This window comes from Roseibium sp. FZY0029, assembly GCF_036350355.1.
In the GTDB taxonomy this organism is placed as follows: Bacteria; Pseudomonadota; Alphaproteobacteria; order Rhizobiales; family Stappiaceae; genus Roseibium.
In genome coordinates this window covers 56574-113423 of the sequence record NZ_JAZDVZ010000004.1, presented here as the reverse complement: position 1 = coordinate 113423, position 56850 = coordinate 56574, and the positions used below count along the sequence as shown (strand labels likewise).

At 61.6% G+C, this 56850-nt stretch carries 53 protein-coding genes and 1 tRNA gene (2 of these 54 running past the window's edge); 25 read left to right on the top strand and 29 right to left on the bottom strand.

Annotation, left to right across the window (positions count from 1 at the left end):
- The 11 genes from leuB to tsaD form a co-directional block, all read right to left on the bottom strand.
- A protein-coding gene (gene leuB, locus V1T76_RS12090; RefSeq protein WP_330560916.1) for a 3-isopropylmalate dehydrogenase crosses the window boundary here: on the bottom strand, positions 1–817 show its 5' portion. Its footprint begins 296 nt before the window's first position; the window shows 817 of its 1113 coding nt (coding positions 1–817); its start codon is at positions 815–817; its stop codon lies beyond the left edge, outside the window.
- Positions 818–997: 180 nt separating this feature from the next.
- Positions 998–1768: a sulfite exporter TauE/SafE family protein gene (locus V1T76_RS12085; protein ID WP_330560915.1), complete on the bottom strand. Its 771-nt coding sequence runs from the start codon at positions 1766–1768 to the stop codon at positions 998–1000.
- A gap of 1 nt (position 1769) precedes the next feature.
- Positions 1770–2564 (bottom strand): AlbA family DNA-binding domain-containing protein, encoded by a 795-nt coding sequence (locus V1T76_RS12080; RefSeq protein WP_330560914.1) that lies wholly within the window; start codon positions 2562–2564, stop codon positions 1770–1772.
- 122 nt (positions 2565–2686) lie between these two features.
- The gene (locus tag V1T76_RS12075; protein ID WP_330560913.1) at positions 2687–3859 is read right to left on the bottom strand and encodes a M20 aminoacylase family protein; all 1173 of its coding nucleotides are present in this window, start codon (positions 3857–3859) and stop codon (positions 2687–2689) included.
- A gap of 151 nt (positions 3860–4010) precedes the next feature.
- Positions 4011–4682 carry a class I SAM-dependent methyltransferase gene (locus tag V1T76_RS12070; RefSeq protein WP_330560912.1) on the bottom strand — a complete coding sequence of 224 codons (672 nt, stop codon included), beginning with the start codon at positions 4680–4682 and terminating at the stop codon, positions 4011–4013.
- A 27-nt stretch (positions 4683–4709) separates the two neighbouring features.
- Positions 4710–5135 (bottom strand): EVE domain-containing protein, encoded by a 426-nt coding sequence (locus V1T76_RS12065; protein WP_006937746.1) that lies wholly within the window; start codon positions 5133–5135, stop codon positions 4710–4712.
- Entirely contained in the window at positions 5136–5426 is a 291-nt protein-coding gene (locus V1T76_RS12060; RefSeq protein WP_330560911.1) for a YciI-like protein, read from the bottom strand. It lies immediately after the preceding gene.
- A gap of 173 nt (positions 5427–5599) precedes the next feature.
- The gene (locus tag V1T76_RS12055) at positions 5600–6607 is read right to left on the bottom strand and encodes an NAD(P)H-dependent glycerol-3-phosphate dehydrogenase (RefSeq protein WP_330560910.1); all 1008 of its coding nucleotides are present in this window, start codon (positions 6605–6607) and stop codon (positions 5600–5602) included.
- Positions 6594–7067, bottom strand: coding sequence for an NUDIX hydrolase (locus tag V1T76_RS12050; RefSeq protein WP_006937740.1), 474 nt, complete (start codon positions 7065–7067; stop codon positions 6594–6596). The genes V1T76_RS12055 and V1T76_RS12050 overlap by 14 nt, the downstream gene beginning before the upstream one ends.
- Positions 7068–7094: 27 nt before the next feature.
- Positions 7095–7598, bottom strand: a complete 504-nt coding sequence (locus tag V1T76_RS12045; RefSeq protein WP_330560909.1) for an NUDIX hydrolase — start codon at positions 7596–7598, stop codon at positions 7095–7097.
- 105 nt (positions 7599–7703) lie between these two features.
- Positions 7704–8810, bottom strand: coding sequence for a tRNA (adenosine(37)-N6)-threonylcarbamoyltransferase complex transferase subunit TsaD (gene tsaD / locus V1T76_RS12040; RefSeq protein WP_330560908.1), 1107 nt, complete (start codon positions 8808–8810; stop codon positions 7704–7706).
- Positions 8811–8903: 93 nt separating this feature from the next.
- On the opposite strand from tsaD, the gene hemC reads away from it, so the two are divergent.
- Together hemC and V1T76_RS12030 are read left to right on the top strand one after the other, a co-directional pair.
- Complete coding sequence (gene hemC / locus V1T76_RS12035; RefSeq protein WP_330560907.1) at positions 8904–9830, top strand: hydroxymethylbilane synthase; 927 nt, start codon at positions 8904–8906, stop codon at positions 9828–9830.
- A gap of 7 nt (positions 9831–9837) precedes the next feature.
- On the top strand, positions 9838–10554 hold the full coding sequence (locus V1T76_RS12030; RefSeq protein WP_330560906.1) for a uroporphyrinogen-III synthase: 717 nt from the start codon (positions 9838–9840) through the stop codon (positions 10552–10554).
- Here V1T76_RS12030 and V1T76_RS12025 read toward each other — a convergent pair.
- On the bottom strand, positions 10551–11039 hold the full coding sequence (locus V1T76_RS12025; RefSeq protein ID WP_330560905.1) for a hypothetical protein: 489 nt from the start codon (positions 11037–11039) through the stop codon (positions 10551–10553). The genes V1T76_RS12030 and V1T76_RS12025 overlap by 4 nt on opposite strands.
- A 60-nt stretch (positions 11040–11099) precedes the next feature.
- Positions 11100–11366, bottom strand: coding sequence for a hypothetical protein (locus V1T76_RS12020; RefSeq protein ID WP_330560904.1), 267 nt, complete (start codon positions 11364–11366; stop codon positions 11100–11102).
- A gap of 4 nt (positions 11367–11370) precedes the next feature.
- On the opposite strand from V1T76_RS12020, the gene V1T76_RS12015 reads away from it, so the two are divergent.
- The 5 genes from V1T76_RS12015 to V1T76_RS11995 all read left to right on the top strand — a co-directional run bounded on the left by V1T76_RS12015 (position 11371) and on the right by V1T76_RS11995 (position 17382).
- Positions 11371–12672 carry a hypothetical protein gene (locus V1T76_RS12015; protein WP_330560903.1) on the top strand — a complete coding sequence of 434 codons (1302 nt, stop codon included), beginning with the start codon at positions 11371–11373 and terminating at the stop codon, positions 12670–12672.
- 78 nt (positions 12673–12750) lie between these two features.
- Complete coding sequence (locus V1T76_RS12010) at positions 12751–14775, top strand: heme biosynthesis protein HemY (RefSeq protein WP_330560902.1); 2025 nt, start codon at positions 12751–12753, stop codon at positions 14773–14775.
- A 246-nt stretch (positions 14776–15021) separates the two neighbouring features.
- Positions 15022–15097 (top strand) — tRNA-Thr (locus V1T76_RS12005).
- Between the two features lie 445 nt (positions 15098–15542).
- Positions 15543–16364, top strand: a complete 822-nt coding sequence (locus tag V1T76_RS12000; RefSeq protein WP_330560901.1) for a response regulator — start codon at positions 15543–15545, stop codon at positions 16362–16364.
- A 280-nt stretch (positions 16365–16644) separates the two neighbouring features.
- On the top strand, positions 16645–17382 hold the full coding sequence (locus V1T76_RS11995; RefSeq protein ID WP_330560900.1) for a hypothetical protein: 738 nt from the start codon (positions 16645–16647) through the stop codon (positions 17380–17382).
- Between the two features lie 230 nt (positions 17383–17612).
- Here V1T76_RS11995 and V1T76_RS11990 read toward each other — a convergent pair whose 3' ends face one another.
- The 9 genes from V1T76_RS11990 to V1T76_RS11950 form a co-directional block, all read right to left on the bottom strand.
- Positions 17613–18401 carry a crotonase/enoyl-CoA hydratase family protein gene (locus V1T76_RS11990; RefSeq protein WP_330560899.1) on the bottom strand — a complete coding sequence of 263 codons (789 nt, stop codon included), beginning with the start codon at positions 18399–18401 and terminating at the stop codon, positions 17613–17615.
- Complete coding sequence (locus V1T76_RS11985) at positions 18398–19258, bottom strand: hydroxymethylglutaryl-CoA lyase (protein WP_330560898.1); 861 nt, start codon at positions 19256–19258, stop codon at positions 18398–18400. Before V1T76_RS11985 ends, V1T76_RS11990 begins: the two co-directional genes overlap by 4 nt.
- A 117-nt stretch (positions 19259–19375) precedes the next feature.
- Entirely contained in the window at positions 19376–21007 is a 1632-nt protein-coding gene (locus tag V1T76_RS11980; RefSeq protein ID WP_330560897.1) for an acyl-CoA synthetase, read from the bottom strand.
- Positions 20994–22988, bottom strand: a complete 1995-nt coding sequence (locus V1T76_RS11975) for an acetyl/propionyl/methylcrotonyl-CoA carboxylase subunit alpha (protein ID WP_330560896.1) — start codon at positions 22986–22988, stop codon at positions 20994–20996. Before V1T76_RS11975 ends, V1T76_RS11980 begins: the two co-directional genes overlap by 14 nt.
- Before the next feature lie 3 nt (positions 22989–22991).
- Positions 22992–23321, bottom strand: coding sequence for a hypothetical protein (locus V1T76_RS11970; RefSeq protein ID WP_330560895.1), 330 nt, complete (start codon positions 23319–23321; stop codon positions 22992–22994).
- The gene (locus V1T76_RS11965; RefSeq protein WP_330560894.1) at positions 23311–23832 is read right to left on the bottom strand and encodes an O-acetyl-ADP-ribose deacetylase; all 522 of its coding nucleotides are present in this window, start codon (positions 23830–23832) and stop codon (positions 23311–23313) included. The genes V1T76_RS11970 and V1T76_RS11965 overlap by 11 nt, the downstream gene beginning before the upstream one ends.
- Positions 23829–24254: an ASCH domain-containing protein gene (locus V1T76_RS11960; RefSeq protein ID WP_330560893.1), complete on the bottom strand. Its 426-nt coding sequence runs from the start codon at positions 24252–24254 to the stop codon at positions 23829–23831. The genes V1T76_RS11965 and V1T76_RS11960 overlap by 4 nt, the downstream gene beginning before the upstream one ends.
- A 4-nt stretch (positions 24255–24258) precedes the next feature.
- Complete coding sequence (locus V1T76_RS11955; protein WP_330560892.1) at positions 24259–25866, bottom strand: carboxyl transferase domain-containing protein; 1608 nt, start codon at positions 25864–25866, stop codon at positions 24259–24261.
- 98 nt (positions 25867–25964) lie between these two features.
- The gene (locus tag V1T76_RS11950) at positions 25965–26582 is read right to left on the bottom strand and encodes a TetR/AcrR family transcriptional regulator (RefSeq protein WP_330560891.1); all 618 of its coding nucleotides are present in this window, start codon (positions 26580–26582) and stop codon (positions 25965–25967) included.
- 222 nt (positions 26583–26804) lie between these two features.
- On the opposite strand from V1T76_RS11950, the gene ppk2 reads away from it, so the two are divergent.
- Positions 26805–27713, top strand: a complete 909-nt coding sequence (gene ppk2, locus V1T76_RS11945; RefSeq protein ID WP_330560890.1) for a polyphosphate kinase 2 — start codon at positions 26805–26807, stop codon at positions 27711–27713.
- A 359-nt stretch (positions 27714–28072) separates the two neighbouring features.
- The gene (locus tag V1T76_RS11940; protein ID WP_330560889.1) at positions 28073–29080 is read left to right on the top strand and encodes a Gfo/Idh/MocA family protein; all 1008 of its coding nucleotides are present in this window, start codon (positions 28073–28075) and stop codon (positions 29078–29080) included.
- Between the two features lie 119 nt (positions 29081–29199).
- Here the strand turns inward: V1T76_RS11940 and V1T76_RS11935 are convergent, their stop codons facing one another.
- Entirely contained in the window at positions 29200–30039 is an 840-nt protein-coding gene (locus V1T76_RS11935) for an MBL fold metallo-hydrolase (protein ID WP_330560888.1), read from the bottom strand.
- A 96-nt stretch (positions 30040–30135) separates the two neighbouring features.
- On the opposite strand from V1T76_RS11935, the gene V1T76_RS11930 reads away from it, so the two are divergent.
- Entirely contained in the window at positions 30136–31062 is a 927-nt protein-coding gene (locus tag V1T76_RS11930) for a GlxA family transcriptional regulator (protein ID WP_330560887.1), read from the top strand.
- 24 nt (positions 31063–31086) lie between these two features.
- On the opposite strand, the gene V1T76_RS11925 is transcribed toward V1T76_RS11930, so the two are convergent.
- The 5 genes from V1T76_RS11925 to V1T76_RS11905 all read right to left on the bottom strand — a co-directional run bounded on the left by V1T76_RS11925 (position 31087) and on the right by V1T76_RS11905 (position 37720).
- Entirely contained in the window at positions 31087–31905 is an 819-nt protein-coding gene (locus tag V1T76_RS11925) for an inositol monophosphatase family protein (RefSeq protein ID WP_330561436.1), read from the bottom strand.
- A gap of 22 nt (positions 31906–31927) precedes the next feature.
- Positions 31928–32989, bottom strand: a complete 1062-nt coding sequence (locus V1T76_RS11920; protein WP_330560886.1) for an ABC transporter ATP-binding protein — start codon at positions 32987–32989, stop codon at positions 31928–31930.
- Positions 32986–35217, bottom strand: a complete 2232-nt coding sequence (locus V1T76_RS11915) for an ABC transporter permease (protein WP_330560885.1) — start codon at positions 35215–35217, stop codon at positions 32986–32988. The genes V1T76_RS11920 and V1T76_RS11915 overlap by 4 nt, the downstream gene beginning before the upstream one ends.
- A gap of 236 nt (positions 35218–35453) precedes the next feature.
- Complete coding sequence (locus V1T76_RS11910; RefSeq protein ID WP_330560884.1) at positions 35454–36482, bottom strand: ABC transporter substrate-binding protein; 1029 nt, start codon at positions 36480–36482, stop codon at positions 35454–35456.
- 197 nt (positions 36483–36679) lie between these two features.
- Complete coding sequence (locus V1T76_RS11905; protein ID WP_330560883.1) at positions 36680–37720, bottom strand: ABC transporter substrate-binding protein; 1041 nt, start codon at positions 37718–37720, stop codon at positions 36680–36682.
- A gap of 212 nt (positions 37721–37932) precedes the next feature.
- Here V1T76_RS11905 and V1T76_RS11900 point away from each other — a divergent pair, with 212 nt between their 5' ends.
- The 6 genes from V1T76_RS11900 (at position 37933) to V1T76_RS11875 (ending at position 46147) form a co-directional block, all read left to right on the top strand.
- Complete coding sequence (locus tag V1T76_RS11900; RefSeq protein WP_330560882.1) at positions 37933–38676, top strand: response regulator transcription factor; 744 nt, start codon at positions 37933–37935, stop codon at positions 38674–38676.
- Complete coding sequence (locus V1T76_RS11895) at positions 38677–40794, top strand: sensor histidine kinase (protein WP_330560881.1); 2118 nt, start codon at positions 38677–38679, stop codon at positions 40792–40794. It begins immediately after the preceding gene.
- Positions 40795–41283: 489 nt separating this feature from the next.
- Positions 41284–42282, top strand: a complete 999-nt coding sequence (locus V1T76_RS11890) for a Gfo/Idh/MocA family protein (protein ID WP_330560880.1) — start codon at positions 41284–41286, stop codon at positions 42280–42282.
- 3 nt (positions 42283–42285) lie between these two features.
- Positions 42286–43860 (top strand): acyl CoA:acetate/3-ketoacid CoA transferase, encoded by a 1575-nt coding sequence (locus V1T76_RS11885; RefSeq protein ID WP_330560879.1) that lies wholly within the window; start codon positions 42286–42288, stop codon positions 43858–43860.
- Positions 43857–44630: an enoyl-CoA hydratase/isomerase family protein gene (locus V1T76_RS11880; RefSeq protein WP_330560878.1), complete on the top strand. Its 774-nt coding sequence runs from the start codon at positions 43857–43859 to the stop codon at positions 44628–44630. Before V1T76_RS11885 ends, V1T76_RS11880 begins: the two co-directional genes overlap by 4 nt.
- Positions 44627–46147: an aldehyde dehydrogenase family protein gene (locus V1T76_RS11875; RefSeq protein WP_330560877.1), complete on the top strand. Its 1521-nt coding sequence runs from the start codon at positions 44627–44629 to the stop codon at positions 46145–46147. Before V1T76_RS11880 ends, V1T76_RS11875 begins: the two co-directional genes overlap by 4 nt.
- Positions 46148–46155: 8 nt before the next feature.
- On the opposite strand, the gene V1T76_RS11870 is transcribed toward V1T76_RS11875, so the two are convergent.
- Positions 46156–47205, bottom strand: a complete 1050-nt coding sequence (locus tag V1T76_RS11870) for a LacI family transcriptional regulator (protein WP_330560876.1) — start codon at positions 47203–47205, stop codon at positions 46156–46158.
- Between the two features lie 269 nt (positions 47206–47474).
- On the opposite strand from V1T76_RS11870, the gene V1T76_RS11865 reads away from it, so the two are divergent.
- From V1T76_RS11865 to V1T76_RS11825, 9 genes are all read left to right on the top strand, one after another.
- Positions 47475–48722 (top strand): ABC transporter substrate-binding protein, encoded by a 1248-nt coding sequence (locus V1T76_RS11865; RefSeq protein ID WP_442970114.1) that lies wholly within the window; start codon positions 47475–47477, stop codon positions 48720–48722.
- Positions 48723–48887: 165 nt separating this feature from the next.
- Positions 48888–49793: a carbohydrate ABC transporter permease gene (locus V1T76_RS11860; RefSeq protein WP_006940378.1), complete on the top strand. Its 906-nt coding sequence runs from the start codon at positions 48888–48890 to the stop codon at positions 49791–49793.
- The gene (locus V1T76_RS11855) at positions 49793–50665 is read left to right on the top strand and encodes a carbohydrate ABC transporter permease (protein WP_330560875.1); all 873 of its coding nucleotides are present in this window, start codon (positions 49793–49795) and stop codon (positions 50663–50665) included. The genes V1T76_RS11860 and V1T76_RS11855 overlap by 1 nt, the downstream gene beginning before the upstream one ends.
- Before the next feature lie 4 nt (positions 50666–50669).
- Entirely contained in the window at positions 50670–51779 is a 1110-nt protein-coding gene (locus V1T76_RS11850; protein ID WP_330560874.1) for an ABC transporter ATP-binding protein, read from the top strand.
- A 3-nt stretch (positions 51780–51782) separates the two neighbouring features.
- The gene (locus tag V1T76_RS11845) at positions 51783–53267 is read left to right on the top strand and encodes a GMC family oxidoreductase (protein WP_330560873.1); all 1485 of its coding nucleotides are present in this window, start codon (positions 51783–51785) and stop codon (positions 53265–53267) included.
- Entirely contained in the window at positions 53264–54022 is a 759-nt protein-coding gene (locus V1T76_RS11840; protein WP_330560872.1) for a 3-ketoacyl-ACP reductase, read from the top strand. Before V1T76_RS11845 ends, V1T76_RS11840 begins: the two co-directional genes overlap by 4 nt.
- 25 nt (positions 54023–54047) lie before the next feature.
- On the top strand, positions 54048–55640 hold the full coding sequence (locus tag V1T76_RS11835; protein ID WP_330560871.1) for a GMC family oxidoreductase: 1593 nt from the start codon (positions 54048–54050) through the stop codon (positions 55638–55640).
- Positions 55637–55951, top strand: coding sequence for a Dabb family protein (locus V1T76_RS11830; protein WP_330560870.1), 315 nt, complete (start codon positions 55637–55639; stop codon positions 55949–55951). The genes V1T76_RS11835 and V1T76_RS11830 overlap by 4 nt, the downstream gene beginning before the upstream one ends.
- A 27-nt stretch (positions 55952–55978) precedes the next feature.
- Positions 55979–56850: the 5' portion of a dihydrodipicolinate synthase family protein gene (locus V1T76_RS11825; protein WP_330560869.1), read on the top strand. 292 nt of this gene lie beyond the right edge of the window; the window shows 872 of its 1164 coding nt (coding positions 1–872); the start codon lies at positions 55979–55981; the stop codon falls past the right edge of the window.

The following is a 56850-nucleotide window of genomic DNA, read 5'->3' as shown; positions in this document are numbered from 1 at the left end:
CGCCAAGCGATGCAGACGGAAGCATGCCGAGCGAGCCGGTCAGCATGGCGGCAACGTCGGACAGCATGTCGCCGAAGAGGTTGTCCGTCACGATGACGTCGAACTGCTTCGGCCAGCGAACGAGCTGCATGCCGCCAGCATCGGCCAGCATGTGCTCCAGCTGAACGTCCTCGTAGCCGTTCTTGTGCGTCTGGGTCACGACCTCGTTCCACAGAACACCGGACTTCATCACGTTCCGCTTTTCCATGGACGTGACCTTGTTGCCGCGCGTGCGCGCCAGCTCGAAGGCAACGCCGGAAATGCGCTCGATCTCGTAGGTGTCATAGACCTGCGTGTCGATGCCGCGCTTCTGGCCGTTGCCGAGGTCGATGATTTCCTTCGGCTCGCCAAAATAGACACCGCCGGTCAGCTCGCGCACGATCAGGATGTCGAGGCCTTCGATCACGTCCTTCTTCAGCGAGGACGCATCGGCGAGTGCCGGATAACAGATGGCCGGGCGCAGGTTGGCGAAAAGCTGCATGTCCTTGCGCAGGCGCAGCAGGCCGGCTTCCGGGCGAACCTCGTAAGGAACGTCGTCCCACTTCGGGCCGCCGACGGCGCCGAAGATCACCGCGTCCGCAGCCATGGCCTTGGCCATGTCTTCTTCGGAGATCGACTGACCATGTGCATCATAGGCGGAGCCGCCAACCAGGCCTTCGTCGGTTTCGAAAGAACTGCCGCCCTTTTCGTTGAACCAGCGAATAACCTTTTTCACTTCCTGCATGATTTCCGGGCCAATGCCGTCACCCGGCAGAAGCAGAAGGTTTTGTGAAGCCATGGGTGTTCCATCCCGCATTTTGAGAAAACTGATGGCGATGGGTTAGCGCGTCGGCCGTTGTCTTTCAAGATGAAGCCAGTTGCGAAGAACTCAAGCAAGCCATGGGCAAAGGTCAAGAACGGCGGAACGCTTCCGGCTGTGAGGGCGTTGCGACCATTTTCCAGAGGGCGCCGGCCGCCGTCAGCCGAGCCATCCGCGCGCAGCCTGCCACAGGAGATTCAGCGCGAGCAGGGTCATGACCCACTTGAAGCCGGTCTTGAAACTCTTTTCATTCATGCGGCCGAGCAGGCGGCTGCCAGCAAGCGTGCCGAGAAAGCCGCTGATGATCATTAGAACGATCAGTCCGAACCAGGGCGCGAAGGCAAAGCCGAGGGCGCCGAAGGCGATGATCTTGAAGACATGCATGATCAGCGCGGTGACCGCCTGGTTGGCGACGAACTCGTGGCGGGTCAATCCCAGGGTGGACAGCACGGCGGCGCCGATGGGGCCGGCCGCACCGAAGAACATGGACAGGAAAGTCGAGACGAAGCCTGCAGCCGCCATAACCCTTTTCGGGGCCTTGCCGAAGCGGGGTGCCTTGCCCCAGACGACCCACAAGACGAACAGGCCGATGCCCGCCTTGAGAACGGTGGGTGGCAATTCCACCGCAATTGAACCGCCGATCGCAGCACCGAATGCGGCCCCGATCGCAAACCAAAGCGCAATCAGCCAGTCGACATGTTTCAGTTGGACCAGGGCGCGCCCGGCATTCGACCCGAGCTGTACAACACCGTGGACCGGCACCAGTGCAGTGGCGGGCATGAGGGTCGCCATGATCGCGATCAAGGCGACCCCGCCACCAAGGCCGACGGCTGCAGCCAGGGCAGAGGTGAAGAAACTGGCGACGATCAGCGTCAGCGAAGCGGCAAGGTGCAGCTGATCGGGAAAGAAGAAACCGGCTGCCTCCGGCATGTCATGGCCATCTCTTGTTCGCGTAATTGACCGCTTCGCGGACATCCAGCGCGCGTGTGGAATTGCCGCTGCGCAAGTAGAAGACCGAAGCCTTGTTCTCTTCCATGTAGACGGCGCGGGGGGCCGGACTGACGATGACCATGGCCACGTCCTTGCCCTCAACCTTTGCAAAGACAGTATGGATGTAGGGGCAGAGGTCGCCGCCGAGGGTTTTGGAAACGATGTCGTTGACCGTGCGCTCGAAGGCATCGAGGTCGGGGCTTTTCAGCGTTGCCAGATCCTTGTCGAGCCCGAGCGGCGTGCCTTTGTCATCGACGCCGATCAGAAGGTGGCCCCCATCTGCGTTGAAGAAGCCTGCCAGCGTCTTGGCGATGACCTTTTCCAGCGACCTGTTGGTCCGGTTTTCATTCAGGTCCCAGCGCAGCGACGACTTGAACTCCACGCGCCGGGTTTCGCCCTGTTTCAATAGATCGGGAATCAGCGCGGTCTGTTCCTCGCGCAGCGACCTGTAGGCCTCGGTGGTGCGCATGTAGTTGCGGGTGAAAATGCCGAAGGCAAGGCCGACAATGGCGCCGAGCACGGTATAGGCAATCGCCACGTCCAGATGTCGGGGAAGCAGCACAAGCCAGAGACGAGCCATCAGAAATTCAAGGAGATTGGGCGCGGTTTCCGAAAAACGGGCCAGTTCCCACCAGACCACCACCAGGTTCAGCGGGTGAATGACCAGGACACCGACGATGGCCCCGACCACGACATAGGCTGCCAGAAAGGGGAGCTTGAACGGGGAAAGTGCCATATTCCAAAATCCAAATGAAAACGCCGGTCGGAACCGGCGTCACTCTTAAGCCAAAACCCATCGCGCGTCATCCCGGGCAGGCTTCGTGCGAGCCGGGATGACGGTGAAGGCAGCGAAACGCATCAGGCTGCTGTCGGCAGGGCCGTTTCGACGAGTTTCACCCAGTAGGAACACCCGACCGGAATCAGGTCGTCGTTGAAGTCGTAGGCCGGATGATGCAGGCCGGCGCTGTCGCCGTTGCCGGCGAAGATGAACGCCCCCGGACGCTCTTCCAGCATATAGGAGAAATCCTCGCCGCCCATCATCGGCTCGATCTCGCGGTGGACCTTGCCAACCCCGGAAATGCCTTCGGCAACAGACGCCACAAAATCTGTCTGCTCATCGTGGTTCACCGTGACCGGATAGCCGCGGGTGAACTGCAGCACCGCCTTGGCACCGAACGCATCGCCAACGGAGCTGACGATGGTTTCCATCCGGGCCTGGGCAAGATCACGCATTTGCGGGCTGAGCGTGCGGACCGTACCGCGCAACAGAACTTCCTGCGGAATAACATTGAACGCGTTGCCGCCCTGGAAGACGGTGACCGACACAACCACCGAATCGAGCGGGTTGGCGTTGCGGCTGGCGATGGTCTGCAGCGCCGTCACGAGTTGCGAACCGATCACGATCGGGTCGATGGTCTCGTGCGGCTTGGCGGCATGGCCGCCCCGACCGGTGATCGTGATGCGGAATTCGTCGGTCGCAGCCATGATCGGACCCTTGCGGATGGCAAATTCGCCAACCGGCATGCCCGGGAAGTTGTGCATGCCGTAGACTTCCTCGATCGGCCAGCGGGTCAGAAGGCCATCGTCGATCATCGCCTTCGCGCCCGCGCCGCCCTCTTCTGCCGGCTGGAAGATGACGACCACGGTGCCGTCGAAGTTGCGGGTCTCGGCGAGATATTTGGCCGCGCCCAGCAGCATGGCGGTGTGGCCGTCATGGCCGCAGGCGTGCATCTTGCCCGGGATCTTGGAGGCATATTCCTTGCCGGTGACTTCCTCGATCGGCAGTGCATCCATGTCGGCACGCAGGCCGATGGTCTTGCCGGCACCGCCGTTGCGGCCCTTGATCACCCCGACCACACCTGTCTTGCCGACGCCCGTTGCGATTTCGTCGACACCGAAGCTCTGCAATAGCTCGGATACCTTTTCGGCAGTCCGGACCGTCTCGTAAAGAATTTCGGGGTTTTCGTGGATGTCGCGGCGCCAGGCAGTGATCTCGTCGGCCAGATCCGCGAGGCGATTAACGATGGGCATGAAAGACTCCTAGAAACACGTCTGAACGGGAAAGCGTTTGAAGCTTGAAGGGTTAGGTCCCTAACCTATCGCAAGCTGCAAAAAGAGGAAGTGGGATTGCAGAAAAAGTTATTCACCCGGCTGACGATTGCAAGGGTGATCCGCCAAGGCATCATTTTGCGGATGATTTTTGCTCCAAACGGAACACACGCGTGCGTTTGATTTCACTGTCTTCCAGCGCGCCGACCACCGGAACGCTGTAGGCCGCCAGCTCCGTCAAGCGCGCCGACGGCAGATAGGACCGGCCCGGATCGCCGACATAAACCTCGATGCCGTTCGTCAGCAGCCTGTCGAGAAAGGCCAGAACCTTGTCGGCCATCGGCTTGTCGTAGAAAACGTCGCCGCAAAAGACGACGTCCGCTTCAGGCGGCTCTCCGGCGGTGATGTCCGCAGTCTCCGTCGTGACTTCGATATCGTTCAGCGCAGCGTTCATCCGGGTTGCTGTCAGGGCGAAGGCATCGATGTCGACCGCATGGCAGGACGCGGCCCCCGCTTTCATTGCGGCAATGCCGACAAGGCCGGACCCGCAGGCAAAATCAACAACGCGCTTGCCTTTGACCAGCCCCGGCGTGTCGAGCACATAGCGGGCAAGGCCCTGACCGCCCGCCCAGGCGAAAGCCCAGAACGGTGGCGGCAGGCCGAGCTCACCCAGTTCGTCTTCGGTTTTTTGCCAAAGATCCATGGCCTCATCAGCCACATGCAGCAGGATTTCCTCCGCATGCGGCACAGGTTTGACCTTGGTTTCCTTGCGGATGAAGGCTGCCGGATCCTTGATAAGGGCCATTCAGGGCAGGTCTTTCAGAAGAGGACGTTACGCAGGCTCTTTCAGGCCGCCCATTTCACAGACGATTTTCCATTCCTCTTCCGTGACCGGCTGGACCGACAGGCGCATGGAGGTGACCAGCGACATCTTGGCAAGGCGCGGCTCAGCCTTCACGTCGGCCAGGGTCACCGGCTTCGGCATGTCGCAGACAGCCTTGAAGTCCACACATTCCCAGCGCGGATCGTCAATGGTGGTGTCCGGATGGATGTCGCTGCAGACTTCAACGATACCCACGACTTCCTTGCCGATGTTGGAATGGTAGAAGAACGCCTTGTCGCCGATTTCCATGGCCCGCATGTTGTTGCGTGCTTGGTAGTTCCGGATACCGTCCCATTGTTCGCCCTTGTCGCCCCGGGCTTTCTGCTGTTCCCAGGACCATTTGTCGGGCTCGGACTTGATCAGCCAGTACTGCACTCAGTTTGCCTCCGGGTTCTTGACCGCCCAGTTCCAGGGACGGATCTCGACGCTTTCGAAAAGACCGGCCAGGGCATAGGGATCTTCCTGGGAGATCGCCAGGATCTCGTCGCGGTTGGACGCTTCGATCACGACCAGCGAGCCGGTCATGTTGCCGTCGTCATCAAGAAACGGACCGGCAGCCTTGAGGCTGTCGCCAAGGCCTTTCAGAAAGTCGAGATGCGCGGCGCGGTTGTCGAGACGCGTCTGCAGGGCACCGGGCTTGTCGGTGCAGATCAGGGCATAGAGCATGAAGATTTCCCCGGGTTGGTCGAATCTGCGTCGAACCTAGGGCCGGGACGGGGGAAACTCAATGGGGTATTGTTTCAAGTGGATGTCATCGCACCAATCCCCTCAGAAGAGCGCTTCTGCGTATCTTCGGGGATAGGCGACATCCGGAACAAGCGTCGTTCTTTGAGACTGGTTCAAAGACCCGCCGTTTCCGATTTCAGCGGGCGGGCCATCAGGATGTTGAGGGCGTCGTCGATGGTCAGGTCCTCATCGATCATCTTGGCGACGGTCTCGCAGATCGGCACTTCGACATCGTATTTGCTCGCCAGTTTGACGGCGACGCGGGCGGAATAGGCTCCTTCGGCCAATTTGCCGCCCGCCGAAATCAGCTCGGAGGCCATGAAGCCCTCGCCGAGCCGCAGCCCGAAGGAAAAATTACGCGACTGGCTGGACGAGCAGGTGAGCACCAGATCGCCGAGACCGGAAAGGCCAGTGAGGGTTTCGCCCTGCGCGCCCATTGCGGTGCCGAGGCGCGACAGTTCGGCAAAGCCGCGTGCGGTCAGGGCCGCCTGGGCGCTGGCGCCGAGCTTGCGGCCGACCACGGCCCCGCAGGCGATTGCAAGCACGTTCTTGAGGGCGCCGCCGATCTGGGTTCCAAGAACGTCGATGGAGGCATAGGGCCGGAAGCAGGGCGATTGCAGCGCTTCGCACAGGCTGAGCGCCGTCTTGGCAGTATTGGCCGCAACGGTCACGGCGGTCGGCAAGCCTCTCGCGACATCGTCGGCAAAGCTCGGACCTGAGAGGACGCCGGGTTCGATGCCGGGCAGTTCCTCGCTCATGACCTTGGAGAGAAGCTTGCCGGAGGACTGTTCGATGCCCTTGGCACACAGAACAACAGGGCCACGCACCTTGCCGGTCTGTTTCAAGGCTGCCAGCATGGCCCGGGTGGTCTGGGCCGGTGTCACCAGCAAAATGGCATCGGCATCAGCGACCTCTTCGAGCGACGAGGTCGCTTCCAGGTCTTCGTCAAAGGTGATTCCCGGCAGATAGCGCGGGTTCTGCCGGCGAACCCGGATATCGGAAACCGTGCCGGGATCGCGCGCCCAAAGGCGTACCTCGCGGCCGGCCCGGGCCGCGGTCAGGGCCAGGGCCGTGCCCCACGCACCTCCGCCAACGACGCCGATAGACCTAATGGCGCCCATTGCTCTGCCTTTCCACGCGCGTCCGTAATGTTTCAAGCTGCGCTCCAAACCCTTCAAAAAAGCGGGCCTCGGTCGGCGCATCCATGGTGAACAGGTCAATCCAGAACAGGCGGAACCTTATCGGAGGTCCGCCTGAGTTCGGTGACGTTTCGAAGTGTTCCCATTCTGTCGCGGGCTTTTCACGAATACGGCCGTGAAAATGCCGCCGGCGATGCAAGCCGTCGAGACAACGGGGAACATCTTTGAAGAAATGGTCCTGGTCGGCGAACGATTCGAACGCGATATCCAACGAAAGTCCGGTCTCCTCGGCAAATTCTCTCCGGGCAGCCTGCAAAAAGCTCTCGCCGGGGTCGACCGTGCCGCCGGGAACCTGGATCTCGGCATCGGGGAAATCCGGCTCCTCAAACACCAGGAGTTCCGTGCCGCAGGTCAGATAAACGTAGGCCTTGTAGTAGATCATAACCGGCAAGTCCTTGAAAAAACAGATTTATGCCGCGTTGGCGATCTGCGTCACTCGCTCGCGCAAAGCACTCAGGGGTGCGCCGAAAGCGGCGAAGAAGTTTTCCTCGTTGCTCGCACGCTCGCCAAAGAGGTCGACCCAGAAAAAGCGGTAGCGAATCGGTTCGCCGCCGCTGCTGGGATGCATTTCGTAATGTTCCCATTCGGTGCCGGGCCGGGTTGCGAGGCGAACATGATAATTGCGGCGGATGTGTCGGCCAAGCAGCGGGCGGTTGGGCGCGGGCCGGAACTGGCCGACCGGCGGGATCGTTTCGAACGGGATGTCCTGGCTGGAAAAATGATCGAAGGCGACGTCCAGATCGAGGCCGGTTTCCTCGGCAAATTCCCGCATGGCGCCATGCAGGAAGCTTTCCCCCGGATCGATCGTTCCGCCAGGCACCTGAAGACCGAGCCAGGGCGTGTCCGGTTCGTTGAAGACCAGAAGGTCCGTGCCGCAGGTCAGATAGACATAGGCCTTGTGGTAGACGCGCATCGCTGAAAACTGTCCTTGTTGGAAAGGCTGAGGTTTCCTAACAGGGTCTTTGGCCGCGCAAAAGGGTCGGCGCACATTCGAGCGAGGTTTTTATTAGGCTGCCGCCTAAACCTTGGCGCCCTTCTTGCCCGCGCCGAGCACACCGGCATTGGCGGCGTCCAGCGGCCAGCGGGGCCGGGGCGACAGGCTCATGTCGTCCACGGGGCCGAGCCGAAGCCGCTCGATACCGGCCCAGGCGATCATAGCGGCATTGTCGGTGCAAAGGCGCAGCGGCGGGGCGACGAAGCGGGCATCCGCCTCTTCCGCGGCCGCAAGAAGGCTGGCGCGAATTTCCTGGTTCGCCGCAACGCCGCCGGCCACGACAATTGCCGGTTTGACGCCCGGATGGCGCGTCCGGAAAAGGTCGAGTGCGGAGCGGGTGCGTGCCGCCAGAACGTCCGAAACGGACCGCTGGAAGGCGGCGCAGAGGTCGGCAATCGTCTGTTCGTCAACCGGTTCCAGCTTTTTCGCCTGGGTTCGAAGAGCGGTCTTCAGGCCGGCAAAGGACATGTCGAGGCCCGGCCGGTCCAGCAGCGGGCGCGGCAGGCGGAAGCGGGTGACATCTCCCCGTGCAGCCATCTTCTCCACATGCGGGCCGCCGGGATAAGGCAGGCCCAGCAGCTTGGCCGTCTTGTCGAAAGCTTCGCCGATGGCATCGTCGATGGTCGTGCCGAGGCGTTCGTAGTCGCCGACCCCGCGCACCAGCAGAAACTGGCTGTGGCCACCGGACACCAGCAAAAGAAGGAACGGGAATTCGAGGTCGTCGGTCAAGCGCGCGGTCAGGGCGTGACCTTCCAGGTGATTGACGCCGACAATCGGCTTTCCCGCGGCCATGGCGATGGCCTTGGCAGTCATGAAGCCGACGATGACCCCGCCGATCAGGCCCGGGCCGGCAGTTGCGGCAATGGCGTCGATATCGTCCCAGCCGCAGCCTGCCTCGTCCATGGCTTCGGCAACGATCCGGTCGAGGATCTCGATATGGGCGCGGGCGGCGATCTCCGGCACCACGCCGCCGAACTCCGTGTGCTCGTCGATCTGCGAACGGATCGTGTTGGACAGGATTTCCTTGTGTGCTGGACCGCGCACCACCGCCGCTGCCGTTTCGTCGCAGCTTGTTTCAATCCCCAGGACCGTCAGATTGGTCGCATTGTCATCTATTTTGACTGAGGTCATTGGTCTAATTGCGGTGGCCTGTGTTAGGACATTCGAAAAGACATAAATCGGTGCCCGTCATTTCTGCCGGGCGTAGCATCTGGACGGTAAACCTTGCAATCAAATCCTTTGCGTATCGGAACAAGGGGCAGTGCTCTGGCGCTGGCACAGGCTCACGAAACCCGCGACCGGCTGATGGCGGCTCATGGTCTGGCCGAAGACGCGTTCGAGATCGTGGTCATCAAGACATCCGGCGACAGGATCCAGGACAGGCCGCTGTCGGAAGTCGGCGGCAAGGGGCTGTTCACCAAGGAAATCGAGGAAGCGCTTCTGGATGGGCGCATCGATCTTGCCGTTCATTCGTCCAAGGACATGCCGACGGTGCTGCCGGACGGGCTGGCGCTGACGGCTTTCCTGCCGCGCGAGGATGTTCGCGATGCGTTCCTGTCGCCCAAGGCAAAGACCCTGACCGATCTGCCTCATGGCGCCGTCGTCGGTTCCAGCTCGCTGCGCCGTCAGGCGATGATCAAGCGGCTGCGCCCGGACATCGAAGTGGTGATGTATCGCGGCAACCTGCAGACCCGCCTGCGCAAGCTGGCGGAAGGTGCAGTGGATGCCACGCTTCTGGCGGCGGCCGGTCTGCGCCGTCTTGGTCTCGAAGCGGAAATCACCAGCCTTCTGGAAATCGACCAGTTTTTGCCGGCGGTCGGCCAAGGCGCGATCTGCATCGAAAGCCGGGCGGACGACACGGCCACCCTTGAGATGCTGGCGGCCATTCACGACGAGGCAACCCAGATCCGCCTTGATGCCGAGCGCGCCTTTCTCGCGGTTCTGGACGGATCGTGCCGCACGCCCATTGGTGGTCTGGCGACGCTCGACGGCGACACGCTGCACTTCCGGGGCATCGTGCTGAAGCCGGATGGATCGGAAGTCCACGAAGCTACGGCCAGTGGCCTGAAGTCCGACGCCGTGCAGATCGGCCGGTCGGTGGGCGAAGACCTGAAATCCTGCATGGGGCCGGATTTCATGGTCGGAGCCTGAGCCAATCATGCACTTTCTGGTGACGCGTCCCCAGCCGGATTGCCGGCGCACCGCAGAAAAACTGCGGGCTCTGGGGCATGTCGCCGATGAGGCGCCCGTCCTGAAGACCGTTGAGGTGGGCAGTGCGGGGATCGGGTTGGAGGGTGTGTCGGCACTGGCTTTCTCCAGCCGGCGGGCCGTTGCCATCCTGGCGGCGCACAGCCAGATCGATGACTTCAGGAAATTGCCGGTTTTCACGGTTGGCGATGCAACCGCGCTTGCCTGCCGGGAGGCAGGATTTCCCAAGGTTCATTCGGCCAGCGGCAACATCGATGCGCTCGCGCAACTGATTCTCGATAAACGAAGCGGCTTGTCGTCCGGCGAGGTGCTTTATCCTGCGGCAGAGGACCGGGCGGGGGATCTGGAGGGACTTCTCGCCGCAGGCGACGTCTCTTGCCGCACTGTCGTGGTCTACCGCATGGACGCAGTTACGCGTTTGCCTTCCGCCGTTGTGGATAGCCTGAACAGCAGCGCTTTTGACGGTGTGCTCATTTATTCCAGACGCACGGCCGAGGCTTTTGTGGCCCTGGTTCGCAGCCATGGGCTCGACCATATTTTGTCCGGTTTGCCTGTCTATGCGCTTTCTCGGCAGTCGGCCGAGCCCCTGTCTGAGGCAAGCCATGTGCGTGTTGCAGCTGCGCCGAATGAAACTTCCTTGCTGGATCTGGCGTTAACACAGTGTTAACCCGATCCGGGGGAGTCGTTCTTTTGCAGCGCGCAAAAGTCTTTGCTGCGGCGGTACCGCTTCGCAAAGAGGTGTGTATAGTGAAGGTCTTGGGACCGGAAGGGTTCAGGAGGAGATGAGATGACGACGGACAAGAAATCCCCGGGCGGGACATCCTCATCGGGTAGTGGCAGCGCCAGCGGCAAGGACAAGCCGGGCAGCAGCACCACGTCTTCCTCCGGCGGCGGCAAGCGGCCGGTGACGATTGATCTGACCGCGGAAAAGGTCGGGGCCAAACCATCGGATACAAAGTCGACCCCCGGGTCAGCTTCTGGGTCAACTTCTGGGTCGACCACTGGGCCAACATCGGGGGCGTCCGCCAGCAGCTCGTCTGCGGGTGCATCCAAGCCAGGCAGCGCCGGCAGCACAACAGCGTCCGGCAGCTCCCCGGCGTCCAGCAGTTCTTCGTCAACAGGAAGTGCCTCCTCATCGGGTGCCAGCGGCACTTCAGGCAGCGCATCGTCGCCTTCCCCGTCTTCAACGAAATCGTCTTCGACCGGAACCGGTTATTCCTCGACATCTTCCACCGCTGCCGGGTCTTCCGCTGCCGGTAAGCCATCCGGCACCGGCACGACCGGGTCGTCGGCAGCAACCAGCAAACCGGCCTCTTCGACGAGCTCCTCAACATCTTCCGCAAGCCAGCCTGGAACGTCTTCGACAAGCAGCAGCTCCCGGCCGGGTGGAACGACAACCTTCTCCAATCCGCCTGCGGCTGAAGACCGCGGCGGTGTCGGCGCTTTCGGCGTTCTGCTCTCAGCCGTTATCGGCGGCATTCTGGTGCTCGGTGGAGGCTTCGGTCTGTATCAGGCCGGGCTCGTCAAACTGTCGCCGGAGCCGAACCAGCAGCTGACCAGTGCGCTCAGCGCGGCGGAAAGCAAGATTGCCGATCTGGAGAAAAAACTTGGCGACGTAACGTCTTCGGTTTCCAGCCAGAGCAGCTCCACCGATGTTTCCGCGCTGGAAAGCAAGGTCTCCGATCTTGAGGCCAGAGTGCAGGAGACGTCATCGTCCGATCTCAGCGCCACCGTCGATGCCCTGAAGCAGGACGTCGAAGGATTGCGCAGCAGCGTGGCTTCCGCAGGTGGTGGTACCGGCGAAGGGGTGCCGGCCGATCTGCAGCCACTGGAAAGCCGTCTGGCTGCGTTGGAAGAGACTGTGAAGAGCGACAGCCAGGTCGATCTTGCGCCGCTGGAAAGCCGTGTTGCCGAGCTGGAGAGCTCGACTTCTTCCGAAGCGGACAAACTTTCGGGTTCCGTGACAGGGCTTGAAGGCCAGCTTTCGGATCTGAAGTCGAGCCTTTCGGATGTGGAAACCCGTCTTTCCAACACCGAAGCGACCGCGAAAGCAGCGCAGACCGCCGTTTCGACATCGGATGTTTCATTGAAAACCCTTGCCGACAGCCAGGCGCGGGCCACCGAGACGCTGTCTTCGCTGGCTGCCGACATAAAGTCGGTCGGGGCGGCCAACACGGCGGCTCTGGAAGGCTTGCGCGCCGAACTCGATACGATTTCCTCGCGTCTTGCTGCTGTCGAGGCGACGATGGGTGATGCCACGGCGCGGGAAGTTGCCGCTCGTGCGCTTTCGGTTTCGGCGCTGAAGTCGGCTGTCGATTCCGGACGTCCCTATGAAACCGAACTGGCCGCTGTGAAGGCTGGCCTGCCGGGTGATCTCGACCTGTCGGCGCTGGAAGCCAATGCCAAGACCGGTGTTGAGCCGGTGTCGGTGCTGATTGCGCAGTTTCCGCCGGTCGCGCGCTCGATCTACCAGACCTTTTCCGAACCGGATCGCTCCGGCGATGTGCTCGACAGCCTGGTGTCCAGCGCGCAGTCGCTGTTCACCGTTCGCCGGTCCGGATCAGGGGAAGGCGAAGGTCCTTCTGCTGCCCTGCAGCGCATGGAAAATGCCGTCAACAAGGGTGATCTGAAAGCGGCCCTTGCCGCCTACAAGGATCTGCCCGAACAGGCGCAGGCCGCAGGTGCCGACTGGGCAACCCGCGCCGAAGCCCGTGTCGAGGTCAATGATCTGACGGACAAGGCCTCGCAGGAAGTGCTCAACGCGCTTGCTGCGAAGGATAGCTGAATGCAGGCCGGCCCACGCGCCCGCCCGTCAATGGAACCAAGTGCCGGTAGAAGCCGGCCGTCGCAGGGAGCGAACTGAATGATCCGCGTTCTGATCTTTTTCGCGCTGTTGTTTGCCGTTGCCCTCGGCTTTGCCTGGATGGCGGACCTGCCGGGCACAATCCAGATTTCCTGGCCGGTGTATGAAAACGGTCAGCAGGTCGGGACGGACATCTGGGAGCAGTCGCCTGTCATCGTCGGCCTTGCCGCCGCTGTTTTCCTGGCGGTCTTCCTGGTGATTGTCTGGGCGATCCGCGTTGTTCTGAAGTCTCCGCAGATTGCCAGCCGGTTCTTCCGGCGCCGCCGGAAAGACAAGGGCTACAATGCCCTGTCGCAGGGCCTGATCGCACTGGGAACGGGCAACGCCAAACTGGCGCGCCGACACGCACTGGACGCCGACAAGCTGCTGGACGATGAACCTGCTGCAAAGCTGCTCCTGGCGCAGACTGCACAGCTTGCCGGCAAGGATGACGAAGCGCGTCAGCGGTTCGAGGCAATGCTGGAAGACCCCGCCACCAAGGCCCTTGGTCTGCACGGCCTCTTCATCGAAGCCGAGCGCCACAAGGAACCGGTTGCCGCACGCCATTACGCGGAAGAAGCGGCCAAGACCTCGCCGGGTCTGGAATGGGCCGGAAAGGCCGTGCTCGGCTATCAGGCGGTCGCCCATCACTGGGACGAAGCGCTCAAGACGCTGGAGCGCAATTACGCCGCCAAGATGCTCGACAAGAAAACCTACCGGCGTCAGCGCGCCGTCATTCTGACGGCCCTTGCCATGAAGCTTGAGGACGGCGAGCCGGAGCGGGCCTATTCGCTGGCCAAGGAAGCGCACGGTCTGGCGCTTGATCTTGTGCCGGCTGCTGTGCTGACCTCGCGTCTGGCCACGCGCCGGGGCGATATCCGCAAGGCGTCCAAGGTGCTGGAAGCCACATGGCGTCTGTTCCCGCACCCGGACCTTGCGGAAACCTATGCCCATGTCCGCACCGGCGATTCGGCTGTCGATCGCCTGAAGCGGGTGAAGTCGCTGTCCGCGCAGCGGGCCAACACCCCTGAAGGCGCGCTGGCCATCGCCCGCGCCGCCATGGAGGCGCGGGAATTCGAGGAAGCGCGCCAGCAGCTGAAAAAGGTTCTGCAGTCCGAACCCACCCGTCAGGCATTCCTGCTGATGGCGGAAGTGGAGGAAGCCGAACACGGCGACCGCGGCCGCACGCGTGACTGGTTGGCCCGTGCCGTCAGCGCGCCGCTGGACAAGGTCTGGATGGCCGACGGCATCATTTCCGCAGAGTGGCAGCCGGTTTCACCGGTCACGGGCAAGCTCGACGCGTTTCAGTGGGCAACACCCGGCAGCCTGTCGGACGAGGATGGGCCGCTGCTTGAAGACAGCCTGTTCGACGCCCCCGCGTTGCCGTCCGCCGCGTCTGCCGAACCGGTTCGGCCGGTCGCGGATGTGGATGACAGCGCCGTCGTGCTGGAAGTGGAGCCTGTCACCAAGGCCACCGATCCGAAACCGTCGGACCCCAGGTCCGATGCGGACAAGGCCGCAGGCGCGGCCCCTGAGGCAACAACGGTGCCGGTCGGCAAGCAGGGCTATGAAGGCACGACGGACGACGTCAAGTTCAGTCCTGCCCTGAAGGACCTGCCCGACGCCACGGCTGCAAAAGCCGCGCCCAAGGAAGAGGCTGCCCCTGCCAAGACGTCCCCGAAAGAAGCTGCTCCGATGACACCAGCCAAACCGTCTTCCGGAGCCAGTGAACCTGCAGGCAAAGCCCAAGGCCAGAATGGTCCCGAGGTGTCATCCAAGGCAGATGCAAAGGGTGAGGACGCATCCAAAAACGCAGAGGTGAAGCCCTCTTCCGCCAAAGCCGATGAGGCGAAGACTGGCGATGCAAAGCCGGGCGAAGCGAAACCAGGTGATGCGAAGTCGGGCGAGACGAAATCCGGAAGTTCCAAAGACGATCTCAACCGGCCGATCGAGTTTCCTTTGTCGCGGATGCCGGACGATCCGGGACCGGATGAGGACGACGATATCGAAGCGTCCAAGACCCCGCGTCCGCGCTTTTTCAACTAGGGTGTGGCCCAAACCATTTCATCTTCAGTTTTGGGGCCACACGCTCAGGCGCGGCCGCTGTCAGCATCAGAAGGCGCTTCTGGCGGCTGTTTGCCGGATCTTGTAAAAAGGGAAGATGTGATCTTCCCGAAAGAACCGGTTTTAGCCTCTTGCATCTGACGCCAAGCTCCGGTAATTAGCGGCGCACTCGGGCATGACCTGAGTGTCCGCGTCAAATCGCGCGATGTCCGGCACCTGCCGGAAAATGCCGCTGTAGCTCAGATGGTAGAGCACGTCATTCGTAATGATGGGGTCGGGGGTTCGAGTCCCTTCAGCGGCACCACTTTTCCAAGGTTCAGAACATTTCAGTCAGGTCTTTGAGGACAGGGCAGAGCCTTTGTCCGTGCGTTGTCGCCTGAACCGGCTTTTCAGGCAGATGTTTCGCAAGCTTCAAGCCGTGCAGACGCTGTTAGGCACGCCGGGGCTCTTCTCCCTTTTCTAGGGCCTCGCCTGTAGACATGACATGTCATCTCTTGTTGGGGAAGGGCGGTGCTCAAGCCAGGCTTTTCCCATGTCTGCCGCAGCTGGAGAAGTTGTTGCAGGTCATATGTAGAAAGAAATACAGAGCTTGTTTCGAAAGATTGCATGTATTTCTTGCTGGTATTTTCGGTTGTCATTTACCTGACAATTTTAAGTAACCGAAAATATACACTTGTTTGCTTATTGTGTTTGAAAATTTCGATAGGCCTCAGAAGACAATGCGAGCGCCGCACAAGAGGTGATGACACTTGCTGCACAAAATGATCCGCATTCTTGTCGCTGATGACAGCGGCGTCGCGCGTGAAGTCATCAACAACGGCATCGCCGTTCACCGGTCCAAGCGCTACATCGAGATAGACAATGTCGACAATGGCCGCGCCGCCGTCGAGGTTCTGAAGAAAAAGCAGATCGACATGGCGTTTATCGACATCAACATGCCTGGGCTGAATGGCCCGGAGGTGATCGCCGCGATGGGCGAGACAAAGTCGACAGGCTGTCTGACCGTTGCTATTTCGAGCGACCTCGACGACCGCAATGCCAACACGCTGAAGAAATTCGGCGCTTATCACTTCCTCAAGAAGCCGTTCAATCAGGCCGAAGTCTCGGAAATCGTTTCCACCTATATGACGATGACGATGACCTACCCGATCCTGATCGTCGACGACAGCGGAACAATGCGCAAACTGACGCGCAAGGTTCTGGAGGCCAGCCGGTTCGACTTCGAGATTTCGGAAGCCGATAGCGCTCCGGCCGCGCTTCGCGCCCTGGCATCGGGCAAATTCCGGATCGTGCTGACGGATTTCCACATGCCAGACGTTGATGGAATCGAGCTTGCCGGGTCGATCCGCGACCTGTCCAGCAAGATCGGCATCTACATGATGTCGACCAACGACACGACCTACCTGGAGCGGTCAGCGGCATTTGTCGGTATAAACGGGTTCCTGAAGAAGCCGTTCACCGCCCAGGATATCGATACGCTCATGCACAAGTTCCTGGAACTGGACACGCCAAAGTTCGGCAAGGTGCGCGACATGTTCAGCTTCATGGAACGTGAACGCAAGGCCTCCTGAGCGTCCGCCGGCAAAGCCGGTGTCATGCGCAAACGGGCCGTTTCCATGTGCCTCTCTGCGCCGTTTATGGAAGTCAGGACTGGATAGTTTGTCAGTATTCTTGATTTAAAACGCTTCAGTTGATTCAATGGCAGAATCGGAAATCTTCCCCTAGTTCGTATCGGTTCCACTGGCTGAATGCATGGAGAGCGGTGTGGGCAAAATAGCAAAACTTGAATTACTGCGCCGGATATTGCCTCTCGGTCTGTGTGTGCTTGGTATTGTCGGCGGATATTTTTTCATGTCGGTGCTTAGCAGCCTGCTCTGCATCATCGCCGCCGCCGGAATCTATGCCGCCTTGCCGCGGCCAAACGTGCCGTCCGGCTCGGTCAAGCCGGTTTGTCATCCGCCCGTTCTGGTGCTGGATGCGATCGGGTTTGCTATTGGCGCTGTTTTCTTTTCCATCGCCTTCATCGGGATGGCCGACTGGGGTGGCGGTGCGGCGCTGATCGCGCTTCTCTGTCTTGCCCCTGCCTCGATTGCACCACTGCTGTTCACCGTGTCCGCGCGACAGGAAACGTCGTGGGTCCGCTTCTTCAGCAACGGGTTCGAGTTCACCCAGTTCGGACGACGTGTTCGGGTGATGTATGAGGATCTGAAAAAGATCGACATCCGTCTGTGGCAGGCCTCCGGTTGGGCGGCCTGGTTCCAGTCCACGATCGGCTCGCTTGGTCCGAGGTCCGCTGTCCTGCTCAATGGGGCTGAAACCACCACGACACTGGTCTTCAAGCGTCCGGACGGGGCAACCTTCACCATTTCGTCCGAACTGGTGCCGGACCTTCAGAGAGTGCTGATCAACATCGACAGAGCCGGGATGGAGCTGCCCGACGGGATCAGCGAGTATCAGCGCAAGAAGATCCGCCAACGGCGTGAGCGCATGTACGGCGGTCCGCCGCAGGAACCGCCGCAGTCGGAGCAGAAGGAAGTCGCCCGTATCGCGGCCCTGATCGAACACGCCAGGCGCAGCGCCGGGCATTGAGGCCGGGTTTGCGCCTCACTTCTTATTTGCCGTCTGCTCACCACAAATTCACCCTCATCCTGAGGAGCGCGCTTGCGCGCGTCTCGAAGGATGGGCCGCGCACGCCGGTACTCCTGGCCCATGCTTCGAGACGGACCTGACGGTCCTCCTCAGCATGAGGGCGTTGTGGGGTGCCGACGGAAGGAGGCGTGATGGTCTGAAGACCCGGTGCTGACCTCAGCCGCTGCGAACTACGAACTGACCCAGTTCGCCTTCCGCTTTTCGAAGAATGCGGAGATGCCTTCCCGGGCTTCCGGGGTTTCCCAGGTCTCGGCGAGGCGGCGGATGGTGTCGTCGATGATTTCTTCGGTGATTTCCGGGCCGAGGCTGCGGGCCAGCGCCTTGGAGGCGGCAACGGCGGCGGGGGCGGCGGAGAGATAGGGTTTGATTTCCTTTTCGATGGCCGCATCAAGGTCTGCGTCGCTGACGACCGTGGCGACGAGATTGAGATCCCGTGCTTCGTCCGCGCCGAACAGGCGGGCCGACATGAACACCCGGCGCGCCTTGCCTTCGCCCATGCGGGCCAGCACATAGGGGCTGATGGTTGCCGGGATGAGGCCGAGGCGCACTTCCGTCAGGCCGAACTTGGCGCTGTCGACGGCAACCACGGTGTCGCAGACGCTCATCATGCCGATGCCGCCGCCAAAGGCCTGGCCCTGCACCCGGCCGATCAGCGGCTTCGGCAGTTCATTGAGGCTTTGCAGCATCATGGCAAGCTTGCGGGCCTCAGTCATGCGGGTCTCGCGGTCGGCCTCGAACTGCTCGCGCATCCATCCAAGATCGCCGCCCGCGCAGAAGCTGTCCCCGGCCCCGGTCAGGACAACGACACGGACGGTGTCGTCCGCTGCCAATTGTGCGGCAACTTCCGTCAGTTCGGCGATCATCGTGGCGGAAAGCGAATTGTGCTTGTCCGGGCGGTTCAATGTCAGCGTTGCGACGCCCCGGTCGTCAACGCCAAGGGAGATTGTCTCGAAGCTCATGCGTCAACGCTCCTGAGGGTGCGGGCAAAATCGGCGACTTCAGCAAGCTTGGCCCGGTCGATGCCGGTCTCGAAGCCCTTACGGGTCATCAGGTCGAGCACGGCTTCGGTTGCGACATTGCCCTTGGCGCCCGGTGCATAGGGGCAGCCGCCCAGGCCGCCGACCGCGCTGTCGAAGGTGCGCAGGCCCTTTTCGAGGCTGACTTCGATGTTCTCGATCGCCCGGCCCTTGGTGTCGTGAAAATGGCCGGCGGCCTTTTCTGCCGGGATAGCGGTCAGCACGGCATCCAGCATCTTCTCGATGGTTTCCGGCGTTCCGGCGCCGATGGTGTCGCCAAGGGAGATCTCGTAGCAGCCGAGATCGAACAACGTGCCGGCAACTTCAGCCACTTTTTCCGGTGGTGTCGGGCCATCATAGGGGCAGTCGGTGACGCAGGAAACGTAACCACGCACCGGGATGCCGTCTTCATGTGCCTTTTCCAGAAGCGGCTTGAACCGTTCGATGCTCTCGGCCACCGAACAATTGATGTTCTTCCTGGAAAAGCCTTCCGAGGCGGAGCCGAAAATGGCGACTTCATCCGCCGACACTTTCTTGGCAGCGGTATAGCCTTTGACGTTGGGCGTCAGCACAGCATAGGTCACAGAAGGATGCCGGTAGATGCCTTCCATCACCTCCTGGGCGTCGGCCATCTGCGGCACCCACTTCGGACTGACGAAACTCGTCACCTCGATCTTGCGGAAGCCGCAGGCGGAGAGACGGTCCACGAGGTCGATCTTCTGCGCCGTCGGCACAAAGATCTTCTCGTTCTGCAGACCGTCGCGCGGGCCCATTTCAAACAGGGTGACGAATTCAGACATGTTTTCTTCTCTAGCTTCTCGTGAGGCCTAATGGTGACGCCGGTTCTTTGCTGCGCTTCGTCGGGGGACGGCACCAAGCAAATCGCGGAGGCATTCGTTAAACGGTGTTTGACACGATCACTCTTCCTGCTCGGCTCGGGTGCGCAATTCGCGGCGGATCACCTTGCCGGTGGTGGTCAGGGGCAGGGCATCTACAAAAGCGACTTCGCGCGGATATTCATGGGCTGCAAGCCGCGTCTTGACGAAGTCGGCGATTTCCCCGGCAAGTTTGTCGGTCGGCTCAAAACCCTTTTTCAGAACGATATACGCCTTGACGATCTCCGTGCGCTGGCTGTCGGGTTTGCCGACGACGCCGGCCATGGCGACCGCCGGGTGCCTGATCAGGCAATCCTCGATCTCGCCCGGACCGATGCGGTAACCGGATGATGTGATGACGTCGTCATCCCGGCCAACAAAACGGATCCAGCCTGTGTCGTCCTTGATGCCGGTGTCGCCCGTCAAAAGCCAGTCGCCTGCGAACTTCTTTTCCGTCGCGTCCATATTGTTCCAGTAGTTCAGGAACATCACAGGATCAGGACGTTTGACGGCAATGTTGCCGAGTGTGCCCGCAGGCAGTTCCTCGCCCTTGTCGCTGACGACGCTGACGTGGTGGCCAGGTACAGGGCGGCCCATGATGCCGGGGCGCGCTTCCATCAGTCTGGCGCAACTGGAAACGATCATGTTGCACTCGGTCTGGCCGTAGAACTCATTGATCGTCAGACCGAATGTGCGCCGGCCCCAGTCGATCAGCTCCGCGCCGAGCGTTTCGCCGCCGGAGGCAACGGACCGCAGGCTGAAGTGCCAGCGTTTTTCGGGCGCCTCCACCTGCCGCATCATCTTCAACGCTGTTGGCGGCAGGAAGGTGTTGCGGATCTTTTGGTCCTGCAGAAGCTGAAAGGCTGCTTCCGCGGTGAATTTCCGGAACCGGCAGGCTACCACCGGGACGCCGAGGTAGAGCGCGGGCATGAGCACGTCGAGCAGGCCGCCGATCCAGGCCCAGTCCGCCGGGGTCCAGATCCGGTCGTCCGGCTGTCCCAGCAAGTCGTGGCTCATCTCGACGCCCGGCAGATGGCCGAGCAGCACCCGGTGGCCGTGCAGGGCACCCTTGGGCTGTCCGGTCGTGCCGGAGGTGTAGATGATGATGGCAGGGTCGTCCGGGCGCGTGTCGAAGGGATGGAATGAGCCTTCGTGTCCGGCCATGTGATGGTGGAGGCTCTCCGCTCCCGGTACATCCTCATCCGCGCAGAGAACAGTCGTCAGCTCGGGCAGCCGGTCACGGATGGTTGCAAGCTTGGTCGCGCCACTTCTATCCGTGATCACCGCTTTGGCACCGGAATCCTTCAGCCGGTATTCCAGTGCTTCTTCCCCGAAGAGGGTAAAAAGCGGAATGGTGATCGCGCCGAGTTTCAGGGCCGCGATATGGGCAAAGGCGGTTTCGGGCCTTTGGGGCATCAGGACGCCGATCCGGTCTCCGGGTTGGACGCCGCGGGCGGTCAGGAGGTTGGCAAGCTGATTGGAAAGCCGCCGAAGGTCATCATAGGTGTAGCTGGTGGCGTTGCCGTCCTCGTCCGTATAGACCAGCGCCTCCCGGTTCGGCTCGCGTGCCGCCCAGTCGTCGCATATGGCAACGCCGATGTTGAACCGGTCCGGGATCTCCCATTTGAACCTGCCGGAAAGGTCGTCATAGCTCGAGGCGTCATGCGGCAGCATCGGCTTCCTCCGCAAGCGCCAGAAGAACGGTGCCGTCTGTGACCTGCTCGCCTTCGGCCACCAGAACCTCGCCGATGACGCCGTCGCGCGGGGCTTTCAGCGTGTGTTCCATCTTCATGGCTTCCAGGATTACCAGCGGCTGACCCTTGGTCACGGCTTCACCCGACCTGGCGTTCAGAACCTTCACAAGGCCCGGCATCGGCGCAACGAGCTGGTCGTCCGCACCGCCGGCTTCCTCGTCGGCGCTAAGGGTGTCCGGCAGGGCAACCGGGAAGGCGTGACCGCCCAGGAAGACTGTCAGACCCTTGCGGTCCTCCACCACCACGGCCCTGGCCCGGTGGCCGTCACAGTCATAGGTGATTGCGCCACCGTCGACCTTCACCAGCGCGTATTCGCGCGAGCCTTCTTCCAGTTGCACGGCAAAGCGCTGATGGCCGAGGGCGTGGACCTCGACGTCCCGGCGCTCGCCGGCAATTTCCAGGAGCGCGTACTGGCGCGATGCGCTCCAGATGCGCCATCCGGCCAGCGTGTCGAAGGGGTCGTTGCCGCTTGCCGGTTTGGTCAGGCCGAGTGCCTTGAGCGCGGCAAGGGCAATGGCATCCACCGGAATGGAGGGCTCTTCGATGAGCTGGGAGAGATCCCGGTCGATAAGGCCGGTGTCGACATCGCCCGCGGCAAAGCCTTCATGGCGGCACAGGGCCGCCAGAAAGCCTGCGTTTGTGACGCAGCCGGCAACTTCCGTCGCCTCAAGGCTTGCCAGCAGCTTGCCAAGGGCTGCCTGGCGGGTCGGCCCATGGACGATCACCTTGGCAATCATCGGGTCATAATAAGGGGTGATCTCATCGCCGGGGCGCACGCCGCTGTCGACGCGGGCACTGTCTTCCGGCAAGGCCAGATGCTCCAGCGTGCCGATGGCGGGCAGGAAGCCCTTCGGCGCGTCTTCAGCATAGAGCCGGGCTTCAAAGGCCCAGCCGCTGAAGGCAAGGTCTTCCTGGCGTTTCGGCAAGGTTTCACCGGAAGCTACACGAAGCTGCCATTCCACCAGATCCTCGCCTGTGATCAGTTCGGTCACCGGGTGCTCCACCTGAAGGCGGGTGTTCATTTCCATGAAATAGAACCGGTCGGAGCGCAGGCCTTCGGAAACATCGGCGATGAATTCGATTGTGCCGGCACCGGAATAGTCGATGGCCTTGGCGGCTGTCACGGCAGCGTCCCCCATCGCCTGGCGCATTTCTTCCGGCATGCCGGGGGCGGGGGCTTCCTCGATCACCTTCTGGTGGCGGCGCTGAAGCGAGCAATCGCGCTCGAACAGATGCACGGCATTGCCGTGGCTGTCGCCGAACACCTGGATCTCGATATGGCGCGGCTTGGTCAGGTATTTTTCGATCAGCACGCGGCTGTCGCCAAAGCTGGCTTCGCCTTCGCGCTGCGCGCCCTTCAGGGCGTCGGCAAAATCCTTCGGGTCATCGACGCGGCGCATGCCCTTGCCGCCGCCGCCGGCACGCGCCTTGATGAGCACCGGATATCCGATCCGGTCAGCCTGCTCTTTCAGGAAGTCCGCGTCCTGGTTCTCCCCATGATATCCGGGCACCACCGGCACACCGGCTTTTTCCATCAGCGCCTTGGCGGCATCCTTCAGGCCCATGGCCCGGATGGACGAGGCGCTCGGTCCGATGAAGGCAATGCCGGCCTTGTCGAGAGCGTCGACGAAGTCCGGGTTTTCAGACAGGAAGCCATAGCCCGGATGAACCGCCTCGGCGCCGCTGAGCTTGCAGGCCTCGATGATCTTGTCGGCCTTCAGATAGCTTTCCGACACCGGTGCCGGGCCGATGCGGAAGGCTTCGTCGGCCATGGCCACATGCTTGGCTCTTGCGTCGGCATCGGAATAGACCGCAACGGTCTTGATGCCGAGCTTCCGGGCCGTCGCCATGACCCGGCAGGCAATCTCGCCGCGATTGGCAATGAGGATCTTCTTGAACATTTCTTAGCTCTCCTCCCAGGGAGTGACTAGTGCGCCGGGGGTGTCGGCATTTCGGTCCGGAGCAAGATCCGGCATATGCTGTATCGGCAGCGCGCTGAACACGGTGATGGAGTTTCGGCTGCCGTCGGCCAGAAGAGAGCTGCGGCCGGTCGCCAGAACGTCCACCTTCAGACCGCCAACGGACAGCGTATCGCCCTTGTCGATGCTGCCTTCGTCAAGCGCGACCAGGATGGCTGTCAGCGGCTGCGTCAGGTGAACATCGGGGTGCTGGTCACGAAACGCGGCTTCGATATCCGGACCGCATTCCACCATCGAGCGGACTTCACCTTGCATCAGTCTTCCTCCCGAGCGCTTCCAGTAAGTGGGTGTGGCTGGCCTCGTCGAAGGCGACCAGCGTGACGCTTTCGATATCCGGCAGGTCATCCAGAAGCCGCGTGACCGTTGTCACCGCGACAGTTGCCGCCTTGGCGGCTGGATAGCCGTAAATGCCGGTGGAAATGGCTGGAAATGCAACGCTGTTGCAGCCGTTGTCCGCGGCGAGGCGAAGGCTGGTTTCGTAGCAGGATGCAAGAAGGTCCGCTTCGCCTGCGCTGCCGCCTTTCCAGACGGGGCCGACCGTGTGAATAACGTGGCGGGCGGGCAAGCGGTACCCGCTGGTGATCTTGGCGTCGCCTGTCTCGCAGCCGTTGAGCGTCCTGCATTCGGCCAGGAGTTCCGGGCCTGCCGCGCGGTGGATGGCCCCGTCGACACCGCCGCCGCCAAGAAGCGATGAATTGGCCGCATTGACGATGGCGTCCACGGCAAGCCGGGTGATGTCGCCGACGTGGGTTTCGATCCTGCTCACGGTTTCAGCTCCGGCTGCAGATCTTCAACAACCCTGAAGCGCTCGCAGACCAGGTCCATTTCCGGATCAAAGCCGCCGTTGCGTTCAAAAAAGGTCTGATGATCCCGGCGCCAGCCGGCGAGATCTTCGTTCTCGCCTTCCGCCAGCGCGAAGTCTTCTCCGACATCGCAGAAGCGCACGACGGAGACTTCCAGCGTCTCGATCACCAGCGCGGGCGTGTCGTCCCAGTTGAGGGCAATGTCACGGCGACCATGGACGGGCAGCACCTCGCCGCCGTCCTCATAGCTCTGCAAGGCGCCGCATGTGGCGGTTTTCTTGCCAGCGCGCACAAGGGCAATAAGCTCGGCACACAGGTCTGCATTGTCGCCGAACTTGAAGGTTTCGGCACCTGGGTATTTTGCTTTCAGCGCGTCGATGGACATCGGATCACATCCTGAAGAGACCGAAGCGCGTGTCTTCGATCGGGGCGTTCAGTGCTGCCGACAGGGAGAGGCCCAGAATATCGCGGGTCTTGCGGGGGTCGACAATGCCATCGTCCCAGAGCCGGGCGGTCGCGTAAAGCGGGTGCCCCTGCTGTTCGAACTGGTCGATGATCGGCTGCTTGAAGGCCTTTTCCTCATCCGCCGACCAGTTGCCGCCCTTGCGCTCGATACCGTCGCGGCGGACGGTGGCCAAAACGCCGGCCGCCTGTTCGCCGCCCATGACCGAAATGCGGGAGTTGGGCCAGGTCCACAGGAAGCGCGGCGAATAAGCCCGGCCGCACATACCGTAGTTGCCGGCACCGAAGGACCCGCCGACCAGCATGGTGATCTTCGGGACGGAGGTGGTGGCAACGGCGGTGACCAGCTTTGCGCCGTCCTTGGCAATGCCGCCGCTTTCGTATTTGCGGCCGACCATGAAGCCGGTGATGTTCTGCAGGAACACCAGCGGCACCTTGCGCTGGGAGCAGAGCTCGACGAAATGAGCCCCCTTCACCGCGCTTTCGGAAAACAGCACGCCGTTGTTGGCAATGATGCCAACAGGCATGCCATGGATATGGGCGAAACCGCAGACCAGAGTGGTGCCGTAGCGGGCTTTGAACTCGTCGAAGCGCGAACCGTCGACGGTGCGGGCGATGACTTCGCGGATGTCGTAGGGCGTCTTCAGATCGGCCGGAACGACACCGAGGATTTCTTCCGGATCGTAGAGCGGGTCTTCCGGGGTCTGCAGGGCGACGGACGGTGTCTTGGTGCGGTTGAGGCTGGCGATGGCGCGGCGGGCAAGCGCCAGTGCGTGCGCGTCGTCGCGGGCCAGATGATCGGCAACACCGGACAGGCGCGTGTGGACATCACCGCCGCCGAGATCCTCCGCCGTGACTTCCTCGCCGGTGGCGGCCTTCACCAGAGGTGGGCCGGCCAGGAAGATGGTGCCCTGGTTCTTGACGATGATGGTTTCGTCCGACATGGCCGGCACATAGGCGCCGCCTGCAGTACACGAACCCATGACGACCGCGATCTGGGCGATGCCCCTGGCCGACATGTTGGCCTGGTTGAAGAAGATGCGGCCGAAATGGTCGCGGTCCGGGAACACCTCGTCCTGATTGGGCAGGTTGGCGCCGCCGCTGTCGACCAGATAGATGCTGGGCAGATTGTTTTCCGAGGCAATTTCCTGGGCGCGCAGGTGCTTTTTCACCGACATCGGATAATAGGTGCCACCTTTGACGGTGGCGTCATTGGCAAGGATCATGACCTCGCGGCCTTCAACCCGGCCGATGCCGGCGATCATGCCGGCAGCAGGTGCGGCGCCGTCATACATGTCGTGGGCGGCGAGCATGCCGACTTCCAGGAAGGGCGAGCCGGGATCGAGCAGGCGGGAGACGCGCTCGCGCGGCAGGATCTTGCCACGGGACACGTGGCGCTGGCGCGCGGTTTCGCCACCGCCGTCCAGGGCTGTCCGGGCAGCGGCCTTGACGGTGTCCATGGCCGCTTCGTGCGCGGCGCGGTTGGCTGCAAACTGTTCGCTTCTCGGCGATAGGCTCGATTTCAGGATGCTCATGTCACCCGGTCTCCCTTGGAACAACCCTCTGGGCGGTTGATCGCGTTCTCGTGTTGGCTCCCCATGCGTCCGGTTTCACGCGTGAGGGCTGGCAAGTCTCATTCTTCCGGCGCGACGGCCTTGCGCGCCAGGTCGAGGTAAATTTCTTCGATATCCTGTCTGGAAAGGCGCCCGCCTTCGCGGTACCAGCTTGGAATGGCGGTCAGCATGGCGATGATCGCCCGGGTCGTGACCCTCGGCTCGCGCAGGCTGTAGCGGCCCTGTCGAGAGCCTTTTTCGAGAATGTCAGTCAGGATGCCTTCGTAGCGGCGGCGCTCTGTCTCGACGGCGTCGAAATTGTCCGGTTCGAGATTGCGAAGCTCCATGTAGGAAATGAAAACTTCGTCTGTCCGTTCCAGGTGATAGCGGATGTGAAACCGCACAAAGCGCTCCAGCGGATCCATCTCCGCCGGAAAATCCGCTGCGTCCCACGCGGCCAGAAGCTCGCTCATGTGGGCAAGCATCAGGTCTTTCAGGATATCCTGCTTGGTCGGGAAGTGATTGTAGAGCGCGCCTGGCTGAACACCGACATCGGCGGCGATTTCGCGCATCGAGACAGCGGCATAGCCGTTGGCAGCAAAGCGTTTCAGGGCGGCCTTGCGCACACGCGCGGCAGTTTCCTGGCCCTTGGCGCCCGTTCTGGAGCGGCTTTGCGGTTTTGCAGCAGCGCTTGCCATTTCAATCCTCCCTGTCTTGAAAAGTAAATGAACGTTTGTTCATTTTCAAGGGCAATTTGAGTACGAAAGCGTTGCTGCTAGAAAGAATGCCAGGGGAACAGGTGGGACTGTCAAAAAACTTTCATGGATAACCTGTTCACAGTCCTTGGGCATTCTGCTTCCGGTTGACCGCACCGCCGACCTTGGCCGTGCCTCCGGGATGTATTTCAAAGGAACCGATTGATGACCGACGAAAGCGCAAAAACCTGGGTTGAAGCGGAATGGGCCGACAGCCTGGACGAAGAGCTGGAGATGGAGATCGACGATTTTCTCATCGCCAGGGATCTCGCCTTCATCTCGGAAAAGAAGCACAAGTCTTCCATCGACAGGAACACCTATTTTCACGAGCTTCTGCGCCTGCAGGCCGAGCTCGTGAAGCTACAGGATTGGGTGCAGCACACCGGTGAGAAGATCGTGATCATCTTCGAAGGCCGTGACGCGGCCGGCAAGGGCGGGGTGATCAAGCGGATCACCCAGCGGCTCAATCCGCGTGTCGCGCGCGTGGTTGCGCTGCCGGCACCAACCGACCGCGAAAAGACCCAGTGGTATTTCCAGCGCTATGTGCCGCATCTGCCGGCCGCCGGTGAAATCGTGCTGTTCGACCGCTCCTGGTACAACCGGTCCGGCGTCGAGCGGGTGATGGGGTTTGCCGATGAAAACCAGGTCGAGCAGTTCTTCAACGACGTTTCGGAATTCGAGCGCATGATCGTGCGGTCCGGCGTGCGGCTGATCAAATACTGGTTCTCGATCACCGACGAGGAGCAGCAGCTCCGCTTCCTGATGCGCATCCACGACCCGCTGAAGCAATGGAAACTGTCGCCGATGGATCTGGAATCCCGGGTACGCTGGGAAGACTATACCAAGGCCAAGGAAGAGACCTTCGAGCGGACCAATATTCCCGAAGCCCCGTGGTTCATCGTGGAAGGCAACGACAAGAAACAGGCCCGCCTCAACTGCATCAGCCACCTTCTGTCGATGATCCCTTACGAAGAGGTGCCGCACGACCCGATCGAGTTGCCGGAACGCGTCTATAACTCCGACTACGAGCGCAAGGTACTGCCGGAACATCTCTACGTGCCGGAGAAGTTTTGAGGCGGGAAGCTGCGCCCTTCATGAGCGCGATTGCTGGCTTCGTATAGATCTCTCCAGATACCACAGGTGTCACCCCGGGCGAGCAGCGCGAGACCCCGGGGCCCACTCGCTTTCAGAGCGTTGAGGCTGGAGCAGGTGTCGACCGGACTTACGCATGTTTCAGCAGGTGGTTCTGCGAGTAGGCCCCGGATCTGCGCTACGCTTGTCCGGGGTGACGCAGAATTGGGTACCTGGTCTGCTTCCTGAATGCTGCGCTGACAACGCGAACAGGCCTCTATCCTGCCTTTCCGCCCTTGCGGAGTTAAATCGTTTTATGTCATCTGGGGTGCGTACCTCAAAAATATGGGAAGGATGCCGGCATGACGGAAAAGTCTATCAAGTGGGGGATCGTTTCGACCGCGAAAATCGGCCTTGAAAAGGTCATCCCCGGCATCCAGCGCTCGAAGACGGGTATCGCTTATGCAATCGCCTCGCGCGATCTTGGCCGGGCGCAGGAAGCTGCCAAGGAGCTGGGTATCGAAAAAGCCTACGGATCCTATGAGGATCTGCTTGGCGACCCGGAAATCGATGCGATCTACAATCCGCTGCCCAACCACATGCATGTGCCGGTGACGATCCAGGCGGTGAATGCCGGCAAACATGTGCTGTGCGAGAAGCCGGTGTCTCTCAATGCCGAGGAAGCGGCGCAGCTTCTGAAACTGCCAAAAGACAAGCTGGTGGCCGAAAACTTCATGGTGCGGGCCCATCCGCAATGGATCAAATCGCGCGAGATCGTGCGCTCCGGCGACCTGGGCGAACTGAAAGCGATCCACACCTTCTTCAGCTATTACAACGATGATCCGGGCAACATCCGCAACAAGGCCGACATCGGCGGCGGCGCGCTGCTCGACATCGGCTGCTACACCATGCTGGCCGGGCGCTACTTCTTCGATGCGGAACCGCTGCGGGTGGTGTCGCTGATCGATCGGGATCCGGAGTTCGGCACGGACCGGATGACCAGTGCCTTGCTCGACTTCGGCAACAACCGGCATCTCAACTTCACCGTCTCGACCCAGCTCACGCCTTACCAGCGCATTCAACTGGTCGGCACGAAGAAGCGTCTGGAAATCGTCATCCCGTTCAACGCGCCGCAGGGCGAAGCAGTGCAGATCCGGCTTGATGACGGTTCCCTGCTCGGCGATGCCTCGATGCAGTCGGATATCATCGCGCCCTGCGATCAATATGGCGAACTGGTGGATGTGTTCGGCCGGGCGATTACCGGCGAAGTGCCGCTACCCTATCGCGCGGAAGACGCGGTTCAGAACATGAAGATCCTCGACGCGATCTTCGCATCGGCAGAAAAAGACGGCTGGGTCAGCATCGACTGAGCCCTTCGCAAGTTTCGCTTTCCAAACAGTGCAGTCCCGGCCTTGAGCCGGGACTTGTTTTTGAGCAGGCCGACGTAGCAGCAGGGGCGTTGGACAACGTCGGCAAAGGTCCCCAGCGTTCAAACCTCCACAAAAGCGAACCCGTTGCCGCGTGTATCCAGATATCCGAAACGCTCCGTCGACAGGTGGGTTGCCGCAAAGGGAATCCTGTCTGCTGACAGCCGGTCGAACAAAGTCTTTCGTGTTTCAACAGCCAGGACGGGGTCGCTGTCGAGCGCATAGCGAACCTCCGGGTTGGCAAATTGCAGTGCATCGGACACAACGACATCGGCCAGCAGGATCATTTCCCTGGAGTCAGCGGACAGATGCACGGCCTGATGACCCGGTGTGTGACCCGGCGCTGAAATCAGGGTAATGCCGTTGCCGAGATCGGTATCGCCGCGATGAAGGCGCAGCTGATTGCCGATCGGTTTCGCGAGTGCCTGAATGAGGCCAACCATCGGTCGTTTGTCTTCCGGCGCAGTGGTCAGCAGGGCTTCGTCGGTCCAGAAGTCCCACTCTGTCGCCTGAAGATGGATGACCGCATTCGGAAAGAGGCTGTTGCCGTTTACGGACAGGCCGCCGATATGGTCGGCATGCATGTGAGTGATGACAATGTCGGTCACCGCTGCGCGCTCTGTGGCCTTTTCCGGAGCCTGCCAGGTGAGCGCTCCGCTTGCCGGAAAACGCTCCTTCAGACAATCACCCGATCCGGCATCAACCAGGATCTTGCGCGTGCCCGTCTCGATCAGCCAGGTGTTGGCTCCAAAACGTGTGCTCGGGCTGACAGCCTGCTGTTCTGTCGGCGTCACGTTGGAAAAATAGGCGGCGGGAATGTCAAGATAACCGTCCGACAGGGCCGTCAGGGTCAGGTCGCCAAGCGCAAGGCGGGTGCCGGATTTTTCGAGAGTGCCGGGCATCGGGGTCTCCATGTCTGTTTGCCGAACGGAAACCTAGCTTCCGATGTCTTCCGGAACGATTGGCGCAAATGACAAAGAATGTGCTAAATCGGCCAAATGGGGCAGTCGCTCGTCATCGCTATCCTTGCTTATTCGGGATCCCTGAAATCCGCCGTCTACGGGCTGAAGGACGTGCTTGGTCATGCCGCGGGTATTAGCGGTGCTGAGGTGAGGCTGGATGTTCTGGAAGATTTCTCCGTGGTGGTGGAAGGCTACGATGCGGTGATCCTGCCGCCTTCGGCCGGAGGGGTTCGTCTGGAAGACGTTCCGGCGCTGCCCGGCTTCTTGCAGCATCTGCACGGCAAAGGGTCCGTCGTGTGCTCGGCCTGCACCGGGCTGACATTCGTTGCGGCCGCGGGGTTGGGGGCAGGGCGCAAGGTGACGACCCATTGGGGGCTCGAACAGCGTCTTTTGGCAGCCTATCCGGACCTGAGGCTCGATACGGACAGGTTGCTGATCGAATATTCCGACCTGATCACGGCCGGTGGCTTGATGGCCTGGGTCGATCTTGCGCTGGCGCTGATCGAGCGCTTTCTGGGATACCCGGTGGCTATTGCCACGGCGCGGCATTTCATTGTCGACTTCCGCCGCCGCGACCAGCGCCGGTTCAGACGCTTCCTGCCCGATCTTCGGCATGGCGATGCGTCCATCCTGAAGGTGCAGCATTTTCTGGAGACCCGGTCCGGCGAGGATGTGAGCGTTGCCGATATGGCGCGCGAAAGCGGGCTGCCGGGACGGACCTTTCAAAGGCGCTTCAAGTCGGCAACGGGCCTTGCGCCGAAACACTATCTCCAGGAGCTTCGCATTGAACGTGCCAGGGATCTCCTGATTGAAACGGATCGGCCGGTTGCGGATATCTGTTTTGCCGTCGGCTACAATGATCCGCCGTCCTTTGGTCGCCTGTTCTCACGCCTTTCCGGCCTAACACCGGGGGCGTTCCGGGACCAGTACCGACGGGAGGATCTCAAGCTTGCCGACCGATGAGCGCGCAATCGGGCAACCCCGCGCTCAAGAGGTCAGCAATTGCTCGCTTTCGCTTGCCAGTGCCGAAAGTTCCTCGAAGGCGCCGGGACCGGCTGCAAGGACCGGGCCGCCTTCCAGAATAGCATCGCCTTCAACAGGGAAGGGACGGTAGCTGCCACCGGCTTCGGCAACCAGGCAGTAGCCGGCAAGGCAATCCCAGGCATGCATGGAAGGCTCATAGAACCCTGCCAACCTGCCGGCGGCCACCAGAGCCAGCATCTGAGCTCCCGAACCAGTGCGGATGTAATTGCCGCCGCGCGCCATCAGACCCGAGATGAGCGCGCCGATCATTTCCGGCGGCACGGCGTTGTTGGCACCGATGCCGGTCAGGCTGTTTTGCAGTGTTTTGGACGAATCGAGCCGCAGAGGTTCGCCGTTCAGTGTCGCGCCACCGCCCCTGACGGCCGCGAAGCTCTCATCGCCGCAGGGCACACGGATGACACCCATGACCAGATCCGTGCCGTGCAGCAGCGCGATGGAGACGCACCAGCTCGGCAGGCCGTGGACGAAGGCCGAGGTGCCGTCTATGGGATCGACCACCCAGGTAAACCCGCTGCTGCCTTGCTCGACGCCGTGTTCCTCCCCCAGAATCCCGTCTTCCGGAAAGGAGGTGCGCAGCCTGTCTCTAATGAGCGTTTCCACGTTTTTGTCGGCAATCGAGACAACGTCCTGCAGGCCCCCCTTGATCTCGATGGTCAGATCCTTGCGCCGGCGGAAATAATCCAGCGCCAGGGAGCCGGCTTCTTCTGCAATGTCCCGCGCTGCGGTGAACCTTGCCGTCAGCGCGTCGGTCGACGGGCTCATGTCTTCAGTAACCACTGTCACGTCAGGCTTCGATCAGGGCAAGGCCCCGGTTGCGGAAGCCGAGCGAGACGGCGGTGCGGGGCGCGAAGGATCGTTCGACCGAGTGATCGATGACGAAGAAATTTCCGACCGGGGTCTCGATCTCGTATTCGACGTGATCGCCGAGATAGGCAGCCGTCAGGATTTCACCGCCGAGACCTGCCGTTCCTTGCGGGTTGAGCATCACGGAGCCGGGCCGCACGGCCAGTTTGGCCTTGCCGCTGGTGGCTTGCCGTGCGCGTAGGCGATGCTGCAGGCCGCCGACATCGATCAGGGCGTCGTCACCGTCCCGGCCGACGATCTCGCAGGAAACGACATTCGCTTCGCCCATGAAATCGGCAATGAATTCGGAGACAGGCTCTTCGTAGAGTTCGCGCGGGGCGCCTTCCTGGGCAATCTTGCCGTCTTTCATGACCACGATCCGATCGGACACCGCAAGGGCTTCGTCCTGATCGTGGGTGACATAGACGGCGGTGAAGCCGAGGCGTTGCTGAAGCTCGCGGATTTCCGTCCGCACGCGCCGGCGCAGGCGGGCATCGAGGTTGGACAAGGGTTCATCCAGCAGCAGTACCTGCGGGTTCAGCACCAGCGCACGGGCAACCGCGACACGCTGCTGCTGGCCGCCGGACAGTTCCGCGGGCAGGCGGTGGCCCATGCCGGAAAGGCCGACCTGGGTAAGACCTTCCTCGGCCCGTTCGCGGGCCTCCCGCTTCTTGTATCCGGAGGATTCCAGGCCGTAGGCCACATTGTCGAGCGCATTCATGTGCGGGAACAAGGCGTAGGACTGGAACACCATGGAGACATCGCGTTCATGCGCGGGAACCATGGTGACGTCCCGTCCGCCGATCAGGATCCTGCCTGCGCTCGGGTGTTCCAGGCCCGCCAGCATGCGCAAGGTGGTGGTCTTGCCGCAGCCGGATGGGCCGAGCAGGGTCACCAGCGTGCCGGGCTCGATGGTGATCGACAGGTCCGGAATGGCGGTGAAGGTGCCGAAGTCCTTGCGGACGTTTTCAAAAACGACGGAGCCCGGTTTGAGGTCAGTCATGCAGTTTTCTCCTGCGCGATACGGATTTTACTGGATTGGGCCATGCCGGAGACGCGGTTTTCCCGGCGCAGGCGGCGTTCGCCAACCAGGAGCTGGAAGCCCGCAATAACCGTGATCATCACGAAGATCAGCATGGAGGAATAGGCAATCGCGATGCCGTATTCGCCGTTTTCGACGAGGCCGACGATGTAGGAGGTAGCCATGTTGTATTCCGCGCTGACAAGGAAGATGACCGCACTGATGGAGGTGATGGCCCGGACGAAGGAGTAGACGAGCGCGGCGGTGATAGCCGGCCGCAGCAGCGGCAGGATCACCTTGCGCAGCGTACGGGCGCTGTTTGCCCGCAGCGTCAGCGACGCTTCGTCCAGGCTCTTGTCGAGCTGGCTCATGGCCGCGATGCCGCCGCGCACGCCAACGGGCATGTTCCGGAAGACGAAACAGGCAACCAGGATCAGGGCCGAGCCGGTCATCTCGATGGGCGGCAGGTTGAAGGCCATGATGTAGCTGATGCCGATAACGGTGCCGGGAATGGCGAAGCTCATCATGAGGGCGAATTCGAAGGCATTCTTGCCGGCGAATTTCTGCCGCACGATGATATAGGCCGTCAGCAGGCCGACCGCCGCTGTCAGCGGTGCGGAGATGAGGGCGATTTCCATGGTCGTCCAGAAGGAGTTCCAGGCAACGCCGGTCCACACAAGAGCCCCGTCCTGGAAGGTGACAGAGAAGGCCCTGGCGTAGTGTTCCAGCGTCAGGGAGTTGTCGAGGCCCCAGGTCTTCACGAAGCCGCCGAACAGGATCATGCCGTAGACGACGATGGTGAATCCCATCCAGGGCAGCACGATGCCGTAGACGGTGAGAGAGAGGCTCTTCGGCAGCCCAGCGTGGGCGCCGCTGTCGCCCTTGCCGGTGACGGTGGCGAAGTTCTTGCCCGACAGCCACAGGCGCTGTGCAAGGAAGGCGGTCAGTGTGAAGCTGAGCAGGATGATCGCGAGCACGGCGGCACGGGAGGGGTCGACCTGTGAGCCGACGACGGCAAAGAAGATTTCGGTCGAGAGCACGCCGTGGCTGCCGCCAAGCACCAGCGGATTGCCGAAGTCGGCCATGCTTTCGATGAACCCGATCAGGAAGGCGTTGGCAAGGCCCGGTTTCATCAGGGGCAGCGAAACCCGCCAGAAGGTGCGCCAGCGGTCGGCCCGCAATGTCTGCGAGGCTTCTTCCATCGATGGGCTGACGCCCTCGACAACGCCAATCAACACCAGGAAGGAGATGGGTGTGAAGGACAGAACCTGCGCGATCCAGATGCCGGTCAATCCGTAAAGCCAGCGGCTCGGCTCAATGCCGAACAGTGTGTCGAGACCCTGGGTGACGACGCCGGAGCGGCCGAAGAGCAGCGTGAGTGCCAGGCCAATCACGAAGGGCGGGGTGATGATCGGCAGGACCGTGAGGAGCCGCAGGCCCTTCTTGAATGGGAAACGGGTGCGTGTGGCGACCAGCGCAAAGGCAAGGCCGAGAATGGTGGAACCGAGCCCGGACATGACGGCCAGAAACAGCGTGCGCCAGGCGACACCGCAGCGGTTACCGCCGACGACACAGTCAAGGCTCCAGATGGCCGGGTCCTGCATGTTTCGGATGAACCCGTCCGGCTTGAAGGAGCCGTCAAAATCTTGCACCGAGCCGGCGAACATCGAGCCAATGGGATAGAAGATGAAAACCGTCACCAGGAAGATCAGGATGGAGATAGACCCGACGACAAAGGCGTCGCCCTTCATGAAGCCGCGTTCTGCTAGCCCGAAGGCGATGAAGAGGACGAAGATCAGTGAGGTGAGGATGGCGCCCGCTCCCATAGCAGGCTGGCCGAGGGACAGAGCGCCGAAGGCGGTTTCGGGAAAGGTCCAGGCCCAGCCGGTGAAGCTGATGGCAAGCCCCTGAAGCGCCATGAAGATAACGCCGATGGTGCCGGTGACGACAAGCAACCGGCCGCGCTTGTTGGCGTCTGTCATGAAGCGGGCACTGCCGCCGATCAGAAACAGCGCCAGCGCGAGCGCAAGCCAGACACGACCTTCGGCAAAGATCTGCAGAAGGCCGGGCGCGAGATCGGAGGAGACCAGAAAGTCCGATGGCCATTCAAAGGAAAAGAAACCCCGGTCCACCCTGTACCAGGGCACGATCAGAAAGGCGCCGATCCCCAGCCCGAGTAGAGCGTTCAGCCGTTTGTTGCCACTCAGCATGGCCACCCCTGTATTTTTGGTTTTCAAATTACGGACGAGCCTCGACACATCCTTGTCGATGCGCCGGCAAAGCTGGCCGAGACTGCGGACGCGCCGTGGCGCCGCACATGATCTGTCAGATGCCGGTGGCGGCAGACGTCATGGTGCGGAACGCCCCGCTCTGCTGCGCCGTCGGTCCACCGGGTGAAGCCCGCACAGGCTTTCAGGGCCAGTGCGGGCTTCTTCGGGTGTTGGGGTCAGTTGGCGATAGCGCCAATCTCACGGTCCCAACGCTCCAGGAGGCTCTTGCGGGTGTCCGGGTTGCCGTAGGTGGCGAAGTCATAGTCGATCAGCTTGATGTCCTCGAACTTCGGTGCTTCCGGCGGAACTTCGGCAGCCTTGTTGGACGGAAGCTGGAAGGACTTCGCGTCTTTCATGCGAGACTGGACTTCCGGAGAGAGGGCCCAGTCGTACCAGACCTTGGCGTTGTCCAGGTTGCGGGCGCCCTTGACGATGGACATGGAGCCGATTTCGTAACCGGTGCCTTCGCAAGGTGCGATGGCCTTGACCGGGAAGCCGGACGCGGCCTGGGCAATGGCATCATGCATGAAGACGATGCCGAGGCCGGTTTCGCCACGTGCTGCGGCTTTCACCGGTGCGGAACCGGACTTGGTGTACTGGGAAACGTTGCTGTTGAGCTCCTTCAGGTAGTCGAAAGCCTCGTCTTCGCCCATGATCTGAACCAGGGAGGCAAGTGCTGTGTAGGCAGTGCCGGAAGAATTCGGATTGGCAACCTGAATTTCGCCCTTGAGTTCCGGCTTCAGCAGGTCTGCCCAGCAGGTCGGTTCGGCAAGGCCCTTGTCCTTGAAGATCTCGGTGTTGTAGCCCCAGCCGAGGGCGCCGGCATAAACGCCAACGGTCTTGAAGCCGGAGCTTTCCGCCTGTTTCTGCGCCCACTCATGAAGCTCGGCAAGCTTGTCCGACTTGTATTCCTGGGTAAGGTTTTCAGAGGCTGCCTGAAGATGCGGGTCGCCGGTGCCGCCCCACCAGATATCGGTTTTCGGATTGCGGGATTCGGCGCGGATCTTTGCATAGCTTTCGCCCGATGACAGACGCACCATGTTGACCTTGATGTCGTGCTTGGCTTCGAAGTCGCCCTGAAGCTGCTCACAGATCACGACATCTGCCGAGCAGATGACATTGAGATCGCCCGCTGCCAGGGCCGGGGCAACCGTATAGGTTGCTGCCGTTGCAAGCAGTGCGACGGAGAGTGTTTTCAAAGACATGGTTTCCTCCACTTTTGGCTTTCAGCCTGTTAGCTGCCCGGAGGGGCAGGCGTTTGTTTCAGCCCGGGGGCTGATGTGCTGACCGGCTTGAGGCATGACTTGCCCGTTCGGAGCCGCCTCCACGGTCCGTTGCCGGTCGAATATCAAATGACGAACTCCGGATTTTCCCTTCGCTCGGAAAGGGAAGATCGCGTTCTTTACTGGGTGGCTACAGGGGTTGCCGTCTGCAGCACCTCCTTGTCGAAACGGTCGAGCAGTCTTCGTCTCTGGTCAGGCGAGCCGAATGTGGCGAAGTCGTAATCGACCATGCGAATGAGTGAGATGTCCGGGGCTGCCGGCGGCAGAGATACCTTGGCATTCGCGGGTATCTGGTTCTGTCCGGAGGCGGCACAGGTTTCCTGCCCTTCCGGGCTTAGCGAAAAATCGACGAACAGGCGTGCGGCTTCCGGATGTCGGGCACCCTTGACGATGCTGACGGCGCCGATCTCGTAGCCGGTGCCCTCGCAAGGGGCGACGATGACCATGGGGGCACCCTCGAGTTTCTGCGTCACCGCGTCGTGGATGAAGGAGATGCCGATGCCCGTCTCACCGCGTGCGGCCGCCTGAACCGGTGCTGCACCGGAGACCGTGAAACGGTCGATGTTTTGTGCGAGAGCGGTCAGATACTCGAAAGCCTCGTCTTCGCCCAGAAGCTGGACGAGCGTTGCCAGCATCGTATAGGCGGTTCCCGAGGAATTCGGGTTGGGCATCTGAACAAGGCCCTTGTACTGCGGGGCCGTCAGGTCTTTCCAGCAGGAGGGCGCTTCAACGCCGTGCTCAGCCAGGAATTCGGAATTATAGCCAAACCCGAGCGCGCCCGCGTAAATGCCGGCGGCCTTGCCGCCTGACATCAGAAAGAAATTTTGCGCCCAGGGCAGTGTGTCGTCGAAGTTTTCCGGCCGGTAGGGCTCAAGCAGGTCTTCGCCTGCGGCCTGCAGATGCGTGTCGCCGGTGCCGCCCCACCAGACATCGATCTTCGGGGCGTCGCGTTCGGCCCGGATCCTGTCGAGGATCTCGCCGGTGCTTCTGCGTTCCATGGAAACATCCAGGCCGGTCTTTTCCTCGAAGACGGCTTCCATCATCTGGCACCACTCGACCTGCACCGCGCACAGGACATTCAGGTCCTGCGCCAAGGCGGCGTTGAGCGACAGCGACAGCCATACGGCCGCACTCGCTCCGAGTGACGTGATGAATTTCATGTTTCCTCCCAGTCCGGAACCCAGGCCCCGAACAGCTATTACCATGGCAGACGGGGCAGTGTTCGCAACAGGAGAATGGTTACCGTTGTTTCGCTGGCAAAAGAAAAGAGTTACAAATATTACAAGCTTTACAATTGTGACAAGCACTTGAAAAACCAAGGCTTTGCATAACACGGCTCTATGCATATGATGCCTTCCGGGAGGACACGGGTTTGCTGAACGAAGGCATCAAGATCCTGATCGTGGAGGACGATCCGGATATGGCGGAACTGATATCGGATCTTCTGGAAGCCGAGGGCTGGTTGCCGGTTGCCGCGCGCTCGGCGGAAGAGGCTGCCAGGATCCTGCCGGAGCATGCTTTCCACCTGGTTCTGGTAGATCATAACCTGCCTGGCATGTCCGGCCGGGTGTTCGCGCAGAAACTGCGGTCGCAGACGGATATCGGTATCGTCATGGTGACGGCGGCCGGCAGCGCGGCAGAGCGTGTGCTGGGCCTTGAAACGGCCGCCGACGATTATGTGGTCAAGCCGTTCGAGCCGATTGAACTGACAGCGCGGATCAAGGCGGTGCTCCGGCGGTTGCACCCGTCCCTGCGGAGCGCCGACAAGGAACCCGTCAGCGTTCAGCACGAACCGACTGCGCTGCTTCTAGGCGACTGGGTGATCGATCTTGTCAATCGCAAGGCTATTTGCTCGTCTCACCCCACACGGACGCTGACGTCATCGGAGTTTTCTCTGCTGGAGATCCTGGCCGCGACACCGAACGAACCTGTAAGCCGGACGAAGATCCTGGAACAGCTGGGGGCGGAGACAGACCGGCTGATCGACCGCAACGTCGATGTTCTGGTCCTGCGCCTTCGCCGCAAGATCGAGCGCAATCCGGACCTGCCGCAACACATCAAGACCCGCCGGGGGAAGGGCTACATCCTGCATCGGGATCCGGCCCATGCGCCTTAGATGATCAGCCGGCCGGTTCTCTCCTCCATCGCCTTCAGGCTGCCTGCGGCTATCGCCCTGATCTGTGCCGTTGCCTTCACCCTGTCGGCCATCGCGATCTACGGTCTTCTGAAGGCGCGCGATGAAACCGCCGCCTATGGGCTGCAGGCCTTCACCAGCCTGGCCGATGCCGCTCTCGTTTCCCGGCAGGTCTCCGACCTCGTCTCCAGCGCCCCCTTCCTGATGAATGCGACCTCGCCCTACACCGTCTCTGGCAAGAGCCGGCTTCTGGTCGAGCAGGTCGACCAGTTGTTGAATGCGCTTCCGGACTACCCGCCCGGCAAGGAAACCTACCGGGCGGCCAACACGCGGATCTTCGAGCTGCTCGGTCAGATCAGGGCGCAGACGCTGGTGCTGTCTGCCAAGGCCGAAACCGCACAGCACTACAAGGAACAGGTTTCCTCGGCGCTGGGCATGATCGCGGTTGCCGATACGGCCAGCCAGAAGGAGCTGCGCCAGAGGCTCAACGCCATCGTGCACTCGGTCTCGAGTGCAGGCAGCCTGTTTCAGCTTGGCGAACTCAAGCGGCGCTATGTGGCTGGCACGGCTTTGGCGCCGCTTCCGCCTTCGGATCTGAGGCCCTATGAACGGGTTTTCGAGGCGCAGACAAGCTATCTGCTGGAGATGTTTGCCGTGCGCGCTGCGATTGCCAGACTGCACACGGTTGCGCGCGAACTCTCCCTTGCCACCGAAACCCAGTCGGGCATCGTGACGGAAACGCTCAACAGGGATTTCCAGTCGACCTCGGCCACCTTGCAGCAGCTTCTGGTGATCGTTGCCGTGGCTTCGCTGCTGGTGCTGACCATGGCGGTGATATCGATCCGCTCGGTTATCCGGGTGTCGAAAGGCATCGTCTCCCTGGCCAGCGGCATGAACGCTCTTGCCAAGGGGCAGAAGGATGTCGGACCGCCGGTCTATCAGGGCAATGAAACGGAACTCCTGGATCTGCAGCAGGCCTTTCTCGCCTTCAAGGAAAGCGTCGACCGGGTCACCCGTCTGAGGCGCACAGCGGAGGCGGCAGCCAGGACGATCCGGTCCACCTTTCGCAGCATGAACGAGGGTATTGCCATTTTCGATGCCACCGGCCAGCCGGTGACCATGAACCGGAGGGTCATCGAGCTGCTGGGCCACAAGGGTGCGGCGCGCAAGCTGCCGCTTGTCCAGTTTCTGGAGCCTGTTCCAGAAGTCCGGACAGAGCTGCTTCCGGGCGCCCCGGACGGGAGGCCCCTGAGTTCGCCTTTTTCCGTGCGCCATCGTTCTGAAAACGGGACCGTTACGGAAATCTCTCTGTCGCGGCAAAGCGACGACGGTGTCGTTCTGCTCGCCCGGGATGTAACGCTTCTGGACCGGCAGGAGGCAGAGGCGGCCAAGGCCCAGAGGCTCGACGGCATCATGCGGCTGACGCACCAGCTCAGCCATGAGGTTGGCAACACCATTGGCATCATTACCGGTAGCCTCGGGCTGCTGGAGCGGGAGGGCGGTTTCAACGACCGTCAGGCCCGCAACATCGCGCGCATCCGCAAGGCGGCCGACCGGGGGCGCTCGCTTGCCAGCAGCATGTTGACCATCGGGCGCCAGCAACCGGCCAATCTCAGCCGCATCGGCATGTCTTCATTGTTGCGCGGCATGGCCGACATTCTGGAAATCGCCATCGGCGAAAAATGCAACCTTAAACTGGAGCTGGACGACAGCTTGCCACCGCTGGTGCTCGACCCGGAACTGTTCGAGCAGTCCGTACTGAACCTCTGCCTGAATTCGGCAGCGGCAATGCCGGATGGCGGTGAGGTGCGGGTTTCAATCTTTTCGACTGGCGATGCGGTCGTGGTATCCGTCACCGACACAGGCACCGGCATGAGCCGGGAAGAGGTCGACAAGGCTTTCGAACCCTATTTCACCACCAAGACAAGCGAGGGCGGCGCCGGGCTCGGGCTTGCCGTGGTCTATGGTTTCGTTCGCCAAAGCGGCGGCACGGCAAATATCTTTTCCGAGCCGGGCAAGGGCACGACAGTCGAACTACGGTTTCCCCAGGACGAGGAAGAAGCCGGGGAAGTCACCCCGCGCATAGAAGCGGTTTCCTGAGGCGCTGACTATCCACCCGCGGAACGTTTTCAGGCTCAACGTATTCTGAAAGATCTCACCACTCGGGTTACCCCGGACAAGCGAAGCGCAGATCCGGGGCCTACTCGCTGATCCGCTTGCTGAAGCGGATGTTATTTTTTTGGCTGGTTGCTGCAATTCGCAACCGCTCTGGAAATGAATGGGCCACGGGTCTCACGATGCTCGCGCGGGGTGACATTAAGGGTTTGTAAGGTGGGGGAATTCTTATGCTGTGTTGAGCGAGCGGTTGGCTGGCTGTTTCAACCGTTGATAAGGCGGGAGGTATTCAGAGACTTTGAGCAATGCGAACGTGTTGCTGCTTTTTGTCTAAACTGATCATCGATCTCGTCTTTCTCTCCAATTTTACCTCCCCGTAAAATTCCACTCTTGACTCATTTGGAACGTTCCAGTAATTGTTCCGATCAAGAAATTGGAACGTTCCAAAAAATCAAAATTTTCGGGAGGAATTGGATGCGTTGGGCCCTAATCGGTGCGAGCCGTATTGCGTCGAGTTACATGATCGATGCCATCCGTTCGCAGGATGCCGACATCCAGTCCGTCCTGAGTTCGGATGCGGTGCGTGGTGAGGCATATGCCCGTGAACACGGCATTGCCGAGAGCTTCACGGATCTGGATGCGCTCCTGGCCGATGACAGTGTCGACGCGGTCTATATTTCCACCACCAACGACAAACATCATGCACAGGCTCTGGCCGCGATAGCTGCCGGCAAGCATGTGCTGTGCGAAAAGCCGCTGGCCATGACCCTGGACGAGGCCGGTGACATGGTGCGCACCGCCGCCGGCAAGGGTGTGGTCTTTGCCACCAACCACCATCTGCGCAATGCCGGGTCCCATTTGGCCATCCGGGAACTGATCGCGTCCGGCCGCATCGGCAAGGTGCTGAGTGCGCGTGTCTTCCATGCGGTCAATCTGCCGGATGCGCTGCGTGGCTGGCGTATCAACGACGCGGCTGCTGGCGGTGGCGTCATTCCAGACATCACCGTGCACGACGCAGACACGATCCGCTTCCACCTGGGCGAAGACCCGCAGGAGGTCGTTGCCAAGGCCGCGGCATCAGGCCTGGGAGACGGGGTCGAGGACAGCGTGATGTCGGTCTGGTCGATGCCGTCAGGCACCATGGTACAGTCGCACGAAAGTTTCACGCACAAATACGCCGGAACAGGTATCGAGTTTCACGGCACCGACGGCTCGATTTTTGCCCGCAATGTCATGACCCAGGAACCTGTCGGCGAGATTCGGCTGGTCGATGCGGATGGCGAACACGAAATCTCCTACGACAAGCATAACCTCTACCACCGCGCGCTCGGCCTCTTTGCCGGTGCGATCAACGGCAAGGGCCGTCCCTCCGCCGATGGCGTCGATGGGGTCAAGTCGCTCGCCGTTGCGCTCGCCGTGCGCGAAGCTGCTCAGTCCGGCAAGGCCGTTGCCGTCAACTATGGAGGCTTTTGAGCAATGGCCTCCAAGATCGTTTCCATGGCGGATGCCGCCGCCCGCATTCAGGACGGCGCGGTCATCACCGTTTCCTCTTCCTCCGGTCTCGGGTGCCCGGACAAGATCCTTGAGGCCATCGGCACAAGGTTCGACAGCGAAGGGCATCCGAGAAACCTCACGACGCTCCACCCGATTGCTGCGGGCGACATGTACGGCATCAAGGGGATCGACCACCTTGCCAAGGACGGTCTTCTGTCGACCATCATCGCAGGCTCTTATCCTTCCGGCCCGTCCAACCTGCCGATGCCGGCGATCTGGCAGATGCTGGTGGAGAACCGGGTGGCTGCCTACAACGTGCCTTCCGGCATCCTGTTCGACATGCACCGGGATGTGGCGGCCCGCCGCCCGGGTGTGATGACCAAGGTCGGTCTCGACACCTTCGTCGATCCGATCCGTCAGGGCTGCGCCATGAACGATGTCGCGGCCGAGCGGCCTATCGTTTCCCGGCTGGAACTTGGCGGCGAAACCTGGTTGCATTTTCCCAACATCGTGCCGGATGTCGCGATCATCCGGGCGACCACCGCTGATGAGCGCGGCAATCTCACCTATGAACATGAGGGTGCCTACCTTGGTGGCCTCGAGCAGGCAATTGCGGTGCGCAACCACGGCGGTCTGGTGATCGCGCAGGTCAAGCGCGTGACGGCTTCCGGCTCGCTGCGTCCGCACGATGTTCGTGTGCCCGGTCACCTGGTCGATCTCATCGTTGTCGATCCGGACCAGCGCCAGACCACGGAAACCGGATACGACCCGGCCATCTCCGGCGAGATCATGCGTCCCTGGTCCAGTTTCTCGCTGGCCGAGCACGGCATCGAGAAGGTTGTCGCGCGACGCGCGGCAATGGAACTCAAGTCCGGCCAGACGGCAAACCTCGGCTTCGGCATTTCGGCCATGGTGCCGCGGGTGCTGCTGGAAGCCGGTCAGGAACAGGCCGTTACCTGGGCCATCGAGCAGGGCGCGACCGGTGGCATGCCGCTGACGGGCTTTGCGTTCGGCTGTGCCTCCAACGCCGATGCCTATATGCCGTCGCCTCAGCAATTCACTTATTTCCAGGGCGGTGGTTTCGATGTTTCCTTCCTGTCTTTCCTGGAGATCGATCTGGACGGCAACGTCAATGTCTCCAAGCTCGGCAAGAAACCCTATCTGACAGCCGGGTGCGGCGGCTTTGTCGATATCACCGCGAATGCGCGCAAGATCGTGTTCTCGGGCTTGTTTGAAGCGGGTGCCGATCTGGAGCTGACGGAAGACGCTCTGAAGGTCCGGACGCCGGGCAAGTTCACCAAGATGGTGGACGAGGTCGAACATGTGACTTTCTCCGGCCGCAGGGCGAAGGAACTCGGCCAGGACGTCATCTATGTGACCGAGCGCTGCGTCATCCATCTGACCGATGCGGGCCTTGTCGCAACGGAGATCATGCCAGGCATCGATCCGGCGCGTGACATCGTAGATGCTTCCAAGGGCCGGGTGCGCCTTGCCAACGATCTGGTCGAGATGCCGAAAGCTCTTCTTTCCAGAAGTGCGATGGAGCTGAGCCTGTGAGCGCGCTGCATCTCATCCGTCATGGGGCAATTGCCGAGCTGAAGCTGGACAATCCGGCCAAGCTGAATGCGTTCACGCTCGACATGCTGAAGAAGGTCGAGCCCTATTGCGACGAGCTGGAACGCGATGCGTCCATTCTTGCCGTGGTGATTACGGCGGCAGAGAGCAAGGCCTTTTGTGCTGGGGCTGACATTCTCGAATGGTCCGAGCTTTCGCCTTACGACTTTGCCCGCCACTGGGTGCGCGAAGGCCACCGGGTTTTCGACCGGCTGGCACGGCTTTCCAAGCCGACGGTGGCCGCGCTTGGTGCGCACGCCTTCGGCGGTGGCCTGGAGTTCGCAGCGACCGCGGATATCCGCGTGATGGCGCCAAGGGCAACACTGGCGCTGCCGGAAGCGTCTGTCGGCATCGTGCCGGGCTGGTCCGGCACGCAGCGGCTGATCCGCCTGCTGGGGGAGCCGATGGTAAAGGAAATGGCTCTGTTCGGCCGGCGGATTTCCGCAGAACGCGCCTTTGCTGCGGGCTTTGCCGCGGAGATTTCCGACGATCCGGCATCAGCCGCGTTCGAAATGGCCGAGAAGCTTGCCGGCAAATCGTCCCGGGCCGTGGAAGTGGCCAAATACATGATCCACGCAGCCGTCGGCGAAGATCGCAGCGCCATGATCGAGGCGCTTGGCTCCGGCATGATCAGCCCGACTGAAGATCGCAACGAGGGCGTTACCGCCTTTCGCGAAAAGCGCAAACCGAATTTCCTGGAAGTAAAGTCATGAGTGACCTGAACGTCGTTTCCATCAGCGAAGCAAAACTGCCGGCCGAGCCCTTCGTTGCCCGTCACCTGATCGATGGCGACTGGCGCCAGAGCGCCGACGGTGCCACCTTCGACCGCGTGTCCCCGTCCCATGGCAGTGTTGTCACGCGGGCCGCGAAGGGTGGTGCTCGCGACGTTGATGCAGCGGTGTCCGCCGCGCGGCTTGCCTTCGACAAGGGGCGCTGGTCGCGCACCAGTGGCAAGGAGCGGGCAACGCTTCTCCTGAAAATCGCCGACCTGATCGACCGCGAACGGGAACGGATCGCTTACTGGGAAACGCTGGAATCCGGCAAGCCGATCAGCCAGGCGATGGCGGAAATCGAAGGGGCATCGGATATCTGGCGCTTCGCCGCTTCGCTGGCGCGCACGATGCACGGTGAAAGCTACAATTCGCTCGGCAGCGACATGCTCGGTCTGGTGCTCAAGGAGCCGGTCGGGGTGGTGTCTATCATCACGCCCTGGAACTTCCCGTTCCTGATCGTGTCGCAGAAACTGCCCTTTGCGCTCGCCGCCGGATGCACCGCCGTTATCAAGCCTTCCGAAATGACACCTGCCACGACCGTCATCCTGGGGGAACTCTGCATTGAAGCCGGTATCCCGGCGGGGGTCGTCAACATCGTCCTTGGCTACGGCGATCCGGTTGGAACGGCGATGACCGCCGACAAGCGGGTCGACATGGTCACTTTCACCGGCTCGACCGGTGTCGGCAAGGCCATCGTCAAGGCGGCGGCCGGAACCTTGAAGAAGGTGTCGCTGGAACTTGGCGGCAAGAACCCCCAGGTCATCTTCCCCGATGCCGACCTTGAAAGCGCCGTCGATGCGGTCGTCTTCGGCGTCTATTTCAATGCCGGCGAATGCTGCAACTCCGGCTCGCGGATCATCGTGCATGAAGACATTGCCGAGGCGTTCGTGAAGGCGACGGTTGAGCTGTCGCGCAAGGTGCCCTTCGGCGACCCTCTGGACCCATCGACCAAGGTCGGGGCGATCATCACGCCCGACCACCAGAGCAAGATCGACAAATATGTGCGTGATGCCGCAGAGGCCGGGGCGACCGTTCGTCTGGGCGGTGAGGCTCTGTCAGTGCCGGGTCTTGCCGGGCAGTTCTACCAGCCGACGGTTGTCGCGGATGTGAAAAGCGACATGCCGATTGCCCGTGACGAAGTGTTTGGGCCGGTGCTGTCGGTGCTGACCTTCAAGACGCTGGACGAGGCGATCGAGCTCGTCAACGACGCCGACTACGGCCTGTCGGCCGGTGTGTGGAGCGAGAATGTGCACACCTGCCTGGAATTCGCACGCCGGGCGCATGCCGGCACGGTCTGGACCAACACCTGGATGGACGGCTTTGCCGAATTGCCCTTCGGCGGCATGAAGGAAAGCGGCCAGGGTCGGGAGCTTGGCAAATACGGACTGGACGAATTTCTGGAAGCCAAGACCGTGACCATGCGCATCGGCAAGACGCGGGCTCCCTGGGTGGCGTGATGAGCGAACTAGTCCGAAATCGAGAAGGCACCTTCGGGCTTCAGGAGGATCTGCATATCCTCCATGGGGGCGCCGCTGATCCTGGCGAGAAGAACCTTGGCCATGGCTCTGCCGGTGGCGCGCAGGTCCTCATCGATGGTCTCGATTCTCGGGCGGAAGTGATTGGAAATGGGCGAGGCGCGTTTGGCGACAACGTCGACCTCCACACCCGGTGTCAGCCCGATGTCGTTGAGATAGGCCAGGGTGACGAGCGCCATCACTTCGCCGACACAGACGTAGCCATCAGGCGCGTTGGGTCCGGCGTGGAGGGAGCGCAGGGTTGCGGCGATCTCATCGGGCTCGCTGTCGAGGTCGACGCCATCCGGAACCGTGAGCTGAACACCATGGGCCATGGCTGCCTGACGGGCGCCAAAGCGCAGATGCTGGCCGAATGTGTAGCGTTCGTTCGGCATGACCATGCAGATGTGTCTGCGCCCCTTTGCGACCAGCCGTTCCACGGCCATGCGGGCGAAGACTTCGTTGTCGAAATCGACATAAGGGTGGGGCGTGGTGAAGTCCGTCCGGCCGTGGGTGGCGAAGGGAAAGTCGTGCTCCAGCAGATAGCGGACCCTGTCATCGAAACATTCGGTCCGGGTGAAGACGATGGCATCGGCCAGCGAATGCCTGCGGATGTTGCGGATCACCTCAAGCCGGTCGTCGGCAAGGCCATCCGCGGTGATGGTGATCGCATAACCCGTTCCGGCAAGACCTTCGGACATTCCGCCGAGAAATTCGGATGTGAAGCTGAGGAATTCGTGCCGGGTGTTCAAAAGAAGACTGATGACCTTGGTGCGGCCGGTGCGCAGGCGCTGCGCCGCCCGGTTGGGCACATAGCCGAGCCGCCCCGCCACTTCGGAAACACGTTCGCGCGTTGCCTCCGCGATCCTGGGGTCTCCGGCGAGGGCGCGCGAAACCGTGGTCACGGCAAAGCCGGCCTCCTGCGCAACCGTGCGCAAGGTGGGACGAGGCAGTTTTTCCGCGGCGCGTCCGCCAGTGGGGTCAAAGGTTTTTCGCGTCATGCCCGTTCACTTTTGCCGCAGCGTTCTAGCGTAAAAAGCCGATCAAGTCTAATCAAGGCTTTTAAAACGTTACAACACAAAAATACGCTGCACTGCAGCACCGAAACACATGCCTTAATAGTATGTAAAACAAACAAAACCCGTCGATTTTCGGATGTTGTGAAAATCGTTGACAGCACGCCAGTTTGCAACGTTACAATAAACGTTGCGTGACACCCGAATGCCGGTCTCCGGCACTCGAAACGCCTTTGGGCACCTATGGGAGGAATATGATGTCTTTGAAATCGCTGAAGCTGGGCCTCGCCGCCCTTGCAATGAGCACAAGCCTGGCGTCCGCCGCCGATGTTGAAGTTCTGCATTGGTGGACGTCCGGTGGTGAAGCTGCTGCTCTGAACGTCCTGAAGCAGGACCTGGAAAGCCAGGGCATCGGTTGGCAGGACATGCCGGTCGCAGGTGGCGGCGGTACCCAGGCCATGACCGTTCTGCGCGCCCGCGTCACCTCCGGCAACCCGCCCACCGCGGTGCAGATGCTCGGCTTCGATATCACCGACTGGGCCAAGGAAGGTGCGCTTGCCGACCTGAACATCATCGCCGGCATGGAAGGCTGGGACGATGTGGTTCCGGCAGCCCTGCAGAAATTCTCCAAGTATGACGGCAAGTGGGTCGCCGCACCGGTGAACGTCCACTCCACCAACTGGGTCTGGGCAAACAAGGCCATCCTTGATGAACTCGGCATCGAGCCGCCGCAGAACTGGGACGAATTCGTTGCCGCTCTGGAAAAGGTGAAGGCATCCGGCAAGACCGCGATCGCTCATGGCGGTCAGGCCTGGCAGGACGCGACCATCTTCGACGCGGTCGTCATGGCGACCGGTGGACCCGAGTTCTATCAGAAGGCCTTCATCGACCTGGACGAGGAAGCACTCGGCTCCGACACTATGAAGGAAGCTTTCGACCGCATGGCGGTGATCCGCTCCTATGTGGACGACAACTTCTCCGGCCGTGACTGGAACCTTGCGACCGCCATGGTCATCAACGGCGATGCGGCCTTCCAGATGATGGGCGACTGGGCGAAGGGCGAATTCCTGAACGCCGGCAAGAAGCCGGATGAAGACTTCCTCTGCTTCCGCTTCCCGGGCACCCAGGACCAGGTAACCTTCAACGCCGACCAGTTCGCGATGTTCGCGCAGGGGCCGGAAGTCGGCAAGGAGCAGGCTGCACTTGCAACCGCTATCCTGTCGCCAAGCTTCCAGTCCGCGTTCAACGTTGTGAAAGGGTCTGTTCCGGCCCGGACCGACGTGCCGAACGATGCCTTTGATGCCTGCGGCAAGAAGGGCATGGCGGATCTGAAAAAGGCTGCCGACAGCGGCAACCTCTATGGCTCCATGGCACATGGCCACGCCAACCCGGCAGCCATCAAGAATGCCATGTACGATGTGATCACGGCGCACTTCAACGGGGAATACGACAGCGAGACCGCTGTTGCAGAACTCGTTACCGCCGTACAGATCAACAAGTAACGGCCTCATGGAGAGCGGTGATCCCTCACCGCTCTCCCACCGGTTCGGCGGACCGACGCGCGGTTGCGAGCAACCGCCCCAGAGCCGGCCGGATCCAAAATCTCAGAGCTGCCGGGCGCGTTCGTCCGAACGCCGGCACCCATGCTCTAGGTCGGGGAATTCAAGATGTCTCTCTCTGAAACGGCGAACCCGCGCGGTTCCGTTGTTGACAGACTGCGTGATGCTTTGCCCAAACTTGTGCTGAGCCCGACGATCGCCATCGTGGCGGTCTTCGTTTATGGCTTCATTGCCTTCACGCTTTATCTGTCTTTCACGGACAGCCGCATTCTGCCCTCCTTCGGTTGGGTCGGTTGGCAGAACTATCAAAACCTCTTCAAGATCCGTGCCTGGGATACGGCCGTTTCGAACCTGGTGGTGTTCGGCGTTCTCTACATCACCATCTGCTGCGTCCTCGGCCTGCTGCTGGCGATCCTTCTCGACCAGAAGATCCGCGCAGAAGGTTTCATCCGCACGATCTACCTTTATCCGATGGCGCTCAGCTTCATCGTGACCGGTATCGCCTGGAAATGGTTTCTCGATCCGGGCATTGGCATCGAGGCCGTCGTGCGCGGTTGGGGCTGGGAAACCTTCACCTTCAACTGGATCAAGGACCGAGACTTCGCGATTTATACCATCGTGATCGCGGCGGTCTGGCAGACCTCGGGCTTCGTCATGGCGATGTTCCTGGCAGGCCTGCGCGGGATCGACAGCGAGATGATGAAGGCGGCCCAGATCGACGGTGCGTCCACCTTCGCGCTTTATCGCCGGATCGTGATCCCGCAGCTGCGGCCTGCCTTCATGTCGGCCTTCGTGGTGCTCGCCCATATGGCGATCAAGTCCTATGACCTGGTGATCGCCCTGACCGGCGGCGGGCCGGGCACGGCGACGGAAGTGCCGGCAACCTTCATGTATTCCTACACCTTCACCCGAAACCAGATGGGCATCGGTGCGTCCTCCGCCGTGATCATGCTGATGACGATTGCCGCGATCATCGTGCCCTACCTCTGGTCGGAACTCAGGGAGAAAAAGTGATGTCGACGATGTCAAGGTCTTCCTCCCCGCGTCCGGCCCGGGTGATCCTCTACCTGCTGCTCGCGCTGTTCTGCATCTACTACCTGCTGCCGCTCTACGTGATGGTGGTCAACTCGCTGAAGCCGCTCGCCGAAATCACGTCCGGCGGGATGATGGCCCTGCCGAAGGAATGGACCATCGCTCCGTGGCAAAGCGCCTGGTCAACTGCACAGGTCGGCGTCGAGGCGACGGGTCTGCGGCCTTATTTCCTCAATTCCATTATCATGGTCGTTCCGGCGGTCGCCCTGTCGACGCTGGTCGGTGCGCTCAATGGCTATGTTCTGACGAAATGGACGTTTCGCGGTGCAACCGTCCTGTTCGGCCTCCTGCTGTTCGGTTGCTTCATTCCGTTCCAGATGGTGCTGATCCCGATGGCCCGGATGCTGGGGCTGATGGGGCTCGCCGGCACCGTGCCGGGGCTGATCTTCGTGCACTTCGTCTACGGGATCGGCTTTTCGACGCTCTATTTCCGCAACTACTACGCGGCCTTCCCGACCGAGCTTGTGCGGGCGGCGCAGATCGACGGGGCCGGCTTCTTCCGGATCTTCTGGCGCATCCTGCTGCCATCATCCGGGCCGATTGCCGTGGTCTGCATCATCTGGCAGTTCACCAACATCTGGAACGACTTCCTGTTCGGCGCGTCCTTCTCCGACTTCGACAGCCAGCCAATGACCGTTGCTCTCAACAACCTGGTGCAATCCTCCACCGGGGTGAAGGAATACAACGTGCATTTCGCCGGCGCGATCATGGCCGCGCTGCCAACCCTTCTCGTCTACATCGTCGCGGGCCGCTACTTCGTGCGTGGTCTGATGGCTGGCTCGGTAAAAGGATAAGACAATGGGCTTTCTCGACATCAAGCAGGCGACCAAGTCCTATGGATCCTTGCGGGTCCTGCATGAAACCGACATATCGATCGAAGAGGGCGAGTTCCTCGTGCTCGTCGGCCCGTCCGGCTGCGGCAAGTCCACCTTGCTCAACATGATCGCCGGCCTGGAGGACATCACCTCCGGCGAGATCGCGATCAAGGGCAAAAGCATGAACGGCGTCAAGCCGGCGGACCGCAACATCGCGATGGTGTTCCAGTCCTACGCGCTTTACCCGAACATGACCGTTGCCGGAAACATCTCCTTCGGCATGGAAATGCACGGCATCGCCAAGCCGGAACGCGAAAAGCGAATCGGCCAGGTGGCAGATCTGCTGCAGATCAGCCATCTGCTCGACCGCAAACCGGGCCAGCTTTCCGGCGGCCAGCGCCAGCGTGTCGCCATGGGCCGGGCGCTGGTGCGCGAGCCGGATGTGTTCCTGTTCGACGAACCGCTGTCGAACCTGGATGCCAAGCTGCGCGTCGACATGCGTACGGAAATCAAGAAGCTGCACCAGAAGCTCGGCACGACCATCGTCTACGTGACCCACGACCAGATCGAGGCGCTGACGCTGTCGACCCGGATCGCGGTCATGTTCGGCGGCTATGTCCAGCAGCTGGGCACGCCGAAAGAGATCTACGACAATCCGGCCAACATGTTCGTGGCGGGTTTCATGGGATCGCCTTCCATGAACCTGTTCCCTGCCAAGGTCGTCTCGGCGGACGGCAAGCCGGCGGCGGAAGTCACGCTGGCAGACGGCAAGACGGCGGCCATTCCCTTCGCCTCCGACACGTTGTCCTCCAGCATCGGCCGGGACATCATCCTCGGCATCCGGCCGGAAGCGATCACCGACAAGGACGGCGCCGACCGCAATTCCAAGGCGGTTCATATCGTCGATGCGCCTGTGGAAGTTACCGAGCCCGCGGGCTCCGACACATTCGTCGTCAGCCAGATCGGCGGCAAGGATGTGACCGGTCGATTCCGGGCAGACGTTGCCGTGAAGGCGGGGGACGTGTTCCCGTTTGCCTTCAATATGGAAAAGGCGGTCGCCTTTGACCCGAAAACCGAAAACCGGATTGCCTGACCCATGACCACGGCGCCCGACATCGTGATCATCGGCAGCGGCATGGGCGGAGCGTCCCTCGCCGCGGGCCTTGCTCCGACCGGGGCCAGGATCACGATTCTGGAACGGGGCCACCGGATACCGGACGATGCTCCAGCCCGGGACCCCTGGCGCATCTATACCAACAGCGCCTTCCGGGCGCCGGAAACCTGGCTCGACGGGCAGGGCAACCCGTTCGAGCCGGGCAACTATTACAACGTCGGCGGCAACTCGAAGCTCTACGGTGCGGTGCTGATCCGTTACCGGGAAGAGGATTTCGGCGCGCTGGCCCATTATGACGGCGTTTCTCCGGCCTGGCCGTTTCCCTATGACGAGTTGTCGCCCTGGTATGATGCCGCGGAGCAGCTTTTCCAGGTCCGAGGCGATACCGCCTCCGATCCGACGGAGCCGCCGCACGGCAGGCCTTATCCGTTTCCGCCGGTCCCGGACGAAGACGCGATCCGCGTCGCCCGGCGGCGTCTGGAACAGGCCGGCGTCCGGCCGTTCAGCCTGCCGCTTGGGGTCGATATCGACCGGTGGCTCGATGCCGGGCACACCGGCTGGGACGGATATCCGGACCTCAGGTGCGGCAAGATGGATGCGGAAACCTGCGCGCTGGAGGCGGCTCTTGCCCATGACAACGTGACCCTTGTCACCGGCGCGGAAGTCACCGCACTCAAGACAGGCAAAATGCTCGGCAAGATCGAGGAAGTTCACTACCGCAAGGATGGCGAAGATCTCTGCCTGACACCGGGTGTCGTTGCCCTGTGCGCGGGTGCGGTCCAATCCGCGGCACTTCTGCTTCGGTCCGGCGTTGCCAATCTGTCGGATAATGTCGGCCGCTGTTTCATGAACCACAATGCGACGGCGATGATCGCCATTGATCCGCGGTTCCGAAATACTTCCGTCTATCAGAAGACTTTTGGACTGAATGACTGGTACCTCGATGACGGTGACGACGGCATGCCTCTGGGCAACGTCCAGCTTCTGGGCCGGGTGACCCCGGATATCCTGAAAATCCAGGTGCCACGACTGCCGAAATTCGCCGCCCGCTGGATCTCGGGCCACGCGCTCGATCTCTATCTGATTTCCGAAGATCTGCCCGATCCGGAAAGCCGGGTCGTCCTGAAAGACGGCAAGATCCAGCTCATCTGGCGGCGGTCCAACATGACCGCGCACAGAAAGCTGGTCGAAAAGACGCGCAAGACCCTTCGCGAGGCCGGTTTCCCGGTGGTGCTGTCACGGCTGTTCGACGGCAGGGTGCCGTCGCATCAGTGCGGCACCGTGCGCATGGGTGATGATCCCGAGACCTCGGTGCTCAATCCGGACTGCCGGTCCTGGGACCATCCGAACCTTTTCGTGACGGACGCGGGGGCGCTGCCGACCTCGGCCGCCGTCAATCCGGCCCTCACTGTTGCAGCGCTGGCGTTGCGCGCCGCCGAAACCATCAAGAAGGATCTGGCGGCATGATGAGGATCGCACTTGTCACCGGCGGCCAGCGTGGCATCGGTCTCGGTATTTCCCGGGCGCTCGCAGACGCGGGCTACACGGTTGCCATCGCCGCGCAGGAAGAAGCGGATGCACCGGAGGTGACCGAAGCCCTGAACAGCCTTGGCGGCAAGGGCCGCTATTTCCGTCACGACCTTCTGGACATCGACCATTGCAAGGCCCTGCTGGACCAGGTGGAAGCGGATCTTGGGCCGGTGACGGCTTTTGTTTCCAACGCGGGGGTTCCGGCCAGGATCCGGGGCGACATGCTGGATCTTGCTCCGGACAGCTTCGATTTCGTCATGGGCGTCAATCTGCGCGGTGCGTTCTTCCTGGCGCAGGAAGTGGCGAGACGCATGGTGAAGCGGCCGTCCGACAGCTATCACTCGATGAGCTTCATCACTTCCGTAAGCGCGGAGATGGTGTCGATCGAACGGGCGGAATACTGCCTGTCGAAAGCAGGCGCCGCCATGATGGCGGAGCTTTTCGCCGTCCGGCTTGCACCGCATGGCATCGGGGTTTTCGAACTCCGGCCAGGCATCATCGAAACCGGCATGACCGCCGGTGTGAAAGACACATACACGGCCCGGATCGAAGGCGGTCTGGTGCCTGCTGCCCGGTGGGGGCAGCCCGCCGATATCGGCTCAATCATCGTGCCGATTGCCGAAGGCCGGATGGCCTTTGCAACCGGTTCGACCTTCGCGGTGGACGGCGGTCTGTCGATCCCCCGGCTTTAGAGCGAGTTGTTCTGAGAGACTTCAGATGAATACAGGCTACGACTTCATCATCATCGGTGGTGGCAGCGCCGGCTCCGTTGTTGCCGCGCGTTTGACCGAGAACCCGGACGTTTCCGTGCTGCTGCTGGAGGCGGGCGGACGCGACTGGCATCCGTTCTACCACCTGCCTGCCGGCTTTGCGAAAATGACCAAGGGCATCGGCTCCTGGGGCTGGCACACGGTGCCGCAAAAGCACATGCAGGGCCGGGTGTTCCGCTATACCCAGGCGAAGGTGATCGGCGGAGGCTCTGCCATCAACGCGCAGATCTACACCCGCGGCAACGCACTTGATTACGACGAGTGGCGTCAGATGGGCTGCGAGGGCTGGGGCTATGAAGATGTTCTGCCCTATTACCGCAAGGCCGAGGACAACGACACCTACGACAACCGCTACCACGGCAAGGGTGGCCCGCTGGGCGTTTCCAAACCCTGTGCCCCGCTGCCGATCTGCGAAGCCTATTTCGAAGCCGCTGCCGCCCTTGGTATTCCCAAAAACGAGGATGTGACCGGCGAGAAGCAGGACGGTGTTGCCTATTACCAGCTGACCCAGCGCAATGCCCGCCGGTCTTCCGCCGCCATGGCCTATCTTGCGCCCAACAGGGGCAGGCCCAATCTCCACATCAAGACAGGTGCCCAGGTGCGCCGCATCGTGGTGGAAAAGGGCAAGGCAACCGGTGTCGAGCTGATTGACGGCACCCGGCTGACGGCGGGCTCGGAAGTCATTCTGTCGTCCGGCTCCATCGGTTCACCCCGGTTGCTGCAGCTTTCCGGCATCGGCCCGGCAGAGGAACTCAGAAAGCTCGGCATCGATATCGCCTATGACCAGCCGGAGGTCGGGTCCAACCTGCAGGACCATCTGGACCTCTATTGTATTTGCGAGGTCAGCGGCCCGCACACCTACGACCGCTATGCCAAGCCGCATCTGTCGGTGCTGGCGGGCCTGCAGTATCTGCTCACCCGGCGCGGGCCGGTGTCCTCCAGCCTCTTCGAGACAGGCGGGTTCTGGTACGCGAACCCGGATGCGCGTTCGCCGGACCTGCAGTTCCATCTGGGTCTGGGGACGGGGATCGAATCCGGTGTCGCCGCCATGCCGGACGGCGGCGTGACGCTCAACTCCTGTTACCTGCGTCCGCGCTCGCGCGGCAGCGTGCGCCTGAAGAGCGCCAATCCGGCCGATGCGCCGTTGATCGACCCGAATTACCTGCAGGACAGCCAGGACCGGGAAATGTCGATCCGGGGTCTGAAGCTGACCCAGGAAATTCTGGCTCAGGCACCGCTGAAGCCTTTCATCAAGGCCGAACATCTTCCGGGGCCAGGAGTGAAGACCGACGAAGACTACTTCCGCTTCATCTGCGAACACTCCAAGACCTCCCACCACCCGGCCGGCACCTGCCGCATGGGCTCCGACGACAAGGCGGTGGTCAATCCGCGCCTGAGGTTCAACGGTGTCGAGGGGCTGCGCGTGGTCGATGCCTCGATCATGCCGACAGTCATCTCATCCAACACCAATGCCGCGGCCATCATGATCGGCGAGAAAGCCTCCGACATGATCCGCCAAGATCACGGGGCGCTGTCATGATCCGTCATATCGTTCTCATCAAGTTTCAGCCGGATGTTGCCGAAGAGCTGATCGAAAGCCTGTTTCAGGAGCTCAGAAGCATCCGAGATCAGGTGTCCGGCATCGGCGAGATCGTTTCAGGCCGCAGCGAAAGCCCGGAACAGATCGAACGCGGCTACATGCACGGTTTCACCGTCGATTTCGAAAGTTGGGAGGCGCTGGAAGCCTACCAGACTCATCCGGACCACAAGGCGCTTGGCGCCAGGCTGGTCGCCAATGCCATCGGCGGGATCGACGGCATTCTCGTCCTCGATATTCCCGTTTCGGCCTGACCGGCCATCAAGTTTCCGGAGCGTATCATGCTGACCTTGCCCACTTACGAAAACCGGCTGGAACCTTACAGCCTCACCGGCGAAGCCCTGACCCCGCGCGCACCGCGCGTGCCACTGACCCGAACCGCTTTTGCCGCGGCGCATGTGGTGTCGGATCCTCTGCGCGAACGTGACCCCTGGGACGGCTCTCCGGCGGTCGATTGGGGAAACACGCTGAAATTCCGGCACTGGCTGTGGGACCAGGGGCTGGGGCTGGCCGAGGCTATGGACACGGCGCAGCGCGGCATGGGCGTTGACTGGGCAACGGCAAAGGAACTGATCGAACGCACTATGAAGGAGGCAAAGGCGCATCCGCTGAAGCCGCGCGTTGCCTGCGGCGCGGGAACCGACCAGGTGCCGCTCGATAAGCTGAGGACCAACGATGATATCGTCGCGGCCTATTCCGTTCAGCTTGAGGCCATTGAGGCGGCGGGCGGGCAGGCGATCCTGATGGCATCGCGGGCGCTTCCTGCCATCGGGGCCGGGCCGGATGATTATGCCGACGTCTATGGGCGGTTGATCACGCAGGCGCGGGAGCCGATTATCCTGCACTGGCTGGGCGACATGTTCGATCCCGCGCTCACCGGCTATTGGGGCTCGACCGACGTCGCGGCGGCGTCCGACGCGGTGCTCGCCATCATCGAAAGCCATGCGGCCAAGGTCGACGGCATCAAGATCTCACTGCTCGATCAGGCGCACGAGGAGGCCTTCCGCGCACGCCTGCCGGAGGGTGTGCGGCTTTATACCGGCGACGACTTCAACTATGCGGAGCTGATCGCCGGCGACGGCAAGCACTATTCCCATGCCCTGCTCGGAGCCTTTGCGGCGATTGCACCCGTTGCAAGTCAGGCACTGGAAGC

What these genes read in the sequence shown, in the direction of transcription:
- V1T76_RS11935 (WP_330560888.1), bottom strand. Translation starts at nt 30,039, where the DNA reads ATGCCCGGCACTCTCGAAAAATCCGGCACCCGCCTTGCGCTTGGCGAC.
- V1T76_RS11905 (WP_330560883.1), bottom strand. Translation starts at nt 37,720, where the DNA reads ATGAAATTCATCACGTCACTCGGAGCGAGTGCGGCCGTATGGCTGTCG.
- ppk2 (WP_330560890.1), top strand. Translation starts at nt 26,805, where the DNA reads ATGACCGACGAAAGCGCAAAAACCTGGGTTGAAGCGGAATGGGCCGAC.
- V1T76_RS11860 (WP_006940378.1), top strand. Translation starts at nt 48,888, where the DNA reads ATGTCTCTCTCTGAAACGGCGAACCCGCGCGGTTCCGTTGTTGACAGA.
- V1T76_RS11855 (WP_330560875.1), top strand. Translation starts at nt 49,793, where the DNA reads ATGTCGACGATGTCAAGGTCTTCCTCCCCGCGTCCGGCCCGGGTGATC.
- V1T76_RS11850 (WP_330560874.1), top strand. Translation starts at nt 50,670, where the DNA reads ATGGGCTTTCTCGACATCAAGCAGGCGACCAAGTCCTATGGATCCTTG.
- V1T76_RS11890 (WP_330560880.1), top strand. Translation starts at nt 41,284, where the DNA reads ATGCGTTGGGCCCTAATCGGTGCGAGCCGTATTGCGTCGAGTTACATG.
- V1T76_RS12010 (WP_330560902.1), top strand. Translation starts at nt 12,751, where the DNA reads ATGATCCGCGTTCTGATCTTTTTCGCGCTGTTGTTTGCCGTTGCCCTC.
- V1T76_RS11915 (WP_330560885.1), bottom strand. Translation starts at nt 35,217, where the DNA reads ATGCTGAGTGGCAACAAACGGCTGAACGCTCTACTCGGGCTGGGGATC.
- V1T76_RS12080 (WP_330560914.1), bottom strand. Translation starts at nt 2,564, where the DNA reads ATGGCACTTTCCCCGTTCAAGCTCCCCTTTCTGGCAGCCTATGTCGTG.
- V1T76_RS11985 (WP_330560898.1), bottom strand. Translation starts at nt 19,258, where the DNA reads ATGTCTGAATTCGTCACCCTGTTTGAAATGGGCCCGCGCGACGGTCTG.
- V1T76_RS11920 (WP_330560886.1), bottom strand. Translation starts at nt 32,989, where the DNA reads ATGACTGACCTCAAACCGGGCTCCGTCGTTTTTGAAAACGTCCGCAAG.
- V1T76_RS12050 (WP_006937740.1), bottom strand. Translation starts at nt 7,067, where the DNA reads ATGATCTACTACAAGGCCTACGTTTATCTGACCTGCGGCACGGAACTC.
- V1T76_RS11835 (WP_330560871.1), top strand. Translation starts at nt 54,048, where the DNA reads ATGAATACAGGCTACGACTTCATCATCATCGGTGGTGGCAGCGCCGGC.
- V1T76_RS12055 (WP_330560910.1), bottom strand. Translation starts at nt 6,607, where the DNA reads ATGGGCGCCATTAGGTCTATCGGCGTCGTTGGCGGAGGTGCGTGGGGC.
- V1T76_RS11995 (WP_330560900.1), top strand. Translation starts at nt 16,645, where the DNA reads ATGTCGGTGCTTAGCAGCCTGCTCTGCATCATCGCCGCCGCCGGAATC.
- V1T76_RS12060 (WP_330560911.1), bottom strand. Translation starts at nt 5,426, where the DNA reads ATGCTCTATGCCCTGATCTGCACCGACAAGCCCGGTGCCCTGCAGACG.
- V1T76_RS11960 (WP_330560893.1), bottom strand. Translation starts at nt 24,254, where the DNA reads ATGTCCATCGACGCGCTGAAAGCAAAATACCCAGGTGCCGAAACCTTC.
- V1T76_RS11865 (WP_442970114.1), top strand. Translation starts at nt 47,475, where the DNA reads ATGATGTCTTTGAAATCGCTGAAGCTGGGCCTCGCCGCCCTTGCAATG.
- V1T76_RS12075 (WP_330560913.1), bottom strand. Translation starts at nt 3,859, where the DNA reads ATGCCCATCGTTAATCGCCTCGCGGATCTGGCCGACGAGATCACTGCC.
- V1T76_RS12085 (WP_330560915.1), bottom strand. Translation starts at nt 1,768, where the DNA reads ATGCCGGAGGCAGCCGGTTTCTTCTTTCCCGATCAGCTGCACCTTGCC.
- V1T76_RS12045 (WP_330560909.1), bottom strand. Translation starts at nt 7,598, where the DNA reads ATGCGCGTCTACCACAAGGCCTATGTCTATCTGACCTGCGGCACGGAC.
- V1T76_RS11955 (WP_330560892.1), bottom strand. Translation starts at nt 25,866, where the DNA reads ATGAGCATCCTGAAATCGAGCCTATCGCCGAGAAGCGAACAGTTTGCA.
- V1T76_RS12030 (WP_330560906.1), top strand. Translation starts at nt 9,838, where the DNA reads ATGCACTTTCTGGTGACGCGTCCCCAGCCGGATTGCCGGCGCACCGCA.
- V1T76_RS11875 (WP_330560877.1), top strand. Translation starts at nt 44,627, where the DNA reads ATGAGTGACCTGAACGTCGTTTCCATCAGCGAAGCAAAACTGCCGGCC.
- V1T76_RS11870 (WP_330560876.1), bottom strand. Translation starts at nt 47,205, where the DNA reads ATGACGCGAAAAACCTTTGACCCCACTGGCGGACGCGCCGCGGAAAAA.
- V1T76_RS11895 (WP_330560881.1), top strand. Translation starts at nt 38,677, where the DNA reads ATGATCAGCCGGCCGGTTCTCTCCTCCATCGCCTTCAGGCTGCCTGCG.
- V1T76_RS12020 (WP_330560904.1), bottom strand. Translation starts at nt 11,366, where the DNA reads ATGCCGCCGATAACGGCTGAGAGCAGAACGCCGAAAGCGCCGACACCG.
- V1T76_RS11930 (WP_330560887.1), top strand. Translation starts at nt 30,136, where the DNA reads ATGGGGCAGTCGCTCGTCATCGCTATCCTTGCTTATTCGGGATCCCTG.
- V1T76_RS11925 (WP_330561436.1), bottom strand. Translation starts at nt 31,905, where the DNA reads ATGAGCCCGTCGACCGACGCGCTGACGGCAAGGTTCACCGCAGCGCGG.
- V1T76_RS11885 (WP_330560879.1), top strand. Translation starts at nt 42,286, where the DNA reads ATGGCCTCCAAGATCGTTTCCATGGCGGATGCCGCCGCCCGCATTCAG.
- V1T76_RS11940 (WP_330560889.1), top strand. Translation starts at nt 28,073, where the DNA reads ATGACGGAAAAGTCTATCAAGTGGGGGATCGTTTCGACCGCGAAAATC.
- V1T76_RS11910 (WP_330560884.1), bottom strand. Translation starts at nt 36,482, where the DNA reads ATGTCTTTGAAAACACTCTCCGTCGCACTGCTTGCAACGGCAGCAACC.
- V1T76_RS11990 (WP_330560899.1), bottom strand. Translation starts at nt 18,401, where the DNA reads ATGAGCTTCGAGACAATCTCCCTTGGCGTTGACGACCGGGGCGTCGCA.
- V1T76_RS11970 (WP_330560895.1), bottom strand. Translation starts at nt 23,321, where the DNA reads ATGCAAGGTGAAGTCCGCTCGATGGTGGAATGCGGTCCGGATATCGAA.
- V1T76_RS12070 (WP_330560912.1), bottom strand. Translation starts at nt 4,682, where the DNA reads ATGGCCCTTATCAAGGATCCGGCAGCCTTCATCCGCAAGGAAACCAAG.
- V1T76_RS11830 (WP_330560870.1), top strand. Translation starts at nt 55,637, where the DNA reads ATGATCCGTCATATCGTTCTCATCAAGTTTCAGCCGGATGTTGCCGAA.
- V1T76_RS11975 (WP_330560896.1), bottom strand. Translation starts at nt 22,988, where the DNA reads ATGTTCAAGAAGATCCTCATTGCCAATCGCGGCGAGATTGCCTGCCGG.
- tsaD (WP_330560908.1), bottom strand. Translation starts at nt 8,810, where the DNA reads ATGACCTCAGTCAAAATAGATGACAATGCGACCAATCTGACGGTCCTG.
- V1T76_RS11980 (WP_330560897.1), bottom strand. Translation starts at nt 21,007, where the DNA reads ATGCTGCCGCATGACGCCTCGAGCTATGACGACCTTTCCGGCAGGTTC.
- V1T76_RS11840 (WP_330560872.1), top strand. Translation starts at nt 53,264, where the DNA reads ATGATGAGGATCGCACTTGTCACCGGCGGCCAGCGTGGCATCGGTCTC.
- V1T76_RS11950 (WP_330560891.1), bottom strand. Translation starts at nt 26,582, where the DNA reads ATGGCAAGCGCTGCTGCAAAACCGCAAAGCCGCTCCAGAACGGGCGCC.
- V1T76_RS11845 (WP_330560873.1), top strand. Translation starts at nt 51,783, where the DNA reads ATGACCACGGCGCCCGACATCGTGATCATCGGCAGCGGCATGGGCGGA.